The organism is Planctomycetota bacterium, assembly GCA_016872555.1.
Taxonomy (GTDB): domain Bacteria; phylum Planctomycetota; class Planctomycetia; order Pirellulales; family UBA1268; genus F1-20-MAGs016.
In genome coordinates, this window is the sequence record VGZO01000037.1 from 1 (window position 1) to 41,381 (window position 41,381).

Genomic DNA, 41,381 nt, shown 5'->3' on the forward strand with positions numbered 1-41,381 from the left:
GGGCGAGGCAAAGCAATAACATAACAACCGCAAATGGAAATCCAAGGCTTGTTTCGTCGTCGGAAAGGAACAACGGAAACAGTACCAAGCCAACGATAACGTACAACGCGGCACTGATGTGAAGACAAATGGTTGCTAGTCCAATCTTATGTTGCTTAGCCACTGTCTCTCCTTCGCCGAACGACCATGTTGACCGAGCCCCCGCCATCACGGTCTCTAAAGTTCGAAACGGACCGACGGGGGCTTCGGTCCAACATTTTGTTCGTGCTTTATCTGGTTGCGAGTTGCCGCAAGCGAGTCTCGCCCATCTTTTCGCATTGGTCTTTCGCGAACCGAATCACTCCATCAATTTCCGTCGCATGGCAAGTCTCAGGCAATTGAATGATATCGTATGGGTAGGAACCTGTCTGCAGGATCAGAAAGACATTGCCATCCTTCCGCGAAAACTCGCGATCCTGTACGGCCAAAAGGTCGCTGGTTCGATTCCAGATCGATCCATAGGAGAAGGTATTTGATCCCTTTGCATTTAGGCGAATGTTGGTAACCGAGACATCGCGCCCGTCGCCAATCGATTCGTCGAGTTTTTCGTATCCCCGCGATGGATCGTACATGATGTACGCCAACAACGTTTTGATTCCTTTGGGATCAGCGTCATTCTTCGAGTGCCCAATCAATAAGTCGATTCGTCCAGAAAGCCTGCTCAATTCGCGTGTATCACGCCGTACCACAATATGGTCACCCCGCTGCAATCCGAACATGAAAAGGTACAAGGCAACACTAATGCATGGAATTGCTATCCCTACGTTGGACCAGTACCACGCTTGGAACACTCGACGTGCGAATCCTGTTTCGGAGAATTCGAGCGTGTTACCAACTTGCTGCGAGGTTACGAGTAGCGAAACAAGCGATGCGGGACCTAGTAGAAGGTTTGCCATCACATACAACGGAAAGGCGGCTAAACTTGCATATGGCGTCAACGCAACGAACAAGAATGAAGCAATTTGTACGACGGCAGTTTTCATCAGATTTCTACCCTCATCCTACGCTCACTTCCGCCCAATGCACGAACGGCTGGATTCAGCGAGCGGCGCCAAGGAAACTTTCCAATGATGGTGCACGTCATCGCCGCTTCGCTGCAATCCATTGTTACCCCATGTCTTGGATCGTGTCCAGCTGTTGAATCGGATCAAAATGATGCAGTAGAAGGTAGTCGTCCCATCCGTTCCGGCCAGTCATGGTAACGATGGCCGCAGTTCGTATCTCATTTCCGACCATACTGTCGGCAAGCAATGAGGTTTTCATTGCATCCCAGGCTCCGACGGCATCATCTGACTCCACAAACAAGTTGATGTAGCGACCATTGTCGTCGCCTGATTCCGATGTAACGTTCAGTATCTGACTCGAAAGAGTTTGGATGAGGTCGTTGATGCATTCCTCTGTCAACGTTTCAAGCCTGTCCATTTGGATTTGACAGCAAATCGTGTGCATCGTCTAAACTGGAATCATCCCTCAGGGGTAACGACAGGCGTCACCCGGCGGCGGCCAAGTGACTCTCCATTCTGATTCCGCCCCGATCCGCCGCTCGGGTGGACGCCCTGGTTACGCCACATTCTCTGCGGCGATTGCGTTTGACCGGGAATATATCCGCCAGCGATGGTCCGCGTAGCCGTTTCCCGATTGATGCTGGATCGCCCGACCACGTGGTCTTTGTCGGAGTCACAGCACTCCAGTTGGCCCATCGTCCGCGGACGCTTGATCATTTCATGTCGCCGGACTTCTTGAGAATCAAAAAACCCGCACCGATGAATGCCAACGCGATGCCAAAAACAACAATCACAGACCATCGGCCAACCCCAAACACCTCGACGAACTGTGCTGAGTCGTACATGCGTCGAACAATCGCACCAGAGATCCCAAGGAACACACCAAATCCAGACAGAAAGCGGCCAACCCAGATGGTCATCAGAGTGCCTCACCAATGAGTGTCGAAAGAATCGATTGCGGTCGTGGCGTAACGACACCGTTCACCTGCGCGGCGGCTGGTGACACGTTGAACCCTGAAAACCCGAGATGCCGCCGCGTCAGGTGCAACGGCTGGTTAGCCGTTTTCGCTCGTGTCATCCGGTGCGTCAGCGTTCCAGTTGATGAAACGATTGGCTACATCTGGCGGATTAAGCGCCGAAACCCAGCTATTGACCAATTCCCCATCTAGGTCGCCGACCAATGCCAATGTGATTTTGGAGCGCTCAGGCCCTGAGCCGAAAAAGCCGTCTTTCTCCAGCCGCTGGAATCCGCTCAAGACTGCGGCCCAAAGCGAGTCGATCCGGGCTTCGAACTCTTCTTCCGGCCCATCGATATATTCGATGAGGGCTTCGTTGATCTCCGCAAAATGCTCCTCGCCGAAATTCGCGAAGTGACCCCAGTCGCCGTACGACCACCGCATTCCCGCGCGAGTCGATGTTGACCCATACTTGGGATCTACGGTCTCCCGGTAGCGCTGGACAGTTGCGGTCAAGGCCTCCTCCGTGTTGGCGGCGGGGTGTATGAACTGAAGCGAATCGTCCGTGAACACGGCGAAAGCATAGAAGTGCTGACCCGGGTTTGCGCGGATCAGCTCCGAAAAAGCAGCCTTCAGCGCCGCATGAACGTGATCGGCAAGTTGGTCGAGTACGGTCAATGCCATCGGTCCACCTTCGGCTAACGACCGCGGTAACGGGGCCGCCGCCAAAAAGCTATGATTTCAAAAGCCGCGTCACCGGCGGCTCCCGTTCACCGCCTTGTTCGCAGGTTGATCTCGGCCGGAGTGCTCAATTCCGGAGCGCGGTGAGCCACCACCACCGTCTGGCAAATGCCCCGTTAAGTTTATACTCACCGTTGTCGTGAAACTCTAGTTGGACCTCCATCGGCTGACCAATGCCGAGAAAGACAGGCTCGTCCGCAGTTGGTTCGATCGTGTTAGAGCCATCTTGCGCCCGAAAGGTCGCTACTCCCTCGTTCGAATAATGCAAAACCCATGTGCGAGTGTCGCCGGGCTGCAGAGCCTCAAATTCAACGGAATGATCTGGGGCAAGTGCCGGCTCGATCCAAACGCGAACCGGACCTAAAACACGATCCGCCGAATTCGTGATCGTAACAATGTGCAAATCGAGTAAAGAGCCTGCCATCTTCCAGCACACTACAGCGAGTGGAAGGTTAGCAAGCAGTATTGAAATGCCCAAGACAACTGCCCGGCTCGAAGCACCTCGGCGTAAAGCAAGAACCACCAATCCCAAGCCAACTGGGAGCAGAAGCAGTCCCAGGCCAATTGCGAGAATGCCAAGCACATAAAATGGGCCTACATCCTCCGTACGCCCCCCGGCTGCATACCACCCCAAAACCCCGCTGACCCCGAGCGCACCGGGGAGAACTGCACACCATCGGGAGAACCGCAGCAGTCGCGTCAGACGTTCTTTGGACTCCACGGTAGAGGTCGTCATCCTATGCACCGCATAAAACCAGAGCCTGCGAACTCGTATTTCTACAGTCTGTATAAACGTCCCAGCGCGCCTGTTAACGCACCTGGGCCACGAAGCGAAGAGCGTCCCGAAGCTTTACCTCCGTCGCGACTTGCAGTCCGCACCGAGCCAGGCCCCGCGGGTGAATCACAAGCGCAGACCGCAGTATATCGCACCCCCTGCGCAGGCGTCTACGCCCCCCGAAGACTTGCCGTTCGACCCAGCTTCCACGAACTGAGCGTTCGGGCCGGTCGCCTCCCGCCGCGGCCGGCGTTGCCCCGGCGCTGGCCCGGGCATCAGTTTCAGCCTTTCGAGCCAAGAGCAGCTTCGCGATCACCGGCTCCGGGCTATGCCGTCTCGGTCGTCGTGTCGCCCTTGAAGTCTCCTCGGCCAAGGCCGCGGTGACCTTCATACCGCCTGGATCAGGTTTCCAATGCAGGCCGGGCCCTCGCGCGGTACCGTGACCGCTCCACCGCGTTCGGCCGAGGCATCGTCATGACATCCCACACCGGCGACACGTTCGCCCCGCTGCCCGGCGCGCCGCTCGAGTGCCTCGTCGCCGCCAACGTCCACGGGCTGTATTGCGTGCCGGCTGCCAGCCGCCACCGACCGGCTGCCCGGCGGATCCTCGCCGGCGATGTCTGGGAGCCCGACACGATCGCCTGGATCATCGCCCACCGCCGCTCGGGCGACGTGGTCCACGCCGGGACCTATTTCGGCGACTTCCTCCCGGCAGTGGCGCGGAGCCTCGCCGACGGCGCACGCGTGTGGGCGTTTGAGCCGAATCCCGAAAACCATGCCTGTGCGCGGCTCACGATCGCCCTCAACGGGTTGACCGGCGTCGTCCTCCACCATGCCGCGCTCGGCGCCGCCGCGGGGCGCGTCGCGCTGGTGACCCATGACGAGCAAGGGACTCCCCTCGGGGGCGCCAGCCACGTCGATGCGGCGCGCGATGCCGGGCCCGACGGCGTGGCGGTCGTGCGCCTCGACGACACGATCCCCGCCGACCGGCCGGTGGACGTGGTCCAGCTCGACGTCGAGGGCTCCGAGGAGGAGGCGCTGGCCGGTGCCCTGGGCCTCATCGGACGCTGGCGACCGGCACTGCTCCTCGAGCGGCCCCCCGAGGCGTGGCTCGAGCGCGTGCTCGCCCCGCTCGGCTACGCGCCGGCCGGGAAGGTGCATGCCAACACCGCGTGGCTGCCCGGCTGAGCCGAGGCCGGCGCGCGATTGTCTGCGGAAACGCCGCGGGCTACGCTGCTTGCGGTGTCGCTGGCCACCGGGGGGACACGCGATCGCCCTCCCGCGGTGCAGCGGCGCCGTTCCCGTGGAGGTTCCAATGGCCCTTCGCTCCCCGTTCGCTCCCGCCGCGGCGCTGCTCGTGACCGGCGTGCTCGCCGCGTCGGCCGCGGAATCGTCGCGCGAGTTGGTCACGTTCTCGACGCGGGCGCTCGACCGGTCGTTCGTCGCCGAAGGGGCGGCGATCGGCGACCTCGACGGCGACGGCCATGCCGACCTCGTCGCCGGCCCGTGGTGGTATCGCGGTCCGGAGTTTTCCGAGCGCCATGAATTCATGCCCGCCAAGCCGTTCGACCCGGCGGGATATTCCGACAATTTTTTCGTCTGGGTCCGCGACGTCAGCGGCGACGGCCGCAACGACATCGTGCTCTACGGCTTCCCGGGTCAGGATGCGTCGTGGTTCGAAAACCCCGGGAAGGACCCCGGTGTGGGTCACTGGAAAAAGCATGTCGCCGTCGCCGAGCTCGACAACGAGTCGCCGGCGTTTACCGATGTGAGCGGCGACGGGAAGCCCGACATCGTCGGCTCGGTCGGGGGATTCTTCGGCTATGCCACGGCCGGTGCCGACCCGCGGCAGCCGTGGACGTTTCATCGCATCTCGCCGCAGGTGGCGGGAGGGAAATTCACCCACGGCCTCGGCGTCGGCGACGTCGATGGCGACGGCCGCCCCGACATCCTCGAGAAGAATGGCTGGTGGCGCCAGCCCGAATCGCTCGCCGGCGATCCGCTCTGGCAGCGGAACGAAGTCGCCTTCTCGCGCCCCGGCGGCGCGCAGATGCTCGTCAGCGACGTCGATGGCGACGGCCTGGCCGACGTGATCACGAGCCTCGCCGCCCACGGCTACGGGCTCTCCTGGTACCGGCAGTCGCGCGCCGCCGATGGCACGCGCTCGTTCGAACAGCGCCCGATCACCGGCGACGCGCCGTCGGACAATCCGTTTCGCGTGGCGTTTTCGCAGATCCACGCGCTGGCGCTGGCCGACATCGATGGCGACGGTGTCGACGATGTCGTCACCGGCAAGCGCTGGTGGGCCCACGGCGCGAAAGGCGACCCCGAGCCCGACGCGGCGGCGGTGGTGTATTGGTTTCGCACCACGCGCTCGGCCGACGGCGTCGAGCTGGTGCCGCACCTGATCCACGACGACTCCGGGGTGGGTGTCCAGGTGACCGTCGGCGACGCCACCGGCGACGGCCGGGCAGACGTGCTGGTGTCGAACAAGAAGGGGACGTTTCTCCATACCCAGGCGCGGAAGGCGGTGAGCCTCGCCGACTGGGAAGCCGCCCAGCCGCGCCGCCGGCGCGCGATGGCAAATGGCCTCGCTCCCGCCGAAGCGGCCGCGGCGATGAGCCTGCCGCCGGGATTCCAGGTGACGCTGTTGGCCGGCGAGCCCGATGTCTGCCAGCCGATCGCGATGTGCTTCGACGACCGCGGCCGGCTGTGGGTGGCCGAGGCCTACTCCTATCCCAAGCGCGTGCCGAAGGAGGAGGCCCGTGACCGGATCCTGATCTTCGAAGACACCGACGGCGACTCGACGCTCGACTCGCGGAAGGTGTTTGCCGACGGGCTGAACCTCGTCAGCGGCCTCGCGGTCGGGTTCGGCGGGGTGTGGGTCGGGGCGGCGCCGGAGTTTCTCTTCATCCCCGACCGCGATGGCGACGACCGCCCCGACGGCCCGGCCGAGGTGCTCCTCGACGGCTGGGGCTACGAAGACACCCACGAGACGCTCAACGCCTTCATCTGGGGGCCCGACGGCTGGCTGTATGGCTGCCACGGCGTGTTTACCCATTCCAACGTCGGCAAGCCGGGGGCCGGCGACGACGCGCGGAAGCGGATCAACGCCGGGATCTGGCGCTACCACCCCACGCGCCATCTGTTCGAGGTCTTTTCCGAGGGGACGAGCAACCCCTGGGGCGTCGATTTCAACGACCTCGGCCACGCCTTCCAGACCGCGTGCGTGATCCCGCACCTGTACCACGTGATTCCTTTGGCGCGCTACCAGCGCCAGGCCGGGCAGCACTTCAATCCCCACACCTACGACGACATCAAGACGATCGCCCGCCACCGCCACTGGACCGGCGGCCAGTGGAACAACGCCGACCGCGAGAAGTCCGACGCGATCGGCGGCGGTCATGCCCATTGCGGGGCGATGGTGTATCTCGGCGGCGCGTGGCCGGAGCGCTACCGCGGCAAGCTGTTCATGAACAACATCCATGGCGCCCGGCTCAATCAAGACCGTTTGGAACCGGCCGGGAGCGGCTACGTCGGCGACGGCGACCCCGACTTCCTGTTTGCCAACGACACCTGGTCGCAGTTCATTTCGCTCCAGACCGGGCCCGACGGCCAGATGGTGCTGATCGACTGGTACGACGCCAACCAGTGCCACCACCACGACTTCGCCAAGCACGACCGGGGCAACGGCCGGATCTACAAGGTCAGCTACGGCCGTCCGCAGGGGGTGAAGGTCGATCTCGGCAAGGCGACCGATGCCGAGCTCGTCGCCCACCTGGCCAGCGACAACGACTGGTTCGTGCGCCATGCCCGGCGCCTGCTCCAGGAGCGCGCCGCCACCGGCCGGCTCGCGAGCGACACTCCGGCGCGGCTCCGGGGGGCGCTCGAGTCTGCTTCGACGGCGGCCAAGCGGCTGCGTGTCGTGTGGGCCCTGTCGGTCACCGGCCTGCTCGATGCCGCCGGCCTCGAGAAGCTGCTCGGCGATCCCGATCCGGCCGTGCGCGGCTGGGCGGTGCGCCTCGCCAGCCAGCGGGACGACATCCCCGTCGACGTGCTCGTCGCCAGCGGCACGCAGCTCGCCCTCGGCGATCCCTCGCCGGTGGTCCGCCTCGAGCTCTGCTCGGCGCTGTTGCGGCTGCCGCCCGCGGCGCGCTGGCCCGTGGCCGAGGCGCTCGTGACCCACGCCGAGGACGCCGACGACCACAACCTGCCGCTGATGAATTGGTATGTCGTCGAGCCGCTGGTCGTCGTCGACCCGCCCCGGGCCCTGGCGCTGGCGGCCCGGTCGAAGATCCCGACGGTGTCGCGGTTCATCGTCCGCCGGGCGGCCGGCGAGGAGGCCTGCTACGAGGCGCTGGTGGCTGCACTCGCCAAGGCCTCGTCGGCCGACCGCCGGTGGATGCTCGACGAGATCGTGGCGGCACTGGCCGCCCGCGGGCGGATGCCGATGCCGAAGGCCTGGACGGCGGGATACGACGCCCTCCGCGGCGACGCCGATGCCGACGTGCGCCGGCTGGCCGACGTCGTCGCCGTGCGCTTCGGCGACGAGCGCGTGCTGCCGGGGCTGCGCGCGGTGCTCGCCGATCGGAAGGCGGCCCTGGAGCGCCGCGTCGAGGCCCTCGAAGCGCTCGTGGCGGCGCGTGATCCGGCGACGGCGCCGGTCCTCCAGCGGCTCCTCGACGACGCCCCGGTGGCCACGCGGGCGGTGACGGCACTGGCCGCGATCCCCGACGACCGCACCCCCGCCGCGCTGCTGGCGGCCTACGCGACGCTCGCGCCCGAGGCCAAGGCCGCGGCGATCGCCACGCTCGTGTCGCGGGCGCCCTGGACGATCGCCCTGCTCGACGCGATCGACGCCGGCCGCGTGCCGCGCGGCGACCTGTCGGCGTTTACCGTCCAGCGCCTCGCCGGGTCGGCCGATCCGGCGGTCCTCGCCAAGCTCAACGCCGTGTGGGGCACGATCCGCTCCACCCCGGCCGACCGTCAGGCCGACTTCGCCACGTGGCGAAAGCTGCTCGGCCCCAAGGCGCTCGACGGCGCCGACCTGTCGCACGGCCGCGAGGTGTATGCCAAGACGTGCGGCACGTGCCACGCGCTCCACGGCACAGGTGCGAAGATCGGCCCGGAATTGACCGGCTCCAACCGCGCCGATCTGGAATACCTGCTCGCCAATCTCCTCGATCCCAGCTCGGTCGTCGGCCGCGACTACCAGACGACCACGGTCGTCACGACCGACGGCCGGTCGATCGCCGGGATCGTGATCCGCGAGTCCCCCGAGGCGGTCACGCTCCAGACGCCGACCGAGCAGGTCACCGTGCCGGTGGCCGACATCGAGCAGCGCGTCCTCTCGCCGCTGTCGCTAATGCCGGAAAACCAACTCGCGCAGCTTCCCAAGGCGTCGGCGGTGGCATTGGTCGCCTACCTGCGGCATCCGACGCAGGTGCCGCTGCCGGGCGAGGGCCCGCCGCCGTTCACGAAAGACGGGCGGATCCCCGGAGCGATCGAAGGAGAACAGCTCGACGTCGCCTCGAAGTCGGCCGGCGACGTCCGGCCGCAGGGGATGGAGTCGTTCAAGGCGGGGCGCTGGAGCGGCAATTCGCAGACATGGTGGACAGGCGCGCGGCCGGGAGGTCGCCTGGTGTTCACGGTGCCGGTCACGGTGACCGGGCGCCACGAAGTCCGCGCCGTCTGCACGAAGGCCCACGACTACGGGACCGTGAGCCTGAAGTGGAACGACGCCCCTGCCGCCCCGCCGCTCGACCTGTACCACAAGGAAGGCGTCGTCCACACCGCGGAGATCCCGATCGCCACGGTCGATCTCGAGCCGGGGATGGCGACGCTCTCCGTCGAGATCGTCGGCGAGAACCCGGCGGCGACGAAGGCCTGGATGTTCGGTCTGGATTACCTGCGCTTCGTGCCGGTGCCGTGACCGGCGCCGCCACGTGGTCGTCCCTCACCCCTGCGGAGTCTCCGATGCGGCGTGCCCTGCCCTGCCTCGTGATCGCGCTGTGGCTCGCCGTCGGGCCGGTCGGCCATGCCCGGCAGCCTGCCGACGACGCCGCCGGCACCGCCGAGTGGTACGGCGAGCTCGAGGCGGGGAACAGGCAGTTCCGGTTCGTGATCGAATCGGTCGCCGGGGCCGACGGCACCGCGAAACACCGGCTGCGGAGCATCGACGAGGGGGACCGGCGTTTCGAGCTCGCCACGGTCGTCGACGACGGCGAGCGCCTCGCCTTCGACCTGCCCGCCTCGGCGGCGGCCTACTCCGGCGCAGTCTCCAAGGGGGTCGCCACGGGTATCTGGAAGCAACGCGGTGCCGAGCTGGCGCTCGTCTTCCGCCGAACCGACGGCACACCGCTCCCGCCCCCGGCCGACGAGGTCTGGACGGGCACGCTCAACGCCGTCGTCCAGAAACTCGCGCTGCGGTTCCGTGTGAAGCTCGATGACGACGGCAAACGCCGCGTGTGGATGGACAGCGTCACCCAGGAAGTGGGAGGGTTCGGAGGCAGCCTCACGGTCGACGGCCGGAAGTGGACGATCAACGTGCCGGCGGTCCGCGGTGAGTTTTCCGGCGAGCTGTCGGAGGATGGCACCACGCTCGCGGGAACCTGGAAACAGGCCGGGGCGACGCTGCCGCTGGTGCTCGTCAAAGGGGCGGTGATCGACGCCGGCGCGGAGGCGAAGCGCCGCCCGCAGACGCCGATCGGCCCGTTTCCCTACGATGCCGAGGAGGTGACGTTCCGCAACGACACCGACGCCATCGATCTCGCCGGCACGCTCACGCTGCCGCGCGGCCCGGGCCCCTTTCCGGCCGTCGTCCTCGTCACCGGGTCCGGGCCGCAGGATCGCGACGAGACGCTCTTCGACCACAAGCCGTTCGCCGTGATCGCAGACCGGCTGTCGCGCGCCGGGATCGCCGTGCTCCGCTACGACGACCGCGGCGTCGGCGGATCGGGGGGCAATCCCGAGACGGCGACCACCGCCGACCTGGCCCGCGACGCGCTGGCGGCGTCGCTCCATCTCGCCGCCGATGCGCGCGTCGACCCGGCACGGATCGGCGTCGTCGGCCACAGCGAGGGGGCGGCGATCGCGGCGCTGGTCGCCGCCGAGCGGCGCGAGACGGCCTGCATCGTGCTGCTGGCGGGCGCTGGCGTGGATGGCAAGCGCGTGCTGTTGTCGCAGGGAGCGCTCGTGCTTCGCGCGGAGGGGCTCGCCGACCCCGAGCGCCTCGAGCGCCAACGAACGATGCAGACGATCCTCATGGACGCGGTTACGTCGGCACCGCCAGACGCCGACCCGGCCCCGATCATCGCGGCGGTCGCCAAGCGACTCGAAGCCGCTCTCGGCGGCGCCGTGCTCGACGGGCAAGATGTCAAGGAGCTCGCGGCCGGCGGCGTGCTGCGGCTGTCGTCGCGGTGGTTTCGCCACTTCCTCGTCCATGATCCGGCCGCCGACCTGGCGAAGGTCGGCTGCCCGGTGCTCGCCCTGTTCGGCGAGAAGGACGTGCAGGTCGATCCCCCCCTCAACCGTCCACCGGTCGAGGCCGCCATCCGCGCGGCGGCGAATCCCGACTCCGCCGTCGAGACGATCCCCGGCTGCAACCATCTGTTCCAGACCTGCACGACCGGCGCCATCAGCGAGTACGACGCGCTCGAGGAGACGATCGCGCCGGCGGTCCTCGAGCGGATGACGACGTGGCTCGCCGACCGACTCGATCCCACGGAGCCCACGAAATGACCCTCCGGCGCCTCCTCGGTGCGGTGGCCCTCGTCGCGATGGCCTGCCTCGTCAGCCCGGCCGCGGCAGCCGATGCCCCGCGCTGGAACATCCTCTTCGTGTTCGCCGACGATTGGGGGCGCTACGCGCGCTGCTACGCCGGCCTCGACGGCCGCCCGACGCTCAACGACGTCGTCACGACGCCGGCGGTCGACCGCCTCGCGCGCGAGGGGGTGCTGTTCCGCAACGCGTTCGTCAGCGCCCCCTCCTGCACTCCCTGCCGCAGCGCCCTTCTCTCCGGTCGTCATTTCTTCCAGTGCGGCCGCGGGGCGATCCTCCAGGGGGCGGAGTGGGACGGCTCGATCCCGACCTGGCCAGGCCTCGTCGAGCAGGCTGGGTACCGGCTCGGGAAGAGCTACAAGGTATGGAGCCCAGGGAAGCCGGCCGACGCCCCGTTCGGCGGCCAGACCCACGCCTACGAGAAAGCCGGCCGCCGGCCGAACAACGTGTCGGAAGAGGCGACGAAGCTGGTCGCGGCCGGGGCCGACCCGGCCGCCGCCCGGGCCGAGGTACTCGGTGAGCTCAGGGCGAACTTCAAGACCTTCCTCGACGACGGCCCCGCCGCTGCCCCGTGGCACTTCTTCTGCGGCCCGACGACGACCCACCGCACCTGGGTGAAGGGGTCGGGCAGGGCGCTGTGGGGGATCGACCCGGCGGCGCTCGAAGGAAAACTGCCCCCGTTCCTCCCCGACGTGCCCGAGGTCCGCGAGGATGTCGCCGACTACCTTGGCGAGGTCCAGGCCGTCGACGCGATCATCGGCGCGCTCGTCGCCGAGCTCGAGGCCCGCGGCATCCTCGACGACACGCTGGTCGTCGTCAGTGGCGACCACGGGATGCCGGGCGTGCCGCAGGGGAAATGCAACGTCTACGACCACGGTGCGGCGGTGGCCCTGGTGGCGCGGGTGCCGGGGGGCGTCGGCGGCCGCGTGATCGACGACTTCGTCACGCTGCCCGATCTCTGCCCGACGTTCCTCGACGTCGCCGGCGTGGCCCATCCCGCCGGCCTGACGGCGCGGAGCCTGCTGCCGCAGCTCACCGCGCCGATGGGGGGCACGATCGATCCGGCGCGCGACGGCGTGATCATCGGCCGGGAGCGGCACGTCGCCGCGGCCCGCGACGGTCGCCTCCCCTACCCCGTCCGTGCCCTCCGCACGCGCGACTGGCTGCTGGTGCGGAACTTCGCCCCCGACCGTTTTCCGATGGGCTCGCCACCGGCAGGCGCCGTCGATCCCGATGACGTCGCCCGCGAGACGTACGCCGTGTATGCCGACATGGACGCAAGCCCCACGAAAGCCTGGCTCGTCGCCCGGGCCGACGAGCCAAAGTGGCGGGCGATCCACGATCGCGCCTTCGCCCGCCGGCCGGCCGTCGAGCTGTATGACCTGCGCACCGATCCCTGGCAGGTGACCAACGTCGCCGGCCGACCGGAGCACGCCGCGGTCGAGGCGGCACTTGCCGCGCGCCTCCTCGACGCGCTGACAGCCGCGGGCGATCCGCGCGTCGCGCCCGATCCGATCTTCGACCGCCCGCCGTTTACCGATCCCAACCCGTCGGCCGAACCGCGCCAAGCCCGTCGGCGGGCGCGGCAGGTGGCACCGCCCCGCGACAACGCCGACGACGGCATGCTGTTCGTCGCCGAGCCGGTCACCCCGGAGGGGGCGTTCACGCCGGGCATCGAGGGCCCGGCCTGCGACCGCGCTGGCATGCTGTTCGCGGTCAATCTCTCGCGCGAGGGGACGATCGGCCGCGTCTTTCCCCACGGCGCTGCCGACGTCTTCCTGGAGCTGCCCGGCACGAGCGTCGGCAACGGCATCCGGTTCGGCGCCGACGGGACGATGTTCATCGCCGACTACGTCAACCACAACGTGTTCCGCGTGGCCCCCGGCAGCCGCGAGCCGCAGCTTTTCGCCCACGACGACCGGATGAACCAGCCCAACGATCTGGCGATCAGCGCCGACGGCACGCTCTACGCCAGCGACCCGAATTGGAAGGACGGCACCGGGCAACTGTGGCGGATCGACCGCGACGGCACGACGACCCGGCTCGCCACGGCGATGGGCACCACGAATGGAATCGACCTCAGTCCCGACGGCACCACGCTGTACGTCAACGAGAGCGTCCAGCGCAACGTGTGGGCGTTTCCGCTCCTCCCCGACCGGTCGCTCGGCGAGAAACGCCTCGTGAAGCGTTTTCCCGACCATGGCTTCGACGGGATGCGCTGCGACGTCGAGGGAAACCTCCACGTGACGCGCTACGGCAAGGGCGTGGTCGCCGTGCTCACCCCGGACGGCGACGTGCTCCGCGAGATCGACGTCCTCGGGAGCAAGCCGAGCAACATCTGCTTCGGCGGCCCCGACGGCTGCACCGTGTATGTCACCGAGGTCGAGCGCACGCGGGTCGTGCGCTACCGCACCGACGTGCCCGGCCTGTCGAGCATCCGCTGGGCCGGCGACAACCAGCGCTGAGCGCACCTTCGCCGCGAAGCTGATCCCTCTCCACGACGGCACTGCCCTGCCCACTCTCTTCGGGAACCTGCGATGGCCACGACGACACTGCCGCTCGCCGGCGACCCCCTCGCCGCCGACCTCGCCACTCTCCCGACGCCGGCGCTGGTGATCGACGGCGCCGTCGCCCGGCGCAACATCGACCGGCTCGCCGCCTACTGCCGCGGGCATGGCATCGCCCTCCGCCCCCACACCAAGACCCACAAGAGCCGGTTCGTGGCGGGCCTCCAGCTCGCTGCCGGTGCGATCGGCCTCACGGTCGCGAAGGTCGGAGAGGCGGAGGTGATGGCGACGGCCGGCGCGCCCACCGACATCCTCATGGCCTATCCGGCGGTCGACCCGGCGCGGACGGCGCGCCTCGCGCGGCTCGCGGGCGACGGTGCCGTGTCCGTCGGCCTCGACACCGCCGCCGCCGCCGCGGCGTTGTCCACGGCGGCGCGGGCGGCCGGCACCACGATCGGCGTCCTCGTCGATCTCGACGTCGGATTCGGCCGGACCGGCGTCGCCTCGCCGGCGGCCGCGGTCGACCTGGCGGCCGTCGTGGACAGGCTGCCGGGCCTCCGCCTCGACGGGATCATGTGCTACCCCGGCCATGTGAAGATGCCGCCGGACGACCAGGCACCGGTCCTGAACGGGATCGCCGAGCGCCTCGCCGACGCGATCGATCGCTTCGACCGCGCCGGGCTGTCGCGCCGGATCGTCTCGGGGGGCTCGACACCGACGGCCTTCATGTCGCACCTGATCCCACAGTGCACCGAGATCCGGCCGGGGACGAGCGTCTACAACGACATGAACATCGTCCGCGGCGGGTTCGGCACGCTCGCCGACTGCGCCGCGCGCGTGGTGTGCACGGTGGTCAGCGACGCCGTCGCCGGTCAGGTCGTCCTCGATGCCGGCAGCAAGACGCTGACCAGCGACCCCTGTGGCCCCGCCCCGCAGTCGGGGCATGGCCATGTCGTCGAATACCCCGACGCCGTGATCACGCGCCTCACCGAGGAGCACGGCCAGGTCGACGTCTCGCGCTGCGCCCACCGTCCGCGCGTCGGCGAGCGGGTGACGGTGATCCCCAACCATGTCTGCCCGTGCGTCAATCTCCAGGACGTGGTCTGGTGGCACGAAGACGACGCGCTCGTGCCGCTGCCGGTCGACGCCCGCGGCCGGCTGTCGTGAGCTGCTCCACGGCCGGCTACTTGATCCCCTCGATGCCCTCTTCGATGAGGAGTCGGCGGACGCGGTCGGCGAGCCGCGCGCGGGCGGCGTGCTGCTCGGCCGTCGCCGGCTGGCGCGACGGGCCCATCTTGAAGCCGCGGACGCCGGTCGCCACGCGGAACCCCTCGGGAAACTCGGCGCCGCCGAACACGACGTCGAACACGCGCGTGATCCGGTGTTGCAGCGCGAACGCCGTGGCCAGGTCCCCGGCCTTGGCCGCGTCGAACGCGGCGCGCGTCAGCTCCGGCACGACGGCGCTGGTCGCGTGCGTCCCGCCGTCGCAGCCGGCGAGGATCATCGGCACCAGTGCCCCTTCCCAGCCGGTGAGCACCGCAAACTCGGGGCGCACCGGCCGTACTGCGGCGAGCAAGCGGATCATCTGGCCGATGTCGCCGCTGGAGTCCTTGATCCCGATGATCCGGGGAAACTCCGCCGCCAGCCGCGCCACCGTCGGCACGTCGATCGGCGAGGCGAGCAAGGGGATGTTGTAGAGCGTGACGTCGATCGGGCTGTCGCGTGCGATCGCCGCGAAATACGCATACACGCTCTCGGCCGGCAGCCGGTAGTAGAACGGCGCCACGATCGCCACCGCCCGGGCGCCGCAGTCGAGGCAGTGCTCGCAGGCGGCGAGTGTCTCGGCAACGTTGGCCTCGGCGGCCCCGGCCACCACCGGCACGCGCCCAGCCGCCGCCTGGCAGGTGATTTCCACGATCCGCCGCCGTTCGCCGACCGTGAACCGGAGAAACTCCCCCGTCGAGCCGTTGGGGTAGAGGCCGTGGACTCGCTTGCCGATCAGCCAGTCGACCAGCCGCGCGAGCTCGTCCTCGTCGATCCGCCCCTGGCCGTCGAGCGGCACCATGTGGGGCGTGAGGATGCCGGTGATCGGTGCGGTCACGAGAGGGCCTCCGGGACTTCGGCTCGCGGGATCGCGGTGGGATGCCGCTCGGCGGCAGTGTACCCGCACGTGGCCGATCCACGGCTCCCGAGCATGGCCGGCTCGCCTATCCTTCGGCGAGGGAACACCACGACACCCGCCGCGCCAATGCCCGCTCCTGTTCCTGCCGTCGTCGTCTGGCTGAAGCGTGATCTCCGCGCCACCGATCACGCGGCGCTGGCGACCGCCGTCGCCCGTGCCCGCGGCGGTGCGGTCGTGGCGCTGTTCGTCTACGAGCCCGAGGTCCTCGGGCAGCCCGAATGGCACCCGAGCCACACGGAGTTCCAGCGCGAGTGCCTCGTCGACGTCGAGCGGTCCCTGCGCACGCTCGGCATCCGGCTGGTGACCCGCCGCGGCGAGGCGGTGGCAGCGCTCGAGCGGCTCCGCCGCGAGCTCGGCTTCGGCCTGCTGGTCGCCCACGAGGAGACCGGGACCGCCGTCACCTACGCGCGCGACCGGCGCGTGCGCCGCTGGGCCCGCGAGGTGGGGATCGAACTGGTGGAGCTCCCGCAGACCGGCGTCGTCCGGCGGCTCCCGTCGCGCGACGGCTGGAACCGCCTCTGGGAGCAGCGCATGACCGCGCCACAGGCGACGGTGCCACGCGCCCCCGGCAGCGGTGGCCGCGATCGGATCGGCCGCCTCGAATCGGCGGGGCTTCTCGGGTGCCGCGACCTCGGCCTGCCCCCTGACCTGCGGGAGCGCCAAGCAGGCGGCCAGCGCGCGGCCGAGGGAATCCTCGCCGACTTCCTCGCGCGCCGGGGGCGCGGGTATGCCGGCGGGATCAGCAGCCCGGTGCACGCGGCCACCAATTGCTCGCGGCTGAGCCCGTACCTCGCGTTCGGGGCGATCTCGCTGCGGCAGGTGTGGCAGGCGTGCGAGGCGCGGCGGCTGACCGCGCGGGAGGAGCTCGCGACGGCGACCGACGGCCGCCAGCGCGTTGCTGCCGAGGCCTGGCAGCGGAGCCTCCGCGCGGTCCAGTCGCGCCTCCACTGGCACTGCCACTTCATGCAGAAGCTCGAGGACGAGCCGGCGATCGAATCGGCGAACATGCTCCGTGCTGCCGACGGCCTCCGCGATCCCGGCGGTTACCCGGAGCGCCTCGCCGCCTGGCAGGCGGGGCGCACCGGCTACCCGCTCGTCGACGCCTGCATGCGGAGCCTCGTCGCCACCGGCTGGGCGACGTTCCGGATGCGGGCCCTGCTCGTGTCGTTCGCCAGCTACTCGCTGTGGCTCGACTGGCGCCCCACCGGCCTGTACCTCGCCCGCCAATTCCTCGACTTCGAGCCGGGGATCCACTGGGCGCAGATGCAGATGCAGTCGGGGACGACGGGGATCAACACCCTGCGGATCTACAACCCCACCAAGCAGGCGCTCGAGCAGGATCCGCATGGGGTCTTCATCCGCCGCTGGGTGCCGGAATTGGCCGGCGTCCCGACGGCGTATCTCCACGAGCCGTGGACGATGCCTCCGGCGGTGCAGCAGGGGGCGGGCTGCCTCGTCGGGCGTGACTACGCGGCGCCGATCGTCGACCACGCCGCGGAAGTCCGCGTGGCGAAGCGTCGGCTGGCGGCGGTGCGTGGCGAACCGGAAGCCCGGGCCGAGGCCCGCGCCGTGGCGCGGCGCCACGGCAGTCGCCGCGACCGGCGCGGGGCGATGCAGCAGGATCCGGTGCGCCGCGGGCTGTTCGGGAAGACCACGGCAGCGGACCGGAAGCGGAAGTCGTCGACCCACGCCGATCCGCAGCGACGGTTCTTGTTCGACCTCGACGGCGACCAACCCGCCGGCCCCGCCGGCGATCGCGCCCCGTGACCGGGGGGCGCCGCAGCCCTCACATCTCCGCCAGCCGGGCGCGGCGTGCAGCCCACGCCGAGGCCCGCTGGAAGGTGAACGCCGACACGGCCGAGCCGGCGGCATAGAACAGCGGCGTCGAACCGTAGGCGGCGTCCTTCGGATTGATCGCCACGAGAACGAACAGCACCGCAGCCGTCACGCTCGTCAACGACAGTCCGGTGAACACGACGCTCCAGGCACTCCACTTCATGTCGGCACTCCCGATCGGGGTTCGCACGCTCGATCACCCCCTCACGATACCTCACATTCCGCCAACAGTCGCTCGGCCACGGCGAGCGCCCCCTGGGCGCGGTCGTCGAGCGGCACCCGCCGGCGCGTGTGAGAGCCCGCGAACAACGCGCCGGCGAACAGCCCGAGTTTCCCGAGCGTCGAGACCCGGACGCGCCTGTCGAGCACCCGGTGATCGCGGCTCCTGATCCGGGTGCCGATGCCGCGGTAGATCCGCGCCGCGGCCCGGACGGCGAGGCGGGCATCGGCCGCGAGCCCGCCGATGCCGGACTCCCCGGCGGTGTAGTAGCCGTCGGCGACCCCGAGGATCGTCTCCACACCCTGGCGCACCCGCTCCGGGTCGGGCGGGCCGCTCCCGGGACGGAGGCCGGTGGTCCATCCGACCGGCAGGTAGCAGCGCGACCGCCCCCAGTCTTCCGCCACGTCGCGCGCGATGTTGGTCATCTGCATCCCCATCCCGAGCGCTGCGGCGTGGGGGAGCAGGCCGCGATCGGCCAGACCGAGGATCGGGCACAGCAATACCCCGACCGTTCCGGCGACGCGGAAGCAGTAGCGGAGCAAGTCGGCCTCGTCGAAGTCCGCCGCCGGCGTCAGGTCCGAGCGCATGCCGTCGAGGAGCGACAGCGCCGCCGCGAGCGGAAGGTCGTGACGGCCGACGAGCTCCTCGAGCCAGCGGCTCTCCTCGGCGATCGCGCTCCGGCCGGCGATGATCCGGCGGACATCCTCGGTGGCCCGGTCGACGAAGGCGTGGGCCTGCTGCGGCGTCGGGGCGGCGTCGACGCCGTCGTCGCACCACCGGCACCAGGCATACAAGCGTTCCACGTCGGCGCGCTTCGCGGCCGGGAGGAGGCGGCTGGCGAACGAGAACGACCGGCTGTGCCGCCGGATCGACTCTCCGGCCGAGGACGCCCCGAGAGACCGGCTCGGTTTCCCTTCGTCACCAGAGCAGACGAAGGTCGTGCCGGCCGGTGGCGGATGGCCGTCAGTGCGGCGCGACATGGAAATCGGCGGCGATCGTGGCACAGGTGGCCTTTGCCGAGTTGACGACGCCGGGGACGCCGGCCCCGGGATGGGTGCCTGCCCCGACGAGATACAGCCCGGGGATGTCCGGGTCGCGATTGTGGGGCCGAAAGTAAGCGCTTTGCGTGAGCGAAGGTGCGACCGAGAAGGCCGACCCATGGGCGGCGTGGAACCGGGATGAAAAATCGGCCGGTGTGACGTGCCGACGTGTCACGATCGCCGCGCGGACTCCCGGCAGGTGCGGCTCGAGGGCGCGGAGGATGGCGTCGCCGTAGCCCTCGGCCACCGCGTCCCAGTCGATCGCCGCGTTGCCCAGGTGCGGCACGGGACTGAGGACGTAAAACGACTCACACCCGGCCGGGGCCATGGTCGGGTCGGTGATCGTGGGAGCGTGGAGATAGAGGCTGAAATCCTCGGGAAGACGATGGCCGTGAAAGATGTCGCGCAGCAGTCCGTGAAACCGCGGCCCGAACAGGATCGTGTGGTGCGCCAGATTCGGATACCGCCGGTCGGTGCCGAAGTACAGCACGAACAGCGACATCGACCACGCCATTCGTTCCAGCCGGCGCTGCCGGCGCCGCGCGGCGGCGACGCCGCGGTAGAGCGTGGCGTAGGTGTGGTGGACATCGGCATTCGAGACGAGCAGGTCGAAGGCCTGCGGCGGCCCGCCGGCGGCATGGACGACATGCCGGGTCGCGGCGCCGACGGTCTCGAGCGCGACGCGGTCGACCGGCGCTTCGAGCCGGAGCGTGCCACCGAGCTCGTGAAACAGCCGCACCAGGCCGCGGACCAACGCGCCGGTGCCCCCCGCGGGGAAAAACACGCCCCACTTCCGTTCGATCCAGTGGATCAGCGTGTAGATCGCGCTGGTCTCGAGCGGATTGCCACCGACCAGGAGCGGGTGAAAGCTGAATGCCTGGCGGAGGTGCTCGTCCGTGACGAATCGCGAGACGGTGGCGTACACGCTCCGGTCGGCGCGCAGGCGGGCCAGTTGCGGAGCGGCGCGGATCATGTCGGCAAAATGGAGAAACGGGACGGCGCCGAGCTCCTCGTAGCCCTTGGCGAACACCTGCCGTGAGTAGTCGGCGAAGCGGCGGTACCCATCGACGTCGGCGGGGTTGACCCGCCGCACCTGCTCGATCAGACCGGCTTCGTCGGCGACGTAGTCGAACTCCACGCCATCGCTCCACCGGAGACGGTACAGCGGCGTCACCGGCAACAGGCGCACGAAGTCCGACATCCGCCGCCCGGAGAGCGCGAACAACTCCTCCAGGCAGTGGGGGGCCGTGATCACGGTCGGCCCGGCGTCGAAGATGTAGCCGCGATCCTCGTAGACGGCGGCGCGGCCGCCGGGTTGGTCGTGGGTCTCGTAGCACACCGTGTCGAACCCCATCGACTGCAGGCGAACGGCCGCCGCGAGCCCGCCGAACCCGCTGCCGATCACGGCCGCACGCCGTCGCTGACCGGTGGTCAACCGGGGCGCCACCGTCCCGGCGTCGGTCGCCACGCTCATGAAGCGGCCTCCGCCGTCACCGGCTCGGCGCCGATCACAAGCGCGCTTGCCACCGCGGCCAAGGGGCCGGGATCGCGCCCCCCGTCGGCCGCGGCGGCGAGCCGCTCGACCGCACGTGCCAGCCGGGTATTGATCGCGGCCACGGCCCGCCCATGGGTCGCGTCGAGCAGATCGTGCGCCAGCGCACGACAGGCGCACGTCGTTCCGGTCGCCACTCGCAGACGGCGCTGCAGGGCGGCGAACCTCCCGGCCGACAGCTCCGCCGCGGCCCACGCCCACGGCCAGGTGACACGGCGATTGCGGAGGTCGTCGCATCGGTCGGCGCCATCGACGAGCCCGGCCAGTTCGTCGAGGTCGTTTTTCATCTGCAGGCAGATTCCCACCCGGCACCCGAAGGCGGCCACGGCACGGAGCGTGTCGGGGTCCCCGGCGGCGGCGTGCGCTCCGCACCAGGCAGCGAGTGACGTCAGGCGTCCGGTCTTCCAGCGCGAGATCGCCAGCGCGGTGACGAGCGCTTCGCGCGGCGTGACTTCGTCGACGGGGGTGGACAGATCGATCGCCTGCCCCTCGTGGCACTGCCGGGCGACGGTGATGAATCGGCTCACGACCGCGGCCGATCGGCCGGGATCTCCCCCCGTCGCCACCAGTTCCAACGCCCGGAAATACATCCAGTTCCCGGCGTTCACCGCGCGGGCCGGTCCGATCACCCGGTGGAGCGCCGGCTGGCCGCGGCGGGTGTGCGAATCGTCTTCAAAGTCGTCGATCACCAGCGCGCCGGCGTGGAGCATCTCCACCGCATCGACGAATTCCCCCGGGGCCGCACCGCGGCCGCCGGCGAAGGCATGAGCCCCTTCGAGCAGTGCCGCCCGCAGCCGCTTGCCACCGACGCCCGGGTAGAGATCGGGCGCGAGGCGGAGGGCCTTGGACCAGCCGTGCCGCGTGCGCGCGCTGACATGGGCGGGGCCCGAGAAACCGAGAGGCTGGGCAGTCATGTCGGCACCGGACCGGGGGTTGAGACGAACGACCTCGCGAATCGCAGCGGCACCAGACCAAGCGGCGGCCTGCCGAGCACGATCCGCGCCGCATCGGAGCAGGTGAAGCGATGCGCGTAAAATCTGGCGATCCGGTCCTCCGGCAGCACGCCGTAGAAGCGGTGGAAGATTCGCCACCGATCCTCGGCCCTGACCAGGCAGAACAGGAGGCGATTGAGAAACCGGGCGAACCCCCGGCGGTACCGGTCGGTCGCGGCGGCCGTGGCGACCTCCGCGGCCACCCGGTCCGGATGGGCCCGGGCGACGATCTCGGCGAAGCGGACCGCAAGGGGCATCGAGTATCCGGTCGCCGCGTGATACCACCCGCCGGCGTAGCCGCCCGCAGGCCACGGTGCCCTGGACACGGTTGCCGGGTCATACGGCATCGGCAGGCATCCGCGCTCGGTGCGGACCGTCCGCGGTGCTCCCACGCCGGACTCGGCCAGCCGTGCCGCGATCAGGGCATTGGCCCGGCCGTCGTCGCAGCCCGGCTGTTCGTGGAACCGCGTGTACTCGAGAAGCACCCGATCGGGCCCGAGCGGCAGTTCGTAAAGAAACTCGAACCCCTCCGCCTGGTCCGCAGGCACGTCCATGACCGTCGGCTCGGACGCCGGCCACCGCCCGCCGGTCTCGAATTCATGGCCGATGAACGACTGGTATCCGCACGCCCCTCCTTGCGAAGTCGCCCGGCCGCGGCAATCGAGGATCACCCGGCACGTCACGTCGGCACCACTGCCGAGTCTCACGGTCGTCGCCGACACGATCTCCGACGGCTCACCGCAGCGAATCACGAGCCCGTTCGGCCGGGCCCCACTCCCGCTCGCCAACGCCACGGTGGACGCGCGAAGACGATCGGAGGTCAGCGAGGCGTAGGGAATCCCGACCCGCCGCGACAGCCCGGGAAAGCGCACGCGGTAGCCAGGCCAGCGGTGGACGACCAGCGGGTCGAACCAGCCGCGAGCCGACGCGGCGACGTCGGTCTCGTGAAACGACCAGGTGTGATTGCCACACGGCGCGGCTGCGCGCTCGACAAGCAGCACGGTCGCCTCCGGCCGGTGCCAGGCCAGCGCGTGGGCCACGAGGCAGCCCTGCAGGCCGCCACCGACGATCGCGTAGTCGAACTCCACGGACGTGGTCATGCGGGGCTCCCCGCGCCGAGCACGCGGTTGGAGGAGCTCACGACCGACGACTCCGACAACGGTGCCACGCCGTGCAGCAGCAGATGCGGCATCGCGACGGCGCTCAACCCGACGAACGTCGCCCGGATGAGCGCGTGGCTCCAGCCCGCGGTGTCGAGCCCGACCCACGCCACGAGCCCGATCAGCGCGATCGCCGCGCCCGTCGGCAGCGCGAGGCTTTTGGCCAGCACCGGCCAACTTTCGCCGAGCTCGACGCGGAGCCGCCGCAGCCCGCGGACCGAATGCCAGGCGCAAAAATAGACAATGAAGCCCACCAGCGGGCCGACGAGGGCGAACAGCGTTACCAGCGACGCGACCAGGGCATTATCGACCAGCAGCACTCGCCTGACCCGCCCGCCGCGGCGCACCGCGGCCAGACCCTGGATCATCCATCCGGCCGCCGCGACGGCGAGCAGCGCCCAGGAGCAAGCCGTCAGCAGGGCGACGGAGCGATCGATCGCGAACGCCGGTGCCGCGGGGGCGACGATCCCGAGGATTCCTCGGACGTCGGCGGTGTGGACCACCAGCGGCGTCCAGATCACGAGCCCCCCGCGAGCGAATCGAAACAGCGGCCGCAGGCGGCACGGTCCGAGCGGGCGCGGTTCTTCCCGGCCGAAATGCCACGCCGATGCGAGGAAAAACACCACGATCGTGGCGGCCGGTGCGACAACCCAACCGGCCACGACGGAGGCCATGACCGCCGCGTAGCCGCCGAGAAACACCGGCAGCCACAGGGTTCCGAGAAGCGGTTCGAGGCGCGGACGGGCGTAGCGGTGGTCGGCCGCACCGTGAGGCAGGCCGACCACCGCCACGAGCAGGGCCAGGATCCCGGCCGTGACCGCGGCCGGGAGGTGAAAGCAACACGCGGCCCCGATCAGCGCCCACGAGAGCAGGATCACCGAGGCCGCGTGCATGTCATGACCACCAGCGGTTGCGTGAAGTCACGGGTTCAGGCCGCCGCGTAGTCGCCGCCCGCGGCGGTCTTCGTACTCTTGGCCTTGGCGATCAGATAGATCAACACGCCGAATCCCGCCTTCGCGGTCATGTCGGCGATCGCGTAACCGATCTGCAGGCCGACCACGCCGTTGGCACCGACGATCCCACTGGCCGCGGTGGCGGTGCCGGCCTTTGCCGCCAGTGCGTCCGGGGTGCCACCGAGGGCGTAGGCGATCGGGTAGACGGCCCAGGTGACGAGGATCACCAGACGGGCGATCTCGAGAAGCCTCCGCGCCGCCGGCGGTTGGCTGTCGAGCGACTTGGTGAGCTCGGTCCAGAGCACGTACAAGATGTAGAAGAACGGGATCGAAGAGAGCCCGCCCCACATGACGCGCTCCATCCACCGTGACTGGTCGGCGATCACCTCGCCCGGGTAGCCGAGCGCGATCATCAGGGCCGCCGCGATCACCAGACGCGTGAGCAGGTTCGTCGCCTTCTCGGCGTGGAGGCGGAGAACAGCCACCAGTTCGACCATCAGGAGCGGCACGGTCAGGATCCAGTCGGCGTAGCGGTAGAAATCGTTGAACGCGGCGCCCGTGGCCTTGTAGTTGCCGTCCACCAGCGTGTAAGCCCCGTGCCAACTGTGCCGGATCATGAAGTAGTGGTAGCAGGCGATCGACACCACCAGCCCGGATACCAGCAGCGCCGGCCGGTACTCCGGATCGACGTGGGCACGCGACATGTAGAGGAACAGCGCCGCGGCCCCCATCGTCGCGACGGTCATCGAGAAGATGTTGTCGACGGCGTTGTACTGGAACAGCGTCAGATTCGGCATCGACGATGCCAACAAAGCCAACCCCTGGATCATGAGTTCACCCCTTTGGCTATGACGGAAACGCCGCGGCCGCCCGACACCGTCGCCGCGATAAGGAATAAGAGCCACCAGACGGTGAGTCGGCCAGTGGCAGAATCCTGAGCCACGGATCCGCCCCAACGGCGAACCCCTCTCGGGACGGGATTCTCTGTCGCCGCAACGCACCACCTCGCCCGGCCAGATTCCGGCCCTGCCGCCCATAGCCTCACGCCGGTGGCTCGGCCGCTCACCGCTCGGCTACGATCCCTGATCGCACGCCGACAATGGGTGGGGCCCGTCCCACCTGGGCAACGCCAGGCTGTGGTTTTCCCTGCGCCGAGAGACCTCTCATGCGTACGTTGTCCAGCCACTTCCAGCGGCTTTCGATCGCGCTGGCGGTCGCCGTCACGACGGGCGCCGCGTCGTTGTCGGCTCGCGCCGAGCCGCCCCGCGACATCGTCGTCTACGGGGCGACCAGCGGGGGGATCATCGCCGCGATCCAGGCGCGGCGGATGGGGAAGAGCGTCGTCGTCATCGAGCCGTCGGGCCATGTCGGCGGCCTCACCACCGGGGGCCTGGGGGCAACCGACATCGGCAACAAGGCTGCGATCGGCGGGCTGGCACGCGAGTTCTACCGGCGCATCGGCAGGCACTATTCCCGGCCCGAGGCCTGGCGGCAGGAGCGGATGGAGGATTACCAGAGCCGCCGCAAGGTGCCGGGGGAAGAGGAAATGTGGACGTTCGAACCCCACGTCGCCGCGAACGTGTACCGCGACTGGATCGCCGAGGCCGGCGTCGAGGTGATCGTCGGCGAGCGCCTCGACCGCGTGGGCGGCGGAGCGCGGCTCGACGGCCACCGGATCCGGGCGTTGCGGACGGTGTCGGGGCGGGAGTTTCCCGGGACGGTGTTCATCGACGCCACGTACGAGGGCGACCTGATGGCCGCGGCGGGGGTTTCGTATCACGTCGGCCGCGAGGCAAACGCGGTGTATGGCGAGACGTTGAACGGCATCCAGGTCGCGCGGGCCACGAAGCACCAGTTCACCCACGACGTTGATCCCTACGTCGTGCCCGGCGATCCGACCAGCGGCCTGGTGGCGCTCGTCGATCCGGAACCGGCCGGCACCGACGGCGCCGGCGACGCCCGCGTGCAGGCCTACTGCTTCCGGATGTGCACGACCGACGCCCCCGACAACCGGCGGCCCTGGCCGAAACCGGCCGGCTACGACGAGAAGACCTTCGAAATGCTGTTTCGGAACTTCGAGGCCGGCGACCGGAGGATCCCCTGGAACCCGGTATTCATGCCCAACCGCAAGACCGACACCAACAACAACTTCGCGATCAGCACCGACTACCTCGGGGCCAACCACGCCTATCCGACTGCCGACGACGCCACCCGCGCGCGGATCGTCGCCGACCACCGGGCCTACCAGCAGGGGCTGATGTGGTCGCTCGCCAACCATCCGCGCGTGCCGGCGGAGGTCCGCGAGCAGTTCCAGCGCCTCGGCCTGGCCAGGGACGAGTTCACCGACAACGACAACTGGCCGCACCAGATCTACGTCCGCGAGGCACGGCGGATGGTGTCGGAGATGGTGATGAACCAGAACCACTGCCAGCAACGATTGGTCGCCGACGATCCGGTCGGCCTCGGGGCCTACAACATGGATTCCCACAACGTCCGCCGCACCGTGACGGCCGACGGCACGGTGCGCAACGAAGGCGACATCCAGGTCGGCGTGTCCCCCTACCGGATCGCCTATCGGAGCATCCGCCCGCGCAAGGAGGAGTGCGAGAACCTCCTCGTGCCGGTCTGCCTCGCCGCCTCGCACATCGCCTACGGATCGATCCGGATGGAGCCGGTGTTCATGGTCCTGGGCCAGTCGGCCGCGACGGCGGCGGCGCTGGCGATCGACGCCGGCACGGCCGTCCAGGACGTGCCCTACCCAGCCCTCGCCGAACGCCTCCGTGCCGACGGCCAGGTGCTCGACTGGACCGGCCCGGCGCGGAAGCCGCAGCTCGAGGCAGCGCAGCTCGCCGGTGTCGTCGTCGACACTCCCGCCGCCGAGCTCGAGGGAGACTGGTCGACGAGCCACTCGATCGGCGGCTTCGTCGGCGACGACTACCTCCACGACGGCGGCGAGGGGAAAGGGCGCAAGCGTGCCCGGTTCACTCCCGACCTGCCGGCCGCGGGACGCTACGAGATCCGCTACTTCTACACTGCGGCCTCCAACCGCAGCCGCGCCGTGCCGGTACGGATCGAGTCACCCGCCGGAACGACGACCGTGACGCTCGACCAGCGCGAAAAGCCGCCGGAGACGGGGTTTGTCCTCGGCCGTTTCGTCCTCCCCGCCGGCAAGGCGACGAGCGTGGTCGTCGACACGGCGGGCACGACCGACCACGTGATCATCGACGCGGTGCAGTTCATCCCCGTCGCGGCGGAGTGAAGCAACCTCTCAGCGCTCGCCGTTGTCGGCAGGCAGCTCGCCGTCGGCGGATCGGCTGGTGATCAGCCGGGCGGGCGTGTCGCCGAGACGGCAGCCCCCGTCAATGACCCGGTATCCAGCGCTCAGTACTGCCAGATGTCGAGCACGATCACCGTCGGCGGATCGGCAATCACATCGAAGAGCACGGCGAGCGGGCGAACGACTCCCAGTCGTACCGTGTCGAATCGCGACTCACCGAAATCGAGCGGGTCGCGCGCCAGCCAAAAGTCGACTTCCCGAACGACGCGAATGAGATCGGGCATCGCATCCGCTGCCGCGAGGATTGCCTGGAGTTTTTCGTCTGCCTCGGGAACCCAGAAGACGAAATGCCTCATCTCGGCTCCACGCTCCGGAGAATCTCGTCGAGCGTGCGCCCCGTTCGGGCGCTGCGCCTGCGCTCGATCTCCTCGGCACTCAGCGACGATTGGAGACCGGGAGGGGGTAGGCCGCGTCCCCCTCGTTCCGGAAAGAAAACCCCGATCACCGTGCCGGCGTGGTCGCACAACTCGACGGGCTGGGTGGCTTTGCCGAGTTGGCGGCTGGTTTCCGAATCGAGTGTGTAGCGCACCACGAAAACACCTCGTCACGATTCCGGAATTTCACTGTATGGACGCCTATTCGTGGATGTCAACGTGATCATCGACGCGGTGCAGTTCATCCCCGTCGCGGCGGAGTGAAGCGACCTCTCAGCGCTCGCCGTTGTCGGCGGGCAGCTCGCCGTCGGCGCGGGCGCCGAGCTGGCGGAGGACGTCGGGGGAGACGGTTCGCGAGATGAAACGCGTCGCGCCGTCGGCGAGCGACACCTGGATCCCGCCGGGGTGGTAGCTGCCGAGTCCGCCGACGAATAGCGCGTCGGGTGCCGCCTCGTCCGCTCCTTCGAGCTTCGGCACGTCCTCGATCCGCGAGGTATTGCGGAGCGTGGAGCGCGTCCCCGACAGCCAGCCGAGGTCGTCGCCGCCGAGAAAATGCTCGGCGACCAGGAGCGTGTTCGACGAACCGTCTTCGATGTCGCCGAACCGGATCCGGCTGTCGAGAAACAGCACGCCGTCGTTGCCGGTGTCGATCGGCGTCTCCGCGGAGGCATGGCAGCCGGCATAGGTCGAGTGCCCGATGTCGGGCTCCTGCCGGTCGAACACCCGGAGCGGATCCGACGGGCAGAGAAGCACCTGGATCCGCAGCTTCCTCACCGGCGCGTTGGCCTCCGCATAGGCCCCCGCCGCCTCGTCGAAGTGCCGGGCCACCGCCTGCTGCTCGAGATACGGCAGGAGACGCACGATCCACCCGACGTGCCTCCCCTCGGCGACGCTGCGGATCGGCCCGGGATCGCCCGTGACCCCGGGGGGAAACGCCTCCTGGCTGAATTCGTGGTTGTGCAGCGCCAGCCCGAGCTGCGTGAGGTTGTTGGCGCAGCTGCAGCGCCGCGCCGCCTCGCGCGCCGCCTGGACAGCCGGAAGCAACAGCCCGACGAGCACGCCGATGATCGCGATCACGACGAGGAGCTCGACGAGCGTGAAGGCGCGCCGCAACGCGGGGGTCGGGAAGTGGTTCATGGCGACTGTTCCTCATGTGACGGGGATCGAGCGGAGACGGGACCGGTGACTTCTCGGGTGCGCCGGATCGTGACCGGCCCTTCAAGCGGGTATTCGACGACCACGCGCACGGCTCCGTCGCCTCCGGGGGCGACCGTGGTCGTGATCCGGGCGGAGCCGCTGCCGACGATCGCGTCGGTGGGCACGACCCGCATCCCGTCGGCCCCGTGGCCGGCGGCACCCCGCTCCCGGGCTTCGCGGGTCGCCAGGTCGAGCAACTGCTCCACCTGGAGGCTGTCGCGCTCGGCGCGCAGCTGGCGGCGGCCGGCAAGCGCCCCGGAGAGCATCGCGGCGGCGATCGCCGCCACCGTCGCCAGGGCGGCCAGCGCCACGAACATCACCGCGCCGCGCCGGGGCAGGACCGCAGGCCGGGTCATCGGTCACCTCCGAGGCCGGCGGCGTGGGCCACGATCTCGACCTCGCTCGGCGGCGCGCCAGTGGCCGTGCCCGTGGCGGTGAGGCGCACCAGGGCGCCCTCGGCCTCGACCCGCCACACGGTCCCGGCGCCGAGCCGGTAGTCTTCCCTGGTGGCACGGCTGCCATCGGCCGTCGCCATGCGGCGCAGCCCCGCCGGCGTGGCAAGGTAGTCGATCGCCTCGCCCCGCGCCGTGGTGATCCGCAGCAGCCGTTGGCCGGCGGCGGTGCCGTCGAGCGCGCGAGCGGCATGGACATCGGCGCGGAACCGGCGCCCGAGGGCCAGTGCCGTGCGGTCGTGCTCGAGATGGTGCCGCGACGCGGCCTGCAGGCCGAGCGCCCGGTGGATCAGGCCGGCACCGATCGTGAGCACCACCGACGTGGCGGTGATCACGGCGAGCAACTCCACCAGCGACGCACCGCGGCGGTTCATCGGGCAGCCTCCCTTCCGGGGGCGACGTCGGCCGACGGCAACCATACCGCCAGTGCCACCGGCCGCAAGGCGCGTCCGGGTGCGTCCCACGACAGCGCGAGGACGACGCGGCCGAGCTGTTCCCGGCGGGCCGACAGCACCGCGCCGGGGAGCCGGCGGCGCGCGCGGTCGGAAAGGGGCGGCCGGGCGACGAACGCCGCCACGTCTTCCGGCGGCAGGCTCGCCAAGACCTCGGCCCGATTCGCGAGCTCCTCCATGGCGATCCGCTCGTGGCGGGAATCGGCGAGGAGCCGCAGATGGCGCACGAACAGCGGCATCGTCGAGCCGAGGATCACGGTCAGGATCGCCAGCGCCGCCACCGTCTCGAGGCTCGACAGCCCGCGGCGCTCGACTCGACCGCGCTGCGCGACCCGGCGGTTGCACGTCGTCATGCCAACCCCCTGATCAATCGCACCAGTGGCACGAACATCGCGAGTGCCTCGAGGAGCACCACCGCCCCCATCACCGCGGCGGCGACGGGCACCAGCGCGCTACTCCACGCGAGGGCCCGCCGCGAGCCGCGCTCACGAGCCTCGCGCGCGAGTGTGTGCAGCGCCCAGGGGCCGACGCCGCTCGCCGTGGAGGCTGCGAAGAACTCCGCTTCCGCGCCTGTCGCCAGGCCGGCGGCGGCGAGATCGGGAGTCGCCGTCGCGATCCGCCGGAGGCTCCCGGCCACGGGTCCGTCGCCCTGACAATCGGCGAGGACCTTCGCCGCCTCCGGCAGCGGCAGCCCCGCCTCGAGTGCGACGGCCAGGTGATCCAGCGCGGCGGCACGGCGAAACGGGCGGCGGAATGGCGCGACGAGCCACCCGCCGATCAAGCGGCTCACGAGCCGCACGACGGTCCGGAAGGCGAGCCACGCGACGATGATCAACCCGGTGATCACCGGGATCGCGGCCCACGGTCCGGCCATCTCGGCGACCCCCTGGATCATGCCGACGACGACGGCGAGAGGAACGAGCACGACCGCTGCCGGCAACCCGAGCACGGTGCTCACGCCCGCCGCCAGTCGGAGCGCCATCGGTTCGCCCATGTCGAATTCGCTGATGATCTGCTGAAACTGCGGGATCACACGCAGCCCCAGGAGCAACGCCACGCACGAAAAGACGAACACGACGACGGCGAGGTAGCCGAGAGTGGCGCGAAACCGCCCCCAGCCCGTCCCGTCGCGAGCCGCGTCGGCGGAAAGCGTCGCTGCCACCGTCTGCGGCAGCAGCCCGAGCCGCTCGCCGCAGCACACGGCAGCGGCATGGTCGAGGGTCACGAGTCCCGGCACGCGTTTCACCACCTCCCCTGGCGTCGCTCCGGCGGCGAGCAACTCGGCGGCCTGCTTCACCCGCGTGGCCTGACCACCCCGTTCATCGCGGGCCCACGCCGCGAGCAGCCGCGCCGGGGGAATCCCTTCCCTGTCGCTCACCGCGAGGAGGCGGAGCACCGCCGCCGAGCGGCGCCCGGGACCGCGTGCCACGGCACGTGACAGGCAATCGCTGAGCCACTGCACGAGGGGCACCAGCGACGGGAACCATCCCTGCAGCGCGCGATCGCGGCGGGAGTCGCTCATGACAGACTCACCACAAGCTTGATCAGCGGAGCGAACAGCGCCATGGTGACCAGGCCGACGAACGAGCCGACCAGGCCGACCGCCACCGGCCCGACGAACCAGGCCATCCCGTCGGCGGCCCGGCGCGTCCGGTCGGCGTGGCACTCGGCGACGGCGTCGAGCACGCGCCCGGCGCTATCCGGTGGCAACCCCAGGGCTTCGCGCGCGGCATTCGTCAGCGGCGTCGCGCCGCTCCCCTCCCCGGCCTGCCCAACACCCCGAGCGGCAAGGACGACAGCCTCGTCCGCCGGCACACCGGCGGCCACGAGGCCGGCGAGGGCCTGCGTGAATCCCGCGGTCACGGTGGGCCCGCGCGGGCCGTAGCGCACCGCCAGCCACCAGGCGGCGAGGAGCGCGAGCCCCGCGACCGTAGCCGGCAGCCAGCCCGTGGCGAGGAGGTCGGTGGCGATGAGCACGGCCCGCGTGACCAACGGCAGCTGGAGACCGAAATCGTCGAACAGCTTTCGGAACGCCGGCATCACCGTCACCGACAACGCGAACAGCACCAGCGTCGCGACACCGAGCACGATCAGCGGATAGACCAGTGCCGACCACTGCCGCGACGACGTGAGGAGTGGCCGGCGGGCCTCGCCGAGGAGCCGCGCGAGCCGCTTCTCGGCAGCCTCCGTGGCGGGAAACAGCGGCAGCCACGCGGCCGGGTCGGAGCGGGCGGCAGCCGCAGCCCGGGCGGGATCGGCGCTGGCAAGCGCCACCGACACCGCCCGCCAGCGGCGGCTCACCCCAGCCCCCGACTCCGCGTCGAGAGAATCGGCGACCGCGTCGACCAGCGGCAGGAGCGCGGCGCGGTTGGCGACCGCGGCCGCCACGTGGCGGCTCCAGACATCGTCGGCTCCGGCGGCGGTGCTCATCGCCCTCGCTCCGGCTCGGCACCGCGCCATTCGGCGACCGCGGGCTGTTCCGCGACACGAAGCAACAGCGTGACCAGGGGCTGAAACAACGCCAGCCCATAGACCAGCACGGCCGCTCCGGCGACGACGCTGCCGACGATCGCCGGCACCTTGCCCCACGCCCGCTGGCGCTGATCGCGCACGAGCCGCTCGTGCTCGGTGACGGCCTGCGTGGCCTGCCGCCGGGCGGCCGGTTCGGTGAACGACGCGATCACGTCGGCAAGGCGCGACGTTCCGGTCGCGGCCCGTTGCCCGCGCGACGTCATCGCAAGCGCTGCCACAGCGGCCGCCCCGAGGAGGCCGACACCGATCACGGGCCACCGGATCACGTTGACCACCGGCCGGGCGTCGAACACGGCTCCGGCCTGCGGACCGGTGAGCGTGTCGTCGACCGCGGCGACGAGCGGCCCATACCACCACGCCAGCGACGCCACACCCGCCGCCGCCAGCGCGCAGACGAGCAGCGGATAGACCAGGTCGACCCGAAACCGCCACCCGGCATGGGTCGCGCCAGCCGCCTGCTCATACAGCGCGGCGAGGGCTGCCTGGCCATCGCCCCCGGAGGCCGCCGTCATGAGCACCGCCCCGACTTCGGGCGGGAGCAGGGGCGTCACCCGGCCGACGATCGCGACTGCCGACGCTCCTGAACCATCCGACCGCTCGAGCTCGGCGGCAAGCGGATCCAAGACACCCAAGACACCGGCACGATCGGCGACGGCGGAACCCTGCCCTCCGCTTCCCGCGCTGCCAACGCCGCCATCACCCCTACCGGCAACGACAGGGATTCGCGCACGAATCGCCGCAGCGACGAGCCGCGCCAGCCGCGCGGTGGCGTGCGCGATCGATGCGTCTGAGCGATTTTCCCGTGACTGCATCGGCTGAATCACCCCATGACGATCACGCGACGACCACGTGACAAGCATGCGACGCCCACGCAACCCGGTCACCACGCCGGCACGCACCCGAAATTCCCGCGCCGACGTCTCCGACCTGACGCTCCATATGATACCGAACCAGACCACCACCGCCGATCATCAACACACCGCCCATCACTCCGCCGCGGCCTCGCGCTCGATTCGCCCGTAGGCCTGACGGGCGACGTCATACGCCGCGCGGGCCGCGTCGAGCTCCTCGGCGCGGTAGCTGCGCTGCTTCGTCTTCCAGCACTGCTCGACCGCGGCAACGCACCACCGGGCGCTGTCGACGCTCGCGCGGATCGGCTTACCGCCGACGAGGACGAACAGCGGATTGGCATGGGCCCCGGGAAAACTGCGGACGGCGACCCAACTGCTCCGGCCGACGCGGTGGCGGAACGACAGCGGCTGTTCGCTGCCGTCGGCGCGGATCTCCGCTCGGGCGACGAGAAACCCGTTTTCGATCAATTCGACGGGCACGGTGCCGCCACCGGCGCGGCGCGCGGCCGCGACCACCGTAAACGTCAGCTCGGCCGGCTCCGCGAGCCGGATTTCGCTCCCCGCCACGCCACACTCGCGCATCCCCTGGCCCGGCACGTCGGCGGCGAAATCGCGGAGGTGTGTCGCCCCGTCGCTGACGTAGCTCCGCCCCGCTTGGATCGCATCGACCCAAGCGTCGAACGACAGCGGCCCGTCGAGCTTGGCGTACACGCGCCCCAGCCCGACGCGCTCACCGGAGATGCAGGGGAAGTCGGTCTCGCCGCTGGCGCGGACGCGGTAGCCGCAGTTGAGGACGTGGTACCAGATGGTGAGCTCGGCGGTCGGGTCGGTGTCCATCGTCGAGATGAAATCGACCGCCGGCACCGGCCGGCCGTCGGGCCCCGGCACCTCGTGGGGCACGTCGACGATGAATTCGTTGGCCCCGATGCCGTCAAACGCCGGGATGTCGAAGTTCGGCAGCCGGTTCGGCCCGTCCTTGCCGTCGGTGCCGGGAAGCCGGCCGACAGAGTTGGTCAGGCCGTTGGCGGAGTGGGCCGGGCCGCAGACCGCCCCCTGGCGCTTCGCCCAGCGGAGCGTGGCGAGGCCGAGCGTGGGCCAGTGGTGCTTCGAGTCGCCTCCCGGCGGGATCTGCTCGGTGAGGCGCAGCAGGTTGAGGTGGCCGGAGACGTGCGACCCGAACCCGGAGACCTCGATGTCGTAGCGCAGCAGGTAGGGAGGCCGGCTGACGTCGTCGGGCTTCCCGGTGAAGAAGCGCTTCTGGTAGTCGAAGCATGGGCCCCAGGTGAGGCAGCACCCGACCTTGAGGTCTTCCCCCATGCACTGGCGGAGCATGTCGATCGGCTCGACACCTTCGGTCGGGGATTCGTAGTGGGCGCAGCCGGCGGCGTGGATGTGATGGTCACCCGACCACCAGCCATGCCGCGACGGATCGATCCACCGCCGCACCGTGTGGCGCACCTCGGCCGGGGCGCCCGCCACGACCAGCTCGACCGACTCGGGAATCGACTCCGGCCCGCGCGAGCACTCGACACGATACGCCCCGTCGGGCAGCCGCACCGTCTCACCGTCGAACCGATAGATCTGCTTCTGAAAGAACAGGTCGGGGGCGAGGCGCTTGGCCTGCGGCGGGTAGACGCGCCCGGCGCCGTCGGTGATCTCGATCTTCGCCGCCGCCGGCCGGTCGGGCTCGTCGGCGATGCGAAACGTGACCGGCTGCGAGGCAACGGCACGAAACGCCATGTCGGCGCCGGCGGCGGCCGCGGCGCCGTCGAGCCGGCACTCGATCCGGGCGAACGCCGGCCCCGCCTCGCGCGAAAACAGCTCGACGATCCGGTATTCCAGATCGAGCCCCGACAGGGCGGAAGCCAGCGGCTGCCTGTCGATCGTCGCCAAGGCCAGCCAGCGCCCGGCGATCTCCTCGGCCTTCGCCTTGGCAAGCGCGCCGGCCTGCGGGCTGTCGAGGGCGAGAGTGGCTGTCGTGCCCCGCGGATTGACGACCTTGACGAGAAACGTCCGCCAGCCCTGCTCGACGAGTGAGACCGGACCATCGGCCGCCACCACGCGTGGCCGCTCGCCGGTCAGATCGATCGCACACAGGCAGAGGGGATCGAGCGCCGCCTGCACCGCCCGTGCGGTCGCCGCGTCGTCGCCGGCGCTACCGAGGCCGGCCACGAGCCCGGCCGGCAGCGGCGCTCCGGCCTGCTCCAGGGCCGCGGCCAGGCGCGTGGTGGCGGCCAGGAGCGGCTGCCGCTCGACGGTGGCCACGACGGGTAACGGCTCGACACCGGCGCGCGGCGACGCGGCCCGGGCGTCCGTCGTCATCAACACGACCGCTGACGCGAGGGCGACCACGACGGCCCCGCTCTTCCGCGGGCTCACGGTCGCCGCTGCCATCGCCGCGCGTGCGCTCATCATCGGTCGCTGCCTTTCTCGTGATCAGCCGCCACGCCCCGGAGGAGCAGGTCGGCCGTGGCCCGGAATCCGAGATCCTGCGTTCCCTGCCCAACGTCGGCCTCGAGGCGGACCTCCCGACGACCGGGGCTGTCGAGCGAAAGTGTCGCGAGCTTCCATTCGACCGGCTGGCCCGTGAGGCGCGGCGACGAGCGCTCGTCGTCGGCAAGCGTCACAGTGCAGAACGTGGCCGGGCGCGGCGTACCCCCTGCCAGATCCAGCGCCTCGAGCACCAGCGCCGCCGTCACCCCGGCCTCGTTGACGACCTCGACGAGCACCGTCCGCGGTCGGCCGACGACGAGGTCGCCGATCGGTGTGACGGCATGGAGCTTGACGCGCGACTCGGGATTGATGTGCACCCGCAGGGAGACGACTCCCGCGACCGCGCCGCCGAGCGCTTCGACGCTCTTGGCCTTCGCGACCCGCGTGCGGGCGTCGCCGGCGGGCGGACCGAGCCCGTCGAGGAGCCCGAGGAGGCGGTCGCGGGCCCCCGCCGCGCCGTCATCGTCTACGGCCGGCCCGTCGCCCCGGGTGACACCCGCCAGCAGCCCGGCCGCCACCAGCGCGGCGACGAACGACGAGGTGCGGTTCCGCGCGGCCATCGGTGATCCCCCGGCGCGGCAGTCTCCCGCACCCAGGCCGGCCGGTCAACGACGCGGCCCACGGCCGGGGAACCGACCGTGGGCCACGTGGAGAACGAGGGGTCACTGCCCACCGGGTCGTGCCGGCGCCCGTGAGCCTCGCACATCACCCGAGCGAACCAGGCTCAGTACTCGCCGTTGGCGATGTCGCCCCCCTTGGCAGTCAGCAGCGCGGCGAACACGTCGGCGCTGACCTGCTCGGAGACGAAGCGCCCCGAACCGTCAGCCATGCACACGACCATGCCGCCCGGATGAAACGAATAGGGCTCGCTGTCGTTATTGCAGGTCATGATGCACCGTCCCGTTCCACTCGACCCGTTGATCGCCCCGGTCGTGGCGTCGGTCCCGTCCATCGATCCCGAGGCACCGTCCGGGTCGGTCCACCCGAATCCCTCGGGCCGCGGAAGCGCGGAATTCTGATTGCGCTTCAGCAGATGGAAGTCGGGGCGCGCCGCATCCTCCATGATCATGATCGTCTGGCTGAGGCCGTCGCTGATCTCCGCGACGCGGGTCGCGCGACCGAGCACCAACGGACCTTCCTGATCGGCGGTCCCACCGGGATTCGTCAGACCGTTGGCCGTGTAGAAGCGGTGCCGGAGGCGATGCATGACGATGTAATCGAGCGGCCCCATCACCTTGCCATCGACCGCCGTCCCGGTGCCTGCCGCCGCACGCCGCGAAGATCCCGCCGTCGACGGGCAGACGAACAGCGGGATCACGGTGGTGCCAGCGGTGACGTTCACACCGGCATTCCAAGCGACGGTCTTGTCGTAGAGCCTCGACAGGCTCCCCTCCTCGAAGTAATCGAGCACGACGACCGGCCACGCCATTACCGACGCAGGGGTCGTCTTCGCCGGCGGACGCGAGCTGGGGAGCTTGCCGGTGGCCGAGAGGTAGTTGTGGAGCGACAGGCCGATCTGCCGCATGTTGTTGAGGCAACTCGAGCGCCGCGCCGCCTCGCGCGCCGCCTGAACCGCCGGGAGGAGCATCCCGACGAGCGTGCCGATGATGGCGATGACGACGAGCAGTTCAACGAGCGTGAATCCGGTCCGTGTCCGCCGTATGATTCGTGTGCGTTCAGGGGTCTGCCAGTCCATGCCACCCTCTCCTGTGAGCCGACGGCCGTCCGGGCTCGTCGCCCCGGGCATCCGTCGGCGGGTTCGCGCGCCGCGGGCCCCGTGCCCACGGCAACGCCCGGCGCGTGCCGGGCATGGGCAAAGGAGAGGCCAGCCACGTGAGCCGTTGGTGAGGACGACGGCCGCACGCGCGCGCAATCCGCGCGCGGCCTCATCGCCCGCTCACACGGCGCTCGCGCGATCCTCACACGCCCCTTGCGCGATGCTCACGATCGCGTCGCCGCGGCTCGTGAATTACGGCTCAGACGCCGCGCGGCACGGCCCAGTGGCCGTCGCGGTAGGCGCGGCGGAGCAGCGCTCCGGCCTCGGCATCGCCGACGACCTGCTCGGCCGCAGGGTCGAACCGGAGCGTCCGGCGGAGGCTGCAGGCGATGTTGCCCAGATGGACGAGGACAGCCGAGCGGTGCCCCTCCTCGATGTCGGCATGGGCCCGATCGCCCGGGGCGCCGGCCGTGGCCCCGCGGCGGATGCAGTCGAGGAAGTCGTCGTGGTGGGGGCCGATGTCGACGTTGCCCTTCTCCTCCTCGACGAGTTTGTTGCGCTCGCCGTAGAGCTGCCAGCCGGTCCGCTTGCCGAGCACGAGCATCCCCTTGGTGCCGTAAAACGCGTTGCCGTTCTCGTGCCCCTCCTGGACATACGGCGACCAGTCGCGCTGCTCGAAGACCAACTGGCGGCGCCGGCCATCGGCCCCGGGCCACTCCCACACACAGTACTGCGTGTCGGGAAACTGCTGGTCGTCGTCGAAGAAGTATTTCCCGCCGAGACCGGCGACGGCATCCGGATGGGTATCGACGCCGAGGCCCCAGCGGGCGATGTCGATCTCGTGGACACCGTCGTTGCCGATGTCGCCGCAGCCGAAGCCGCGCCAGAAGCGCCACACGCCCGGAAGCAGGTTCTTCTGATAGGGCTGCCAGGCGGCCGGGCCGACCCAGTGGTCGTAGTGGAGCGTGGCCGGGGGATCGCTCGGCATGGCATGGCCGATCGACCCGCGCCGCTGGCTGTTCCACGCCTTGGCCACGAGCACCTCGCCGATCGCCCCGGCCCGGAGCCGCTCGATGGCGCTGCGGATCAGGGGGGCGCTGCGGCTCTGCGTGCCGACCTGCATCACGACGTTGTTGCGCCGCGCCGCGTCGATCATCAGCCGCCCCTCGCGCACGTTGTGAGCGCAGGGCTTCTCGACATACACGTGCTTCCCGGCGTCGGCGGCGAGGATCGCCGCCGGGCCATGCCAGTGGTCGGGGGTCGCGATCCAGACTGCCGCCAGCGCGCGGTCGGCGAGCGTCTCGCGGAGATCGGCCGTGGCGTGCGGATCAGGCGCACCCGAATCGGTGACGATCTTCCGCGCCGCTGCGAGCCGCTCGGCATCGACGTCGCAGAGGTGCGAAACGCGCACGTCGCCGCGCTTCACGAGCCGCTCGAGGTGGCCACGTCCCATCCCCCCACAGCCGACCAGGGCGACGGCCAGCGGCGCGTCTGCCGCCGCCACGGCACCGGTCGCTAGCGCCGAGGCCGCCACCGCCGCGCCTCCCCGGATCATGTCACGCCGCGTGCTCGCCATGGATCGGTTCCTCGACAGGGTTCGGAGCCGCTCACGCTGCCCCGGCAGTCCCGAGCGGCTCGAGGGCCGTGACATGCAGCGTCGAAACAAGGACGAGGCGCGAAGGCGTGCCGTCGTCGTCTGCCCGGGCGACGGCGATTTCCGTCTTCGTCACCACCGCCATCTCCGGATGCCGGACATCGTAGGTTTCACCACTGCTGGTCACGATGCGAAACGGCTGAAACGGCCGAACGGCAAGCCGACTGCGAATCGCTTCAAACGTCATCAGGACCTCCTCTTTCCGCTGCCCCATCGGCGGAATCAATACTTTTGTTCACTACTCGCGATCATAGCCCCCGCCCAATGAGCGGGCAACCGTTTTGCCCCCGCGCCCTGACCGCTCGTGGAGCCACATCGCCCCGAGGGCCGCTGCCGTGAGGAGATGCCACAGGGCGTGTCCTTGGACGATCGTATCGGGGCCGGTGAACCGGCGGGCGACGTCGAGCTGCCGGCAGGCCACCGCGGCGACGAGCATCACCAGTGCGGCGACGAACCAGCCGGCCTGATGGCGCCCCGGTGCGACCATGTGCTCGGCCAACGCCACGAGGCCCACCGCGAGGATCAGCGTCGCCAGGACGGTCGTCGCCGACATCGACCACTTGTAGCGATACAACAGCCCCTCGGCCACGACCATCGCGCCGACGAGCACCGTCCACGTCGGCACCGCGCCGACACGCCGCGGCAGCCCGCGTGCGGCGCCCAGGCACACGATCGCCAGCAGCGGCGGATACTGGGCCGAGACGTCGAGGCGCTGACCGAGGCGCGTGAGCGACGCATGGAACAGGCCACTCATCAACCCGAGCCAGACCATCGCGACGGCGAATGACAGCGTCAGCGCGGTATCGGTTCGGTCCGGCCTCTCATCGATGTCGGACATCCCGGCCATCTCGCCGCGGCCACAACGCCGATCCGCGATTGCCAGCGCCCCCGCATACAGTCCCACGAGGACATAGGCGAGGTTCGAGTAGGTGTTGGCACGCGTGCGGATCGTGCGTTCCCGCTCGATCCGCTCGCCATAGCCCGGTCGGTCGAGCTCGTGACTCGGCTCCCAGCCGCCCCACGGCTGGCGCCCGTCGAACCGGCCCGCAACCACTGCCACCACCACGCCGAAAAGCAGCGTGCCGCCCCAGGCGAACAGATGGCCGCGCGGCGAAATGGCACGGTCTCCAGGTCGCATCGCCGCACCATTCGCGGGGTCATCACACTGGGAAGTCAGCGACCGGACCGGCGGCGGCCGCCGCGGCGCACCGACCACAGGCAGATCACCGCCCCGACGGCGAGGCCGAGCGTCGTCGGCTCGGGCACCGGCGCGAATGTCGCCGCCAACGTCCTCCCGAGAAGCTCCTTGCCATAGGTGTTGGCATGGATCACGTCGCGGAAGTAAGCGTCGTAGACGGTGGAGTCGACGTGCCGCGATCCGAGCGTGCCCCCCTGGGCGAGGATCATGTACTCGCCCCAGACCCCCATCGTGTCGAGAAATCCGACCCCTTTCTCGTTCGCGATCCGGAGGAGATTCGACCGGTAGTCACCCTCGAAGGGCGCGAGCGGATCGAGTTGGTCGGTCGGGCACCAGGCCTTGTTCCACGCCGCCGAACCGGGCACCAGGCCAGGGTCGCCGCGGACGTTGCCGATCACGGCGGGATTCCCCGCCAGCGTGCTGCTCCACGGCCCGTATCCAAATGCCCCGGTCGTGAGCAGGATGTCGGGCGTATGGCCGAGTTGGTCGTGGACGCTCGACGACCGGAGCTTGTCGATCACGTCGCGGATCGCCTGGTACCCGGCAGCCGTGGCCGGAGTGCTGATCCCGCCGATGACGACGACGTCGGGACGCTGATCGATCACCGCCTCGTTGAACTTGAGCGTGCCGCCGGCGGCAGTGCTGCTGACGAACGGATAGGTGGCGTTGAGCGGGTTCCACTTGTCGATCCCCGCCCCGCCACCGACGGCGGTCACGACATCCACCCGCGCACCGGGTCGCGACCGCTCCACGAGCACGTCGAACGCCGAGTTCGCCATGTCGTTGACGATGCTGTCGCCGAGCATCACCATCGTCACCGCTTGCCCGCCGGCCAGACGCCCGTCGGTCCGTGGCAGCGTCGCGAACCGGTCGGCGGCCGCGGTGAACGGCAGCGCCGGCGCGGCCGCCAGCGAGGCAGCGCGTGGTCGGGCGGCCCAGACGGCGTCGGACCAATCGGCCACCGCGCCACGATCGCTCACCCGCGCCACGCGGACATCGTCGATCGACAGCGTGCCGCCGGTGTCGCCGTGGAAACGGACGCTCGCGGCGGTCGCATTCCGCTGCACGCGCGAATAGAGCGTCTGTTCCTGCCAGCCGGCAGCCGTCGCCAGGCTGGAGCGATAGTCGTCGGCGATCAGATCCTGGCCGGTCGGTCCGGGCGACTGCGGATTGAAGTTCCACGTTGCCGCCGGATTCATCGACACCGTCGAGACCATGCCGGCAAATCCGGTCGGCGCCGTGGCGAGCGTGGTGCGGTAGGAAACCTCGAGGTACTCCAAACTCGACACGGCGAACGACGGGCTCCGCCACGACTGCCCGGAGCTCATGTCGAGGTAGCCAGCGGCATTCCACCCCGGTCCCCCGGTGCCCGACAACGTCCATCCGGG

The 41,381-nt window shown here is 69.8% G+C and carries 33 protein-coding genes and 1 pseudogene; 8 read left to right on the forward strand and 26 right to left on the reverse strand.

The features are described 5' to 3' along the window. Window positions 1–269: 269 nt before the first annotated feature. The 3 genes from FJ309_12370 to FJ309_12380 all read right to left on the reverse strand — a co-directional run bounded on the left by FJ309_12370 (window position 270) and on the right by FJ309_12380 (window position 2,683). Window positions 270–1,022, reverse strand: coding sequence for a hypothetical protein (locus FJ309_12370; protein MBM3955392.1), 753 nt, complete (start codon window positions 1,020–1,022; stop codon window positions 270–272). Between the two features lie 734 nt (window positions 1,023–1,756). After that, window positions 1,757–1,963, reverse strand: coding sequence for a hypothetical protein (locus FJ309_12375; protein ID MBM3955393.1), 207 nt, complete (start codon window positions 1,961–1,963; stop codon window positions 1,757–1,759). A gap of 135 nt (window positions 1,964–2,098) precedes the next feature. Continuing rightward, window positions 2,099–2,683 (reverse strand): DUF4303 domain-containing protein, encoded by a 585-nt coding sequence (locus FJ309_12380; GenBank protein ID MBM3955394.1) that lies wholly within the window; start codon window positions 2,681–2,683, stop codon window positions 2,099–2,101. A 1,306-nt stretch (window positions 2,684–3,989) separates the two neighbouring features. Here FJ309_12380 and FJ309_12385 point away from each other — a divergent pair. The 6 genes and pseudogenes from FJ309_12385 (at window position 3,990) to FJ309_12410 (ending at window position 14,968) form a co-directional block, all read left to right on the forward strand. Further along, window positions 3,990–4,703 carry an FkbM family methyltransferase gene (locus FJ309_12385; GenBank protein ID MBM3955395.1) on the forward strand — a complete coding sequence of 238 codons (714 nt, stop codon included), beginning with the start codon at window positions 3,990–3,992 and terminating at the stop codon, window positions 4,701–4,703. Between the two features lie 127 nt (window positions 4,704–4,830). Beyond that, a complete protein-coding gene (locus FJ309_12390) occupies window positions 4,831–9,447 on the forward strand; it encodes a cytochrome C (GenBank protein MBM3955396.1) in 4,617 nt (1,538 codons plus the stop codon). A gap of 44 nt (window positions 9,448–9,491) precedes the next feature. Beyond that, window positions 9,492–11,255 carry an alpha/beta hydrolase gene (locus FJ309_12395; GenBank protein MBM3955397.1) on the forward strand — a complete coding sequence of 588 codons (1,764 nt, stop codon included), beginning with the start codon at window positions 9,492–9,494 and terminating at the stop codon, window positions 11,253–11,255. Next, window positions 11,252–12,829 (forward strand): annotated as a pseudogene (locus tag FJ309_12400) (sulfatase). Before FJ309_12395 ends, FJ309_12400 begins: the two are co-directional and overlap by 4 nt. An 87-nt stretch (window positions 12,830–12,916) precedes the next feature. Beyond that, the gene (locus FJ309_12405; GenBank protein MBM3955398.1) at window positions 12,917–13,759 is read left to right on the forward strand and encodes an SMP-30/gluconolactonase/LRE family protein; all 843 of its coding nucleotides are present in this window, start codon (window positions 12,917–12,919) and stop codon (window positions 13,757–13,759) included. Between the two features lie 72 nt (window positions 13,760–13,831). Further along, on the forward strand, window positions 13,832–14,968 hold the full coding sequence (locus FJ309_12410; GenBank protein ID MBM3955399.1) for a hypothetical protein: 1,137 nt from the start codon (window positions 13,832–13,834) through the stop codon (window positions 14,966–14,968). Window positions 14,969–14,984: 16 nt separating this feature from the next. Here the strand turns inward: FJ309_12410 and FJ309_12415 are convergent, their stop codons facing one another. Beyond that, a complete protein-coding gene (locus FJ309_12415) occupies window positions 14,985–15,902 on the reverse strand; it encodes a dihydrodipicolinate synthase family protein (GenBank protein MBM3955400.1) in 918 nt (305 codons plus the stop codon). A 147-nt stretch (window positions 15,903–16,049) separates the two neighbouring features. On the opposite strand from FJ309_12415, the gene FJ309_12420 reads away from it, so the two are divergent. Beyond that, window positions 16,050–17,750: a deoxyribodipyrimidine photo-lyase/cryptochrome family protein gene (locus tag FJ309_12420; GenBank protein ID MBM3955401.1), complete on the forward strand. Its 1,701-nt coding sequence runs from the start codon at window positions 16,050–16,052 to the stop codon at window positions 17,748–17,750. Window positions 17,751–17,769: 19 nt separating this feature from the next. Here the strand turns inward: FJ309_12420 and FJ309_12425 are convergent, their stop codons facing one another. Genes FJ309_12425 through FJ309_12455 form a run of 7 tightly spaced genes read right to left on the reverse strand, consistent with a single transcriptional unit; the run spans window position 17,770 to window position 24,533 of the window. Further along, on the reverse strand, window positions 17,770–17,982 hold the full coding sequence (locus FJ309_12425) for a hypothetical protein (protein ID MBM3955402.1): 213 nt from the start codon (window positions 17,980–17,982) through the stop codon (window positions 17,770–17,772). A 41-nt stretch (window positions 17,983–18,023) separates the two neighbouring features. Beyond that, complete coding sequence (locus FJ309_12430; protein MBM3955403.1) at window positions 18,024–19,019, reverse strand: phytoene/squalene synthase family protein; 996 nt, start codon at window positions 19,017–19,019, stop codon at window positions 18,024–18,026. Then, complete coding sequence (locus tag FJ309_12435) at window positions 19,003–20,553, reverse strand: phytoene desaturase (GenBank protein MBM3955404.1); 1,551 nt, start codon at window positions 20,551–20,553, stop codon at window positions 19,003–19,005. The genes FJ309_12430 and FJ309_12435 overlap by 17 nt, the downstream gene beginning before the upstream one ends. After that, on the reverse strand, window positions 20,550–21,545 hold the full coding sequence (locus FJ309_12440) for a hypothetical protein (GenBank protein ID MBM3955405.1): 996 nt from the start codon (window positions 21,543–21,545) through the stop codon (window positions 20,550–20,552). Before FJ309_12440 ends, FJ309_12435 begins: the two co-directional genes overlap by 4 nt. Beyond that, window positions 21,542–22,723, reverse strand: coding sequence for a lycopene beta-cyclase CrtY (gene crtY, locus FJ309_12445; GenBank protein MBM3955406.1), 1,182 nt, complete (start codon window positions 22,721–22,723; stop codon window positions 21,542–21,544). The genes FJ309_12440 and crtY overlap by 4 nt, the downstream gene beginning before the upstream one ends. Beyond that, complete coding sequence (locus FJ309_12450) at window positions 22,720–23,676, reverse strand: hypothetical protein (GenBank protein MBM3955407.1); 957 nt, start codon at window positions 23,674–23,676, stop codon at window positions 22,720–22,722. The genes crtY and FJ309_12450 overlap by 4 nt, the downstream gene beginning before the upstream one ends. Before the next feature lie 35 nt (window positions 23,677–23,711). Further along, the gene (locus FJ309_12455; protein MBM3955408.1) at window positions 23,712–24,533 is read right to left on the reverse strand and encodes a xanthorhodopsin; all 822 of its coding nucleotides are present in this window, start codon (window positions 24,531–24,533) and stop codon (window positions 23,712–23,714) included. 368 nt (window positions 24,534–24,901) lie between these two features. On the opposite strand from FJ309_12455, the gene FJ309_12460 reads away from it, so the two are divergent. Further along, entirely contained in the window at window positions 24,902–26,995 is a 2,094-nt protein-coding gene (locus FJ309_12460; GenBank protein ID MBM3955409.1) for an FAD-dependent oxidoreductase, read from the forward strand. Window positions 26,996–27,117: 122 nt separating this feature from the next. On the opposite strand, the gene FJ309_12465 is transcribed toward FJ309_12460, so the two are convergent. The 15 genes from FJ309_12465 to FJ309_12535 form a co-directional block, all read right to left on the reverse strand. Beyond that, window positions 27,118–27,369 carry a hypothetical protein gene (locus FJ309_12465; GenBank protein ID MBM3955410.1) on the reverse strand — a complete coding sequence of 84 codons (252 nt, stop codon included), beginning with the start codon at window positions 27,367–27,369 and terminating at the stop codon, window positions 27,118–27,120. A 351-nt stretch (window positions 27,370–27,720) separates the two neighbouring features. Continuing rightward, a complete protein-coding gene (locus FJ309_12470) occupies window positions 27,721–28,584 on the reverse strand; it encodes a DUF1559 domain-containing protein (GenBank protein ID MBM3955411.1) in 864 nt (287 codons plus the stop codon). Further along, complete coding sequence (locus FJ309_12475) at window positions 28,581–29,000, reverse strand: hypothetical protein (GenBank protein MBM3955412.1); 420 nt, start codon at window positions 28,998–29,000, stop codon at window positions 28,581–28,583. Before FJ309_12475 ends, FJ309_12470 begins: the two co-directional genes overlap by 4 nt. Then, a complete protein-coding gene (locus FJ309_12480; protein ID MBM3955413.1) occupies window positions 28,997–29,470 on the reverse strand; it encodes a hypothetical protein in 474 nt (157 codons plus the stop codon). The genes FJ309_12475 and FJ309_12480 overlap by 4 nt, the downstream gene beginning before the upstream one ends. After that, a complete protein-coding gene (locus FJ309_12485; GenBank protein MBM3955414.1) occupies window positions 29,467–29,901 on the reverse strand; it encodes a hypothetical protein in 435 nt (144 codons plus the stop codon). Before FJ309_12485 ends, FJ309_12480 begins: the two co-directional genes overlap by 4 nt. Beyond that, window positions 29,898–31,070 (reverse strand): hypothetical protein, encoded by a 1,173-nt coding sequence (locus FJ309_12490; protein ID MBM3955415.1) that lies wholly within the window; start codon window positions 31,068–31,070, stop codon window positions 29,898–29,900. The genes FJ309_12485 and FJ309_12490 overlap by 4 nt, the downstream gene beginning before the upstream one ends. Continuing rightward, a complete protein-coding gene (locus tag FJ309_12495; GenBank protein ID MBM3955416.1) occupies window positions 31,067–31,978 on the reverse strand; it encodes a hypothetical protein in 912 nt (303 codons plus the stop codon). Before FJ309_12495 ends, FJ309_12490 begins: the two co-directional genes overlap by 4 nt. Beyond that, a complete protein-coding gene (locus tag FJ309_12500; protein ID MBM3955417.1) occupies window positions 31,975–32,703 on the reverse strand; it encodes a hypothetical protein in 729 nt (242 codons plus the stop codon). Before FJ309_12500 ends, FJ309_12495 begins: the two co-directional genes overlap by 4 nt. A gap of 363 nt (window positions 32,704–33,066) precedes the next feature. Next, on the reverse strand, window positions 33,067–35,253 hold the full coding sequence (locus tag FJ309_12505) for a hypothetical protein (protein MBM3955418.1): 2,187 nt from the start codon (window positions 35,251–35,253) through the stop codon (window positions 33,067–33,069). 89 nt (window positions 35,254–35,342) lie between these two features. Continuing rightward, window positions 35,343–35,984 (reverse strand): hypothetical protein, encoded by a 642-nt coding sequence (locus FJ309_12510; GenBank protein MBM3955419.1) that lies wholly within the window; start codon window positions 35,982–35,984, stop codon window positions 35,343–35,345. 164 nt (window positions 35,985–36,148) lie between these two features. Further along, complete coding sequence (locus FJ309_12515) at window positions 36,149–37,171, reverse strand: DUF1559 domain-containing protein (protein ID MBM3955420.1); 1,023 nt, start codon at window positions 37,169–37,171, stop codon at window positions 36,149–36,151. A 229-nt stretch (window positions 37,172–37,400) separates the two neighbouring features. Next, window positions 37,401–38,792: a Gfo/Idh/MocA family oxidoreductase gene (locus FJ309_12520; GenBank protein MBM3955421.1), complete on the reverse strand. Its 1,392-nt coding sequence runs from the start codon at window positions 38,790–38,792 to the stop codon at window positions 37,401–37,403. Further along, window positions 38,749–38,982, reverse strand: a complete 234-nt coding sequence (locus FJ309_12525) for a hypothetical protein (protein MBM3955422.1) — start codon at window positions 38,980–38,982, stop codon at window positions 38,749–38,751. The genes FJ309_12520 and FJ309_12525 overlap by 44 nt, the downstream gene beginning before the upstream one ends. 51 nt (window positions 38,983–39,033) lie before the next feature. Continuing rightward, window positions 39,034–39,933: a hypothetical protein gene (locus FJ309_12530; GenBank protein MBM3955423.1), complete on the reverse strand. Its 900-nt coding sequence runs from the start codon at window positions 39,931–39,933 to the stop codon at window positions 39,034–39,036. A gap of 35 nt (window positions 39,934–39,968) precedes the next feature. Next, window positions 39,969–41,321: a hypothetical protein gene (locus FJ309_12535; GenBank protein ID MBM3955424.1), complete on the reverse strand. Its 1,353-nt coding sequence runs from the start codon at window positions 41,319–41,321 to the stop codon at window positions 39,969–39,971. Between the last annotated feature and the right edge of the window lie 60 nt (window positions 41,322–41,381).

What these genes read in the sequence shown, in the direction of transcription:
- FJ309_12370 (MBM3955392.1), bottom strand. Translation starts at nt 1,022, where the DNA reads ATGAAAACTGCCGTCGTACAAATTGCTTCATTCTTGTTCGTTGCGTTG.
- FJ309_12375 (MBM3955393.1), bottom strand. Translation starts at nt 1,963, where the DNA reads ATGACCATCTGGGTTGGCCGCTTTCTGTCTGGATTTGGTGTGTTCCTT.
- FJ309_12380 (MBM3955394.1), bottom strand. Translation starts at nt 2,683, where the DNA reads ATGGCATTGACCGTACTCGACCAACTTGCCGATCACGTTCATGCGGCG.
- FJ309_12385 (MBM3955395.1), top strand. Translation starts at nt 3,990, where the DNA reads ATGACATCCCACACCGGCGACACGTTCGCCCCGCTGCCCGGCGCGCCG.
- FJ309_12390 (MBM3955396.1), top strand. Translation starts at nt 4,831, where the DNA reads ATGGCCCTTCGCTCCCCGTTCGCTCCCGCCGCGGCGCTGCTCGTGACC.
- FJ309_12395 (MBM3955397.1), top strand. Translation starts at nt 9,492, where the DNA reads ATGCGGCGTGCCCTGCCCTGCCTCGTGATCGCGCTGTGGCTCGCCGTC.
- FJ309_12405 (MBM3955398.1), top strand. Translation starts at nt 12,917, where the DNA reads ATGCTGTTCGTCGCCGAGCCGGTCACCCCGGAGGGGGCGTTCACGCCG.
- FJ309_12410 (MBM3955399.1), top strand. Translation starts at nt 13,832, where the DNA reads ATGGCCACGACGACACTGCCGCTCGCCGGCGACCCCCTCGCCGCCGAC.
- FJ309_12420 (MBM3955401.1), top strand. Translation starts at nt 16,050, where the DNA reads ATGCCCGCTCCTGTTCCTGCCGTCGTCGTCTGGCTGAAGCGTGATCTC.
- FJ309_12425 (MBM3955402.1), bottom strand. Translation starts at nt 17,982, where the DNA reads ATGAAGTGGAGTGCCTGGAGCGTCGTGTTCACCGGACTGTCGTTGACG.
- FJ309_12430 (MBM3955403.1), bottom strand. Translation starts at nt 19,019, where the DNA reads ATGTCGCGCCGCACTGACGGCCATCCGCCACCGGCCGGCACGACCTTC.
- FJ309_12435 (MBM3955404.1), bottom strand. Translation starts at nt 20,553, where the DNA reads ATGAGCGTGGCGACCGACGCCGGGACGGTGGCGCCCCGGTTGACCACC.
- FJ309_12440 (MBM3955405.1), bottom strand. Translation starts at nt 21,545, where the DNA reads ATGACTGCCCAGCCTCTCGGTTTCTCGGGCCCCGCCCATGTCAGCGCG.
- crtY (MBM3955406.1), bottom strand. Translation starts at nt 22,723, where the DNA reads ATGACCACGTCCGTGGAGTTCGACTACGCGATCGTCGGTGGCGGCCTG.
- FJ309_12450 (MBM3955407.1), bottom strand. Translation starts at nt 23,676, where the DNA reads ATGCACGCGGCCTCGGTGATCCTGCTCTCGTGGGCGCTGATCGGGGCC.
- FJ309_12455 (MBM3955408.1), bottom strand. Translation starts at nt 24,533, where the DNA reads ATGCCGAATCTGACGCTGTTCCAGTACAACGCCGTCGACAACATCTTC.
- FJ309_12460 (MBM3955409.1), top strand. Translation starts at nt 24,902, where the DNA reads ATGCGTACGTTGTCCAGCCACTTCCAGCGGCTTTCGATCGCGCTGGCG.
- FJ309_12465 (MBM3955410.1), bottom strand. Translation starts at nt 27,369, where the DNA reads ATGAGGCATTTCGTCTTCTGGGTTCCCGAGGCAGACGAAAAACTCCAG.
- FJ309_12470 (MBM3955411.1), bottom strand. Translation starts at nt 28,584, where the DNA reads ATGAACCACTTCCCGACCCCCGCGTTGCGGCGCGCCTTCACGCTCGTC.
- FJ309_12475 (MBM3955412.1), bottom strand. Translation starts at nt 29,000, where the DNA reads ATGACCCGGCCTGCGGTCCTGCCCCGGCGCGGCGCGGTGATGTTCGTG.
- FJ309_12480 (MBM3955413.1), bottom strand. Translation starts at nt 29,470, where the DNA reads ATGAACCGCCGCGGTGCGTCGCTGGTGGAGTTGCTCGCCGTGATCACC.
- FJ309_12485 (MBM3955414.1), bottom strand. Translation starts at nt 29,901, where the DNA reads ATGACGACGTGCAACCGCCGGGTCGCGCAGCGCGGTCGAGTCGAGCGC.
- FJ309_12490 (MBM3955415.1), bottom strand. Translation starts at nt 31,070, where the DNA reads ATGAGCGACTCCCGCCGCGATCGCGCGCTGCAGGGATGGTTCCCGTCG.
- FJ309_12495 (MBM3955416.1), bottom strand. Translation starts at nt 31,978, where the DNA reads ATGAGCACCGCCGCCGGAGCCGACGATGTCTGGAGCCGCCACGTGGCG.
- FJ309_12505 (MBM3955418.1), bottom strand. Translation starts at nt 35,253, where the DNA reads ATGACGACGGACGCCCGGGCCGCGTCGCCGCGCGCCGGTGTCGAGCCG.
- FJ309_12510 (MBM3955419.1), bottom strand. Translation starts at nt 35,984, where the DNA reads ATGGCCGCGCGGAACCGCACCTCGTCGTTCGTCGCCGCGCTGGTGGCG.
- FJ309_12515 (MBM3955420.1), bottom strand. Translation starts at nt 37,171, where the DNA reads ATGCCCGGGGCGACGAGCCCGGACGGCCGTCGGCTCACAGGAGAGGGT.
- FJ309_12520 (MBM3955421.1), bottom strand. Translation starts at nt 38,792, where the DNA reads ATGTCACGGCCCTCGAGCCGCTCGGGACTGCCGGGGCAGCGTGAGCGG.
- FJ309_12525 (MBM3955422.1), bottom strand. Translation starts at nt 38,982, where the DNA reads ATGACGTTTGAAGCGATTCGCAGTCGGCTTGCCGTTCGGCCGTTTCAG.
- FJ309_12530 (MBM3955423.1), bottom strand. Translation starts at nt 39,933, where the DNA reads ATGCGACCTGGAGACCGTGCCATTTCGCCGCGCGGCCATCTGTTCGCC.
- FJ309_12535 (MBM3955424.1), bottom strand. Translation starts at nt 41,321, where the DNA reads ATGAGCTCCGGGCAGTCGTGGCGGAGCCCGTCGTTCGCCGTGTCGAGT.